We start from the raw sequence: 57671 nt of genomic DNA, 5'->3' as shown, positions 1-57671 counted from the left end.
ACGGATCCGGCCACCCATACGGGCTGATTCTTAAACCGGGAGGCGACCTCTTTGGAGCAGATAATGGCCGCAGCCGATCCGTCCCCGATGGGAGAGCACATCATCCGGGTGAGCGGATAGGAAACATCCCCTGATTGGAGCACCTGCTCCAGGGTGACTTCCTCCTGGTATTGGGCGTAGGGATTGTTTGCGCCGTTTTTATGGCTCTTGACGGCGATTTTTGCAAAGTGCTCCTGGGTCAGGCCGAAGCGTTGCATGTAGCCCTTGGTGTAGTAGGCGTACATGTCCATGAATATGGACTTTTTCTCCCCGGCCCCCTTGGAAAGAATCTTTTCCTTGGTCTTGTTCTGCTTCTCGTATTCCTCCAAAAACTGCTTGACCATCTCCACGTCCACGGCCGCGCCCAGGGCCGTGAAGGATTTTTTCTTATCGTAGTCGAACAGCTTTTCAAAGCCCACCACCAAAGCCACGTCGTAAAGCCCGGCGCCCACGGCCGTCCAAGCGGTATGGAAGGCGGTGGAGCTGCTTGCGCAGGCGTTTTCCACGTTATACATGGGGATGGCCTCGATTCCCATGGCCGATAAAGTGACCTGGGCGCGGATCATTTCCTGCCCGGTCATAAGCCCGGTGGCGGCGCTGCCCATGTAGGCGGCTTCTATTTGATCCTTTTCAAGCTCGGCGTCCGCCAGGGCCGCGTCCACGCACTCCGCCACCAGCTCTTTAATGCCCTTGTCAGGATACTTTCCGAATCGTGTCATGCCAACGCCGACAATAGCCACATCCCGCATGTTTCATACTCCTTAAATTTCAATTGTAATGAATTTTGACCTGTTTAAAAGGAATTCAATCAGGCGGCTGACAATGGATCTTCCAGGACCTCCTCCCGAAATCCGATTTGCATGATAGTTGACTATATAGTCAACCAAACTGTCTAGTCAAGCGCTTTTTTGCCGCAGTGCGCCATAAAAACTGAATAAATTCCCAGATAGAGTGGAAAAATGAGGATTTATAAAATAATTTTCGGACGATGGAAGTCTTAAAATTCCTAAATAAGGCAAAAAATAAGTCATGGGAAGCTACGCATAGTTAGTGAACAGTTGCAGACGAACGCCTGTGTTCGGCCGGCGTCAGGGCCGTTTTCCCCCATGAAAATGCAAAGAAAATCAGCGGGCGTCGCCGGCCACGCCGTAACGGAAAAAGTCCAGCAGACTCTGCTGGGCGCTGGCCATGCCAAAGCCTTCCTCGCAGGACTGGAGATATTGCAGGCCTTCCGCAATGCCGACGATGATGGCGGAGGTGAGCTTGGCGTCCACGTCCCGGAAAAGGCCCATTTTCATCCCCTTGATGAGATCGGTCTCTATGGGCTTGCGGATGGATGTAAAAACCCGGTTTCCCAGATCCTTGAGTTTGGGGTCCGGATCCTCCACCGCTTCCTTGCATAAAGCCAGGATGGCGCAGAACTCCTTAAGAACCGGCAAGACCGCCTTGGCGCGGAGTTGGAGTCTGACCATGGGATCCCGTTCCCGGCCGATTTCATCCCACCCGTCGGAAAACAACTCGGCGAAAATGCGAGGCACGCATTCCAGGAAAAGTTCTTTTTTGTCGGAAAAGTAAAAATAAAAAGTCCCCTTGCCTACATTCAGACGTTTGGTGATGTCGCTCACCTTGGCGCCTTTATACCCTTCCGAGCGGAAAATGGAGCAGGCCAGATCCAGGATAGCCTCCCGGGTTTTGTTCCCCTGGGCGCTTTTGGGCTTTTTTTTTGCCGTTTTCCTGGCGCCCGCGCCCCCGATGCCCTTGTTGCGGGCTGGCAGGTCGGGTGCGCCTTTCATGGCGGAGATTTTTTCCCGAATGGCGAAAAGAGGCATGCCCTGCTTTTTTGCGGCGCAAATGATTTTCAACCTTTCCAGGTGCGCTTCGTCGTAGTAGGCCATGGTTTTTCCCGTTTTCATGGGCGCGTGAAGCAGGCCTTCCTGCAGGTAAAAATGAATGGTGCGCCGGGACACCCCGGACTGCCTCTCCAACTCGGCGATGCGAAACCATTTTTTGTCATGAGAATCCGCCAAAAGAGCCTCCTGGATCGATTTTGGAATGATTTGTCGTAAATAATCAAGGCCGAAGACAACAGATTAACGCGTAACTGTACATAGACTATTTAAAGGCGACTGGCAAGTCAAATTTCCTTCCCAAACGGCGTATTAACAAAATATACTTCAATAACAGACTATTATTCAAAGAATTTATTTCAAATCGATCTCCTTGGAGTCATATTTTGAACCGTTCGGTCAAAATATTGATTGACTGGACAGTCGTGCTCCTTTATGGATAATCCCAAAGACTCGCCTCGGCCTTAACAAAATCCGGAAAGGAACACCCCATGCTTTTGGAAAAATACCGCCACATGAGTTTGCCTCAAGCCAGATACGCCGAATTCGTTCTGGACAGGGATAAATGCAATGGATGCGGGCGCTGCGTCAAGGCTTGCCCCATCCAACTGCTCGAGCTTTACGGCAAAAAATCAAGACCCAACCAGCGCTACGACCATTTCCGGTGCATCACTTGCCAGAACTGCGCCGCCTCATGCCCGCAAAACGCCATCACCATTAAAGGCGACTACCGGGTGGACAAGGGATTTTGGAAGAACGCCCATTTGTTCAGAGGCCCCAAGACCATGCCCAACCCTTTAGGGCGCAACGGGCAATCCACATACGCGGACCAGGAGCCGGAACTGACGGAGACCGAGAAGGTTATCTATCAGCGGAGAAGCGTCCGGCTGTACAAGAAGAAAAAAGTGCCCAGGGATATGATCGAACGCGTCATCGAAGCGGGCCGTTTCGCCCCTTCGGCCGGGAACAATCAGCCCTGGAAGTTCATTGCCATCGACAACCGGGACGTCATTTCCGCGCTCAACGAAAAATGCAAGGCGTCCCTGTACAAGGTCAGCGCCCTGACCCTGCCCAAACCCTGGATCAACAAAAAAACCCCGGGGGACAAGGAGGCTAAACTGGCCCTGTGGCAGGAAGCGGTGCTTCCGCTGTTGACCAAAATCAAAACCGGAGACACGGAGCCCCGGGCGCGCGGCGGGATCAACGCGGCGTCTTCGGACCCCAATTACGACATATACTTCGGCGCTCCGGCCGTCATCCTCTTGCTGGCCGACAAAAGAGGCATCGGCAGCGTGGAGCTGGACACGGGCATAGCCGGTCAGAACATGGTTCTGGCCGCCCACTCCCTGGGATTGGGAACCTGCTGGGTCAGCCTGTCCAAAGCCATCGGATTCGATAAAGCGCTCAAAAAGAAGCTGGGAATTGAAGAGCCTTTTAAAATCATCTCGTCCCTGTCCATCGGCTATCCCCAAGGCCAGGTGGACAACCCCGTGGCCCGGGAGCAGCCCCGCATCCACTGGGTGGATTCCCTTTAAACGAAAAGCGGGATTGACACTTAAAAAGGGGCGGCCTTTACACAGGGGCCGCCCCTTTTTTTGATTTCAAACGGATTGATTCAATATCTTAAAATAACAAACTATTCATAACTCAGCATCAAATTCGCCAACTGGCCGGAGGTCTTTCGCAAATTCATGGACAAAAGCCTGGAGAGACCCTTTAAAACCGGCACCCCGGCCTGGGGATGATTGGCCAGGATCAGGTTGAAGTTGCTGCGGCTTAACGTGATGAGGGTCGCCCTGGTTTTGGCGATGACCGTGGCGGACCGGGGAAACTCGTCAATGAGCGCCATTTCGCCGATGGAGCGCCCCCGGGACAAGGTGGCCAGGGCCGCACGCTCCCCCTTGGAGGACTCCTTGATGACCTCCAGGGATCCGCTGGCGACAAAACACACATAGTCGCCGGGCTCGCCCTCTTCAAAAACCAGTTCGCCTTCGTCCACCTCGATAAAGTGCATGTGCTTGGCCACAATCCTGAGATCCGCCGGGGAGAGCCCGTCAAACAGAGGGATAAACGACAGGCAGTCGATGATATGGTTGGTGATTTTACTTTCGCCCACAATTCCGTTGCGTTGCGCGGTCATATATCCTCCGTAAAATATGGGAAGCCCCGGCGCCCCGGGCGCGTCGTCAAAGCCCGCGGCCAGGCAATTTCCAATCCCTAAAAATATCCAACCTCGCCCCGGCATGTCAATCAGTTAAGGGGCGAAAGCGGAGGCCGCCCGTTGGAAGGAAAGTCTTAGTCTGACCATGATCAGTATCCCATGGGGCGACGGGAAAAGGCGCAATTATTGAAAGGCGATAAAAAAATCGATCCACTTTGAGCCAAAACCGGTAAGATTTTTTACCGGTTTTCCATTTAGCGACAAAGCACACACAGCAACGAAAGCGCATAAATCAAATTAGGTGGTCAGAGTCTCCCCGATCAGGTCCTCGTTGGAAACGCCTACCGAAGAGTGCCATTGGATGATTTTCCAGCCGCCCTGCGCTTTTTCCAGGACCACGGTGAGGCGCATGGGAAACTCGGTTCCGTCGGCCATCTTGATTGCGGGATTGCCGGCGATCCAGCCGGCGGAATCGTTGCAACAGGCGTGAGACTCTCCCGGCAGAATGGTAAAACCGCCTATCTCTTCCAACTGAGCCTGAAAAACCTTGGTTATGGCCTCGTATCCAATCCACCATTCACTGGGGTCCGTGCCGATGGCAAGGGCGCCCTCCTCTTGTGAAAACATTTCCTGAAAAAAGGCGTAGTCCCCGATTGCCTGGGCCTCGCAAATCTTCACATACAGGTCTTTAAGTTCTGCGGATTGTTCCATGGCGCTCTCCTTCTGAAATTTAAAAAGAGTTATGGAATGCTTATCCTCTCCCTGTTTTTCTTTATAAAAACAAATAGCAGGACCGAAAGGTCCCCAATTTCATCATAATAAAATTGGTCGCAGTCATCCCAGATTTCCTCCTGGTCCGGGTCTTCCTCCTCGGCGGCGAGAAGAACAGCTTCGTCCACTTTAGGAATTGTCAGAGGCCCCTCTATCTTCAATGCATCAATTGCTTTTTGGGTTAATTTCGCTGTTTCCGAGCTTCCGATTGAGTGCAAAGCCTCCACAATCATCGGGACGAACTCCGGCGTGTTCACAAAGAACTGTAAATAGCCGCCGTTATTAACCTCGCGCTCCAGAGACTCCACAGCGAGAATAATGCGTTCTTCATCGCTGAGTTTATCCGCTCCCAAACGCTCTTCTTTTTGCCAAACGGCTCTTTCAAAAGCCGATACCAGCGAGTCCTTTCTGAATTTATTTTCCAGTGCAATCAATTCATCCGTTCTTTGGCCATCATACTTTTCAAACCACTGCAATTCCATATTTTTATCTCCAGCCTGCTCTGTAATCAAAGTTGCTTCGGAGCCATAACAGGGAAAGGACAGGACGACAAAAGCCGATAGAGTAATCACCAAGGTCTTTCCAATAAAATCGAAAATGAAAGCCACCATCAACTCCGCTTCGTCGGTGCGCGCCCTTATCCGCAATTGTTAGCGGCCCGTTCGTTTAAAGCCGCCCTTGCCATGACAATATTATTTCCGGGATGAAAACTGCTTGTCGCAGATTAGTTGGTATGGAGCATTATTTCAAGATGACGCGCCGTTTTTTATGGAGGTGTGCGGCAAATTGCTTTTGCCGTTGACGCCGGGGCGGGAATTTGCCACTAATTGACAAACACGCAAGGAGCAGGTTCATGCCCAAGGAGCAAACCCATTGGATTCTGGCCAGGGAAGCCTTTCGCCGCCTTAAAGACGGCGAGGCGCGGCGGATCATCGCCCAAAACCCCAACCTTTATTTGTTAGGCGCGGTCATACCCGACACGCCCATGTACGCATTGGAAAATACGGAGGAATTTGACCTGCTGGCCCATTTTCTCCACGGCAAGGACGGCGAAAACACATTCGCCCCGTTGACCGGATTGGTGGAAGCCTACCAGGACAAATGGTCGGACGGCATGTGGGCCTTTGTCATGGGGACCTTCTCCCATATTCTGGCGGACGCCGTGTATCATCCCTGGGTGGAGTATTATACGGGAAGCTCCACGGAAGTTCCCGACGAATGGAAAGATCTCAGCCTGACCAGGCACAGGGAGCTGGAAACCTACCTGGACCTTTTTCACCTCAGGATGAACGGAAGCAGGGAGCGGCCCATATCCTTTTTCTCCCTGCTGAAAAGAAAGGAAATGGACGCCGCCGCCTTTGACCATATGGTGGGCGCCCTGTATTTTTCAGGCGCCGCAAAAGCGAACAATGGGGTCCGTAAGGCCCTGTACGCCCATGGCGCCATTCAGTGGCTTTTCATGCAAAAGAGCCTGGCCCGGCTTTCCTGGTTCATCAACCGGTCCACGGAAGGCAAGGGCGATAAGTTTCTGACCCTTTTTTATCCCTACAAAGAGCCTCGGCGCCCGGATTATTTTCAGGCCGGTCTTAAGTACCGCCATACGGTTACCGGCAGGCCCAAGCAGGGAACCGTGGAGGAACTGGCCTGCAAGGCCGCCAAAGTCACGGCCCGTATGTTCGAACTGGTGGAAAAGCATCTGGAGCAGGGGACTGTGCGGGATTTTTTTCAAAGGATCAAGGGGCCTTCCCTGGAGACCGGCTTGGTGGGCGTACCGGTTACGGCCATCGTGCATTACGACTTGTTTGTGGAAATGGATCGGGTCCTGAATGTGTTCAGGGCGATTAAATAACGAATGCTCGTTCCAATTTATTGCCTAAACCAATGCCCTGTGTTATAAAAACTGCGCCTTGGCCCACCGCGCCATAGGGTGAAAGGGGCTGCGCCGCGTGGCTGGCGGTGTTTTTTTCAGGCTGCGTCGAAGCTGGCCGGGGGGAGGCCTGGCTATTTTTTTACAATGCGGAATTCCCCGGCTTGTTTTTTTTGATCCACCCCAAAAAGCCTTTGATCATCAGAGTAAAATTGCCGGGCTTCGGGCCTGGTTAACTTATTACCTATATTTTCCGAAAGGAGCTCCGTCATGGTAGAAACATTGCCTGTTGAAAAAATGAAAGAACGCATTGGACAGGAACTGGGCGTCAGCGATTGGGTGCAGATTGACCAGGACCGCATCAACAAGTTTGCAGACTGCACGGAAGACCATCAGTGGATTCACGTGGATGAAAAAATGGCCGCCGAAGGCCCCTTTGGAACCACCATCGCCCACGGTTTTCTGAGCCTGTCCCTGATTCCGTTCCTGAGCGGCGACAACATGGTTCTTCCCGAAGGAACCGTCATGGCCATCAATTACGGCCTGAATAAGGTCCGCTTCATCAATCCCGTCAAGGTGGGCTCCAAGGTGCGCGACCGCGTGGTTTTGACCAACGTGGAGGAAAAATCCGGCAACCGGGTTTTGGTCACCACCACCAACACCATTGAAATCGACGGCGAAGACAAACCCGCCTGCATCGCTGAAAGCCTTGCCATGTTCTTCGTGCAATAGACGGCGATCTTTTTCGATCACAAGCAGCCCCTCGGGAAACCGGGGGGCTGTTTACGTTTCAGCCCCCTGATTCAAATAGCGCCATAAGGTGACGGGGCTCACGCCCATCAAACGGGCCGCCTGGGTCTTGTTTCCCTCCGTGTGCTGCAGCACGTGCTGGGCGTACCTGCGCACAAGCTCCTTGGGCGTGGGGAAGTCTCCGGCCAGCTCGTCGAATATGTCCCGAGGCTTTTCCGCCATGGAAATGGGCAAATGCCTCATGTGGATGGGCTCCTGGCGGGATAGAATATAGGCGTATTCCACGCAGTTCTCCAACTCCCGGATGTTGCCGGGCCAGTGATAGGCTTGCATGCGCCGAACCACCTCGGGCGTGAATCCGGGATGGGACGGGTCCAGGCGGGATAAAAAATGCCGGGCCAGGATGAGAATGTCCTCCCTGCGCTGGCGCAAGGGCGGAATAAGCAACGGAAAGACCGACAGCCGGTAGAAGAGATCCTGCCTAAAAGCCCCCTGGTCCACCATTTCCCTCAAATCCTGATTGGCGGCGGCGATAATCCGGGCCTGTATGGGAACCGTCTTCAGCCCGCCCAAAGGCCGCACCTCCCGCTGCTGCAAAGCCCGCAGCAGCTTGGCCTGAACCTCCATGCCCAGCTCGCCCACTTCGTCCATAAAAATCGTTCCCTGCCCGGCTTCCACCAGCAGCCCTTTTTTATCCGCCCTGGCGTCGGTGAAAGAGCCCTTTAAGTGCCCGAACAACTCAGACTCGATCAATGTGTGGGGGATGGCCGCGCAGTTGATAGCTACAAAAGGCTCGTCCCCGCGTTGGGAGGCCTTGTGGATGAACCGGGCGACCAATTCCTTGCCTGTGCCGCTCTCCCCCTGGACCAGCACCGTGGAATTGCTGGGCGCGGCGATTTCCGCCAACTCCACGATCTTGCCCATTTCCGGGCTGCGAAACACAATGCCGTGCCGGTTCTTTTCCGGACCGGTTTTCAGCCGCTGCAACTCCTGGTCCCGCTTTTCAAGCACCTGCCGGGACTGCTTCAATTCCTTTTGCAGACGATGGATTTCATCGTTCAGCCAGTCTTCATCCAGGGGTTCGTGGATTTTTAGCGGATCCTCCCCCCACTCCTCCATGGGCCGGGCTTCAAATGTGCAATAGTCATGGCCCTGGGCCTTACACGACAATTCGTGCACCAGGACGTCCTTGCCCAGGATGGCGGTGAAAAAGCCGCTTACAATCCCGCTCAGCACATGGCAGACCGGCTTATCGCTGATCCCTTCCGTAAACATGCTCCACACCTGGGCTTCAAATGACTTTTCCCAGATTCCCGTGTAACGGAGAGTCTTGTTTTCAGGATCGAAATGGATTTGGCTGTCCCGCTCCACGGCCATGCCCGTGGCAGGCAGCAGCACCTTGAACGACTTCAGCCATTCTTCGGGGGAGTCGAACTCGTACATGTCCGCCAGGGCCATGGCGGCCGCCAGTCCGGTGTCGTAGCCCAAACGGGTCATGACCGTGGCCGACGTCCTCTGGCCCATGATGGTCCTTAAATCGTTTCCGAACCGCTGCAGGGTGGGCACGCCGGTAATAAGCAGGCGCTGGCTTCCGAATAGCGGGAAGCCCGAGGCCCTGTCCCGGCGGAAAATTTCTTCCGGTCTCAGGTCTTGAGCGAGCATGAGGGAGGTGTTCCTCTGTTGGAGTATTTCATTTGTGCAAGGCCAATTTCATTTTTGAAATATATCCGATCGTTCAATTTTTTGCAAGTTTTTTATATCCCCCTGATAATTAATTAAAATCCGTTACCCTTCCATCCTGGCATGATTTTTGTTATAATATCTTATACTCCACATTCTAAGCGCCTATTCCCCACAGCCTGGAGAAGATAACCCATGATTAAAGAGTATTTTAACAACAAGACTATTCTCATTACCGGTTCCACCGGATTTTTAGGCAAGGTTCTTCTTGAGAGGATTTTATGGGAAGCTCCTGAAATCGGTAAAATCCGCCTGTTAGCGCGCCCCGGCAAGTCCAATGGGTCGCCTCATGAGGCCGCCAAAGAGCGTCTGGAACAAAGCCTTTTGGATTCGGCCGCTTTCGCCCGGCTCAGGTCCAGGCATCCTGATTTTTTATCCTTTTTAGATGAAAAGCTGGAAGTGTATGCTTGCGATTTGTTTGAAAAGGACCTGGGACTGAAGAAAAAGGACCAGACCAAACTGTTTGAAAGCCTGGACGCAGTCATCCATATCGCCGCCTGCGTGAACTGGGACGAACGCTTTGACTATTCCGTGCGGGTGAACACCCTGGCCGGCGCCAGGCTTATGGAAATGGCCAAAAAGGCGACGCCCCCGCCCCGCTTCGTCCATGTTTCCTCTGCTTTTGTGCACGGCAGCCGGAGCGGCGAGGTGTTTGAAGAGCCTTTCGACCCCAAGAAGAGCATCGCCAACCTATTGGGTAACGGCAAGCATCCTTTTGATTTGGATGAGGAAATCCGCAGAGCCCTGGAGTACGCGGACAAGGTGCATGAAGACGCGGATCATCCCTCCAAGAAGCCGTTGTTTGAGAAAAACGCCAGGGAGTTGGCCGGGATAAAAAAATACGCCTCCGAGTCCATGGATCAGCTTTTTCAGAGGGCCAGGAACTGGCACATCAGGCAGGAGCTTTCCGCTTACGGCAGGGAGCGGGCCAGGCTGCACGGATGGTTTGACTCTTATACGTTAAGCAAGGCCATGGCCGAAATGCTGCTGACAAAAAATCACGGCCCCGTGCCTTTGAGCATTATCCGGCCTCCCGGAATTACCAGCGCGGTCAAGGACCCGATCCAGGGGTGGCTGGAGGGTTATCATCTGGTGGAGCCCCTGATCGAAGGCGTGGGCAGGGGCATGATCAAGGCTTTCCCCGGGGATCCCCAGACCATCATCGACACGGTTCCCGTGGATTACGTGGTCAACCTGATCATGGCGGCCTGCGCATTGCAGGGCGAGGAAGGCGCCATGTCGGTCTTCCAGATCGGCACCAGCCACCGCAAGCCCATCACCTTAAAGGAAATCAGCAAAATCTGGCTGGAATACTTTAAAAGGGATCCGCTCATGGACAAAAAGGGCAAGCCTTGCAAGCCCGCGCCGGCCCAGTTCTACCCCGATCCCAAGAAATTCGTGAATTTTTACCAGAAAAAACGCAAGCTGCCCTTGACCATGGCTGGCAAGGTGATTTCCAGCATACCTATTGTCAGAAGCCTGGGGCCGGCCAAAAAGGCCTGCAAATGGATTGACGGCACGGCCAAGCAGATCGACCGGCTTTGCCAGTTTTCCGATCTTTATTCCGTATACACCATCAACACGTGGAAATTCATGACCCATAACACCCTGGCTCTTTTGGATAAAATGCCGGAGCAGGACCAAAAAGACTTTAATGTGGACTCCTCCACCCTTGATTGGGAGCGGTACTGGACCGAGACCCATATTCCGGGCATGAGACGCTTTGTAATTAACGAAAGATAATTTCCATTCAGGCCGAAGCGCATCCACGGGGAGGCCTTGCCCCTGGCGATTCGGCCGGCTTTGATCCAGCTTTTTACAAAATCGCGCCTTTTGCAACCGGGCCTTGCCGTTACAAAAGGCGCGAGGGGGGAAGAATAACGTGGAACGTACCATCAACGAAGTTTTCAAGAATCGCGCAAACAAATACTCCAACCGAATCGCCCTGGAAAAAAAGAAAAACGGCGCGTGGCAATCGGCCACCTGGACTCAGTACTATGAAAACGCCCGGGCCGCAGGATTGGGCTTCGCCTCCTTAGGCGTGGAGCGGGGCGACCGCATAGGCATTTTCTCCGATAATTATCTGGAATGGCTGTATTCCGATATGGGCGGCCTGGGCATTGGCGCCGTGGTGGTCCCCCTATACCCCACTTTGACGGAGGAGGAGGCCGGTTACATTGTGCAGGACTCCGGATGCAAGGCGCTTATCGTGGGCGACAAGGAACAGTTGGAAAAAGCCAAACGCATCCGGGCGGCCAATCCATCCCTGCAAGCCATCGTCACAATCGGAGACGTTCCCACGAATGGAGACGGGGGGCTGATCTCCTTCGCCAGGCTCATGGAAATAGGCCTTAAGAAGAACGAGCAGGATCCCGGCCTTTTCGAACGCAGCGCCGCCATGTCCAAACCAGGCGACCTGGCCACCATCGTCTACACCTCCGGCACTACGGGCATGCCTAAGGGGGTGATGATCACCCATCAAAACATCATGTTCGTGATCCAGGGGCTTGCCGGCATCACGCCCGGTTACGCGGATGAAAAGGACCAGACCGTGCCTTTTCTGCCCCTTTGCCACGTGTTCGGGCGCATCGCCGACCATTACATGGGCATGTACGCGGGCATCACCGCTTCCTTTGCTGAAAACTTCACCACCCTATTGGAAGACCTCCAGGAGCGGCGGCCCACCATCATCATGGCCGTGCCCAGGGTATGCGAAAAGGTGTTCCAGAAGATCATGGAGCAGGTGGAAACCCAGCCCTTGCCCATGCAAAAAATCTTCTACTGGAGCCAAAAAATCGGCGAACAGGTCAGCGAACTCCGGGAGGCCAAAAAGCCCGTCCCCCTGGTCCTGGCCCTTAAATACCGGCTGGCTTATCAGTTGGTATTCAAAAAGCTCCAGGACCGCCTGGGCGGAAGGGTCAAGTACATCATGGCCGCCGGCGGCCCCACGGCCCGGGAAATCCAGCTTTTTTTCAACGCCGCGGGAATCTCCGTCGTGGAAGGCTACGGCCTGACCGAAACCACGGCGCCGGCCGCCTTAAGCAACCTGTCCGACTACCGCATCGGCACGGTTGGACCTCCCTTGCCTGGCGTGGACGTGAAAATCGCCCAGGACGGAGAGGTGCTTATCAAGGGCGACAACGTGTTTACGGGATATTGGAACCTGGAGCAGGAAACACGAAGGGCCTTTACGGAAGATGGATACTTTATGTCCGGAGATTTGGGGGAATTGGACGACCGGGGATTCCTAAAAATCACGGGCCGAAAAAAAGACCTGATCATCACCGCAGGCGGAAAAAACATCGCCCCCCAGAAAATCGAGTCCCTGTTTATGTCCGATCCCCTGTTCCTGCATTTCATAGTGATCGGAGACCGGAGGAAATACCTCTCCGCCCTGGTGAACATCAACATGGAGCAGGCCCAAACCCTGGCGGAAAAGGAAGGCATCGCCTATTCCGAGCCCCGGGAGCTTTTGGACAACCCGGAATTCCTGGCCATTGTAGATCGCCACGTGGCCGAACGGAACTCCCACCTGGCCCGGTTTGAAACCATCAAGCAATATCGTATCATCAAGGACGAGTTCTCCCAGGAATCAGGCGAGATGACCGCGTCCCTCAAGCTCAAACGCAACGTGATCAACGAAAAGTACAACTCCCTGGTGGAGGGAATGTATCCGAATTAGCAAAACGGGCTTAATAGACCGCTGCAAATTGCCAACGCCACACCCCCAAAAAGGGTGCGGCGTTGTTCATATAACGATGTGAAAACCGGGTTTAGTCTGCGGGGAATTCTTTCAGCAACGAGTACCCGATACATCCTTGTAGACGACAGTAAATATTTTATGATTTTTAGGGGTTGACGCATATTAGTGTAAATTAGTAACATATAAAAACCAATTAAAATCTTCATATAGAACTCCGACTTTGTCGGAATCAAAATACTCCTCTAAAATGAAAGATGTAATTATGAGTGACGAGAAAAAGGTCTCTCAACTTCTCCGGGAAGTTTTTTTGTCGCCAGGTATGATCTACTTTATACTAGTGATCCTGGTGCTTTGGTTCCTTGGGCCAGGCTTTATCCGAAAAGTCCGGTCTGCCGGTCTCACGACAGTAAGTATTGGACCAGGGCAAGCTACCGTGACAATCAGCGAAGGAAAGGGGGAGCAATTAATTATTGTTCCAGTCAATGCCAATCGTTACTGGGTTGACACTGGCGTGGAGTTGGAGGTCGGGAAAAAATACAGAATTTCGGCAAAGGGGACTGTCAACACGGGATCATGCTATGATCCGTGCTATATGCCATCAAATTATGACAAAACAAAGATTACTAATTGGGTGGTATCTAAAATGGAGCAAAATATCGGATTAAGGAACCCAGACGGCAGCTTGGTCCATCCTGAATTTGCTATATTAAACAAAAAAACAGGTGAAGATGAAATTATACAAATTTTCAGCGATAAAATGCGAATGTGTGATGAGGTGGAGTATGGAACTCTAATTGGTTGCGCATTGTCTTCACATATAGGTAAATTACAATTGCAAAGAAACCCATGGGCCTACAAACAAAGTTTTTTCTCCATCGGGCAATGCTCTGAATTTGTAGTAAAAAAAAGGATCAAGCATCCAACACCCAAGCCAGAATGGGAGTGGGATGTAAAAGACAATATTCTGACGCTGTATCTGGCGTTTGGCAAAGCCAAATTATTATTGGCCGTTAATGACTGTGTCTTGCCTGATGTGTTTGATCACATCGATGAGAACAGTCAAAATGCTGATTGCTGCCTTCTCATTCCTCAATTTCTCAAGCAAAGAGGGGTTAAATTTGACTCTTATGAGGACACCAAAATAAAGCAAGCCTGTAACTATCTTAAAAGCTCAATGGAGGTTGCAAAAAAGTTAGATGATGAATGGAGGAAATGCAAATATGGCGGGAATATTGGGTATGGGGCAAGAGACCTATACTATCTTAATAATACAGGACAATTGACTGTAATAATCCAATCTGAGGGGATATAGTATGAGCAAGAACAGACTCATTTTGCTGGCCGCACTCTTTTTGGGTTTTATGGCGTGTACAATACCTCAACCCAATCATGGAGGGTTATCCACCAACGATAGAGAATTGCCTGGACACGAATACTGGAATAACCATTTACAAAGAGATCTTATACCATTTTGGGCCTCATCAGAAGCAACTGCAGAAAAGGGGATTTTCCCCACTTTCCGCTTTGATGACGGGGTACAGGTTTCGGTCACAAATCAAGAAGAGTATGAACGCATAGCAATTAGAAATGGAGCAAGCTGGATAGTTGATTTGATGGGGCACGAATATATAAGAACCCACGCAAGGCAGACTTTTGCATACGGCGTGGCTTTTCACGCAACGGGTAACTTTGAATATTTGTCGCTTATGCGTGAAGGTGTTTATTGGTCAATTAAAAATTCCTTTGATGAAAAAGGAGCGTTAACTTCAACAGATGACCTTTTAAAGCGCACAGCTCAAGACCAAGCATATAGCTTGATTGGTTTGGCCTTCTATTATTACTTAACACGCGATCAGAGTGTATTAGATGCTATTCTAAAGCAACATCAAATAATTTTAAGAGATTATGGTGTTTTCGACGATGAAGGAAGTTTGATAGGAATAAAATGGCTGCAAAATGATACTCAAATGACGGAACTTGTGGCCATTCTTGATCAACTAAATGCATACATGGTCTTACTTACACCGATCCTTCCTGAACCCTACTCTTCTGAATGGAAAATTACGATCGGACACTTATGTCATACTATGTTGGATAACTTTTATGTCAACGAACTGAGTGTTCGAGGGAAAAATCACGAAGTTCAAAGCTTTTGGGGAAATCTTAATGATAAGGTACCCGGTGGCCGACATTTTGATTTTGGCCATTCCGTGAAGACTTGGTGGATGATTTATTTATCAGGAATAATTGTCGGAGACCAAGAACTCATAGGATTGGGGCGTTCTGGAATGGAATTTTTAATCGAAAAAGCATATCTGCCTGGACCTGTATTCAGCGAAGCATCACAGGAGAGATACGGAAAACCATTCTTACAGGAGTTGAATAATCAATCCTCATGGGGGGAAAAATTCTTATTCCCTGAAAAAGACCAATGGTGGTCTAAAGATGGAATTAGTATAGGGCAGCAGTGGTGGATTCATTGTGAATTGGATCAGGCTGCAGCAACATGTGCACTTGAAAATAAGAAACATGTTCATAATTTGATCAAAACAAGTCACTTTTTCGTCGATCATTATGTTGACAATACTTGCGGAGGGGTATGGCACTCTCTTAATCCGGCAACATTGAAGCCGGAAGGCATGAAGGTTCATGCCTGGAAAAACGCTTATCACTCTTTTGAACACGCCCTCATTTTATCTATAGTGAGTCAGTTCTTAAAAGGGGAGTCAATTACATTATATTATGCTATACCAAGTGAAAAATTGGATGATTCAATATTGCAGCCCTACTATTTTCAAGGGGCAGCAACAGATATAAGGTATGGAACCCTGAATATGCAAGGCGAAATAATGGAATCTGTAAAATTCTCACATCCAGAACATTTTTAAAAGTAATATATCCAATCAACTTTTTTTCTGAGTCAAAGGATTCAGGTCAAACCATCATCTCAATTTCGGAGAGGCGCTTTTGAAGGCGTTTGGGAGAGATGGGCATGGGGGTTTTAAGCTCCTGGGCGAAGACCGACACCTTGAATTCCTCGATCATCCAGAAAAAATCCTCCACGGCCTTACGCTTTTCCGGCGTGGTCTTGATGCCAAGCTCTTTGGCCAGACGGCGGAGGTGATCCTCAAATTCCCTGACCTGGGCGGCCTTGGCTTTGTCCTTGTCCAGGTCCAAAAGGCCCCGTTCGGCCCGGATGGTGACGGCCTGTAAATACCGGGGCATATGCGCCAGCCTGGCGTCATCGTATAGATTGGGAAAATTGGGCGGCATAAGCTGGGTCATGGCCGTGCGCAGATTTTTTAAGAAGGCCAGGCCGAATTTGTTGTTCCGGCATTGGGCCTCCAGTTCAGAAATGCGAGCGCTGGTTTTGTGAAAGGCCTCCATGATCCGTGAGGTGGATTCCACCAGCTTTTCCCCCTGAGCCACCAGGGCGGGAATCCGGGTTTTTACATGCTCGCGGAAATCCTTTTCCGTGTGAAGCTCCTTTTCCAGGGTGCGTTCCAAAAGCGTGTCGAAAAGCACCTGCTCCATCTGCTTGGTTCCGCCGAAATAGGCTGCGTGTTTGGCGGCGTTTCCTTTGAGGGCCAGGTACTTTTTGATGTGCTTGATGTCCTTGGCGCACTCCAGGGTGCAGAGGGCGGCCACGCCTTTTTTATGGGTGGCCTGGGCTTTGACCTTGTCCTCCACGATTTTCAAATCCACGCAGTCGTCGCCGGGGCACAGGCAGACATACGCCGGGGGAGCGCCTTTTTTCACCGGAATGCTTGAGGGCAGATCGCCGAAGTCCCAGGACTTGATGCCGGTTTTTTCCCATTGGTTGCGGAGTTTTTCCAAATGGCCCAGGTCCTTGACTTCACCCATGCTTTGGGCCAGTTCCCTCACATCCCGACCAAAGCGGACCACGCGGCCCTTGGCGTCGGTGACGGCCAGCCGTGCGGTGAGGTGCGGAGGCAGCTCGGACGGCCCGGGCCAGGATATGGCCGGGATTTCAATGCCCATGGTTTCGTGGATGGCGTGGGATAAAGCCGCGCCCATGGACAAATGCTTGTATTTGTCCAGCTTGTCCATGACGCGATCCACGGTTTTATTCACGGGAACCAGCCTGACCCGCAAGGGCTTGGGCAGGCCTTTGATCATGGCCGTGACTTTTTCGGGCAAAAGGCCGGGCACCACCCATTCCAGAGGCTCGGGCGGCACGGAGGACACCAGGGGCTGGGGAATTTTGATGGTCACGCCGTCGCCCGGCCTGCCGGGATCGAAGCGGTATTGGAGCTTGAACTTGGCGCCGTCCACCTTGAGCCGGTTGGGGTATTGGGAAAGGTCCTCGGCTTCGGGCGAGCGCACCATGACGTCGGTTACGTCCATGCGCAAAAAAGAGTCCCCGCCTTTGTCCTTGATAATCTTCTTCAAGGATTGGATGGAATAGACCGTGTCCAGCCGCTGCTCGTAAAACCGGGAGATGCCCAGCTCGTCCACAACCAGGTCCCGCCTGCGAAGGCGTTCCTCCATGTCCCGGGCTTCGTTCAGGACTTTTTGATTATGGGCCAGAAACCCGAATTTTTCGTTGGTCTGGCATTCCACCAAAGCGCCCTGGATGAATAGCTCCGTCGCCTCTTGAGGATTGATGGGCCCGTAGGACGTGGGCCTGCCCGCGATGATAATGAGCCCCATGAGGCTCACTTGCTCCTTGGCGATGACCTCGCCCCGGTTCTTTTCAAAATGAGGCTCCAGGTAGGTGCGGGTGCACAAGGGGCCTGCAGGCTCCTCCAGCCATTCGGGCAGGATGTTTGCGGCCATGCGTGCGAACAGCCGGGACGTGTGCACCATTTGGGCGGACACGATCCATTGCCCGCCGTGATTGAACAAAAACGATCCGGGAAAAAGCATGACCTCCCGGCCCTTGGTTCCCTGATAAATGTTTTTGTCCTTTTTGGAGGCCACCTGGGACAAGTAGGCCGAGGCGATGCTCTGATGCAGGGGCTCATACCGGCAATCCTCCATGCCGGGCTCAAAAGCCTTGGGCATGGGAGGCGTTTTTTTAATGAACCCTTCGTCAATAAGGATGGCGGTCAATTGTTGATGCACGTCCCGCCATTCCCGCATGCGCTTGTACGAGAGGAAATTGGCGATGGACCATTTTTTCATCTGATTGCCCGACTTCACCTTGTCCATGTGCTGGAAGTAGGCCTGCCACAGGTTGAGGTAAAACAGAAAGTCGGACGATCCATGGGCGAAGGTCCTATGGGCCTGATCCGCCTGCAGGGCTTTTTCGGCCGGCCTCTCCCGGGGATCGATGATGCACAGGGCCGAGGCGATAATGAGCGCTTCGGCCAGGCATCCCCTGGGGTGGGCCTCGATGAGAATGGCCGAGATCCTGGGATCCACCGGCAGCCGGGCCATGGTGCGGCCCTTTTTGGTCATGGTATAGGTTTTTTCGCCGGGCCTGGGGTCCAGCAACGCGCCCAGTTCCCGCAACACATTGAAACCGTCGCGGATGCTGCGCGGGTCCGGCGGGTCCACAAAGGGAAAGTTGTGCACTTCAGGCAGGCGTGAAGCCACCATGCGCAGGATGACCTCGGCCAGGTTGGCCCGGAGGATTTCCGGCAGGGTGAACTGGGGCCGGGACTCGTAATCCTCCTCGTCATAGAGGCGGATGCAAATGCCTTCGGCCACGCGGCCGCAGCGGCCCATGCGCTGGTCCGCGCTGCTTTTGGAGATTTTGTCCACTGGCAGGCTGGTGGTGCCGGTCCGGGGGCTGTAGCGTGATATCCTGGCGAGCCCCGTATCCACCACGTACCGGATGCCGGGAATGGTGATGGAGGTTTCCGCCACATTGGTGGCCACGACCACCTTGATTCCCGAATGCCGGGCGAAAACGCGGGCCTGCTCGCCGCCGGCCAGCCGCCCGAAAAGGGGCAGGATCAGGGCATTGGGAAAGCGCCGGGCCTGAAGCAAGTCGCAGGTCTCCCGGATGTCGCTTTCCGTGGGCATGAACACCAGGATGTCGCCTTTGGGCCTGCGGGAAAAAATGGTCTCCACGGCCCGGACTGCGCCGTCCACGTATCCTGCGTCGCTGTTTTCGTCTCCGCTTGTCAAAAGAGGCTCGTACCGGACTTCCACGGGATACATGCGGCCCGAGACTTCCACAATGGGAGCATCGTTAAAGGCCTTGGAAAATTTTTCCGTGTCAATGGTCGCGGAGGTGATGATCACCTTCAGGTCCGGGCGCTTGGGCAGCAGGTTTTTTAAGATGCCCAGGATAAAGTCGATGTTCAGGCTGCGTTCATGGGCCTCGTCCACGATGATGGTGTCGTATTTGGTGAAAAATGGATCGTGCTGAAATTCGGCCAGAAGCACGCCGTCTGTCATGATCTTGATGAACGGGGCTTCGGACTTGCCGCCGGTTTCCTTAAACCGGATTTTATAGCCTACGGACTTGCCCAGGTCCTCGCCCAACTCTTCGGCGATGCGCTGGGCTACGGTGACGGCCGCCACCCGCCGGGGTTGGGTGCAGCCGATAAGCCCGTCCACGCCCCGGCCGGCGGCCAGGCACATTTTGGGGATCTGGGTGGTTTTTCCGGAGCCCGTCTCGCCGGTGATGACCACCACCTGGTTTTCCTGGATCGCCTCGACGATTTCCTCGCTGCGGCCGGAGATAGGCAGTTCTTCGGGATAGGCAAACGAAGGCCGGGATTTTTCCCGCAGCTTTCTTTCCTTCACGGAAGAGGCGACCTGATTTTGCAGCGCGCTCAGGGTCTTGGATTTTTTATCCAGGGAAATCTTGGGAGAGCGGAGGCGATCCAATTGGCGCAGGACGGCGTGGCGATCCCGGCCCATGGCCCTGGGCAGCCTGGAGCGGATGGACTGCTCCTTGCGCTTGCTCTTCCGGACAAGGGATTCTTTGGACTCCGCTTTATTTGCGGGCTCTTCGGATTTTTTTTCGGGAACGGTTTTCCGGATAGGCTTTCGGCCGCGTTTGGGCGCAGACCCCTTGGGCTTTTCCATTCCCTCTGTTTTATCTGGGCTCATGGTCTAATCAAGGGGTTGATGCGTGCACCTGCCACTGCATGCCGCTATCCCGTCTGATCTTGCGGAGGCGGCGATACTCCAACATTACTTTGCGGACGTAATTCCGCGTTTCTTCATAAGGGGGAATGCTGTTGTATTTTTCCACCGCGCCGGGGCCGGCGTTGTAGGCCGCCAGGGCCAGGGTGGTTTTTCCGCCAAAGCGATTCAGCATCTGGCGCAGGTAGCAAGTTCCTCCAATAATATTTTGCCGCGGGTTTTCCGGATCGGAAATGCCAAGGCGAACGAAATTGCCCGGCATGACCTGCATAAGCCCCCGGGCGCCCGCCTTGGAAATCGCCCTGGGGTTGAAATCCGACTCCACCTTGATGACCGCCTTGATCAGGTCGAAATCCACATGGTGCAGGTCCGAAGCCTCTTTGATATGCGTGTCGTAGCTGGCCGGCGTTCCTCTCAGCTTTTTGGAGAGAGTCGCTTCCCTGATATACAGGGTGTAGCTCCCGCGAGTAGGCACGTTAGTATAATGGGTGACTCCCTGTTCATCCACGTACCGGTAGATGTCCGCCAAAGCCGAAGGCGCAGCCAGGCACAAAAGCGCCCAAGCCATCACACAAACGGCGGCTGTTTTCATCATTCCGGCAAAATGGCGGCTTATAGGTTTCATCGCAGTTGGAGTCATCCGGGTTATTCAGCCGTAAGATTCAGCTTCAGTCATCAAATGGCGGCGAGTATTTTCCGCAGCCGGTCTTTTTCACCGTCGGACATTTGCACGAATTTAACGCCCATGCCCACGGGCAGGTTCACAGGATCGCTGGTTTCCTTGCGGCTCCAGGCCACCACGCACAGGAACTTCAACGGCGACTCCAGCTTGGGAATCTTTATTTGAAGATCCAGAGTGTCCCCCTTGGGCAGGGGCTTGGACGTCTTGATGAACAGGCCGGACCCGGACAGGTTATGGCTGTACGCCTGAATAAAAGCGTCCTTGTCCTTGAAAGTCAGGGCTATGCACTTGTTGATCCGGGGCTCAAAGCGAGTGGATTGCTTTCCCACAGCGGCTTCGGTGGTCTTTTTCAAGCGCATGGCCAGGCTTTTCAACACAAGCTGAAAACTGCCCGAGAGCTTGTTGTACTCGGTGTCCATGTACATTTTGTCCATGACCCCAAGCACGGTGTCTCCCAAAGCCCTGGCCGAGGCGGTCCGGGGAAAGCGCGCGATGAAGGCCAGTTCGCCGAAAACCTCTCCGGCCCTCAGCACTTCTATCACCACTTTCTTTCCGTCCACGATCTTATATAGTTCAACAGCTCCGGATTCCACGACGTACACCCAGTCGCCGGTGCTGCCTTCTTCAAAAATAGTCTCCCCGTCTCGATACGTCTCTTCTGACGTTGTGTTAAGCATGGTCGGCTTTCCTTTTTGCCTAATTTTAACCAGTCTAAACTAATCCATCAAATAGATTATGGCAAGTATTCGTTCTTTGTCAACAAATGGTAACGGTTTTCACACGGCCCACAATTTGTGGTATGTCCTGTATTCTGTTGACTTTTTTTCTCATTCATTATAAAGCCCTTAAAATATTCCAAACCGGAATCAAATTCACTCTTCACAGGATTGATTTATGAAAGAAAGAAGAAGACACAACAGAGTCGATTCACTGAATTTGCTGTCATATACATGCTTTGATTGCGATGGCAACTCCGAATGTCAAGGCATGGGAAGGACTCTTAATGTCTCGGAATCGGGCATTTTGCTGGAGACCGGCGAACAACTGGAGGAAGGCTTCCAGGTAGCTGTAACCATTGCCTTTGAAGAAAATCTCGTGGCAATCAAGGGCGAGGTGGTCAGGTCCTTGGCCAACCCGGAAGGAATGTTTGAGTCCGGCATCAGATTCTCCGAGGTGAGCGACGAGCAACTGGATGTGCTTAAGGCCTATGTCGTCGCCTTTGAAGGCGAGCAAGCCTAGCCGTCTTCCCGCATTTTACGTTTTTGTTTATTTAGGTTCATTTTTCTGAACAGTCTTCATAAAACAAAGGGCGCCCTCCGTTAACTTCGGATGACGCCCTTTTTTTTCGCCTAATTTAAGCGACCCCGGTCCGGGCGCCGTTAATTGAAATTAATGCCGCTGCCTGTGGGCGCCCCTATCCATATGCCTTCGCTGCAGAAAAAATTTGTAAAGGTTTCGCTGGATCAAGCCGATATTTTTCATCGTACGGTCAGTTATTGACATTGAGCGAGGAGCGGAGTATCCTGATTTAAGTGGAGAAACGCCTTGACCATTCCACCTGTCCCGGAGACGCCTGCCAACATCCCGACAAAAGGGGGCCTGTCATGCATGAAAGAACCCTTATTCTTACGGCCGTGGTTTTTCTGGCCGCTTATACAGCCGGCTTTGCCGCCGATGCGCCCGTCACCCCGGAAAATCTTCTGTTTTCGCCCGAGGACGTCATCACCTTAGAAAAGGCGGAGCATTTTTTGAACATGGCCGTGGACCTGGGCATGGAGGAAATGGGCGACAGCAGCCTGGAATCTATGGTTTGCACGCCGCACGCCCTGCCGAAAAAGCTCTTTTTCCAGGCGTTGTGCGACTGCGCAACCGACCCGGACACCAAGGTTTCGGACCTTGAGATTCTTGCATTGAGCGAAGAAGCGGATCGGTCCGGCGAAGGAGAGGAGGACGTTAAGCTCAGCCTCAAAGACGTGAACCAGGACGCCACCTCGTACGGATTCTATTTACGCAATCCCGCGGCGGACGCAGGCTCTGTGGTTTATCCCGGGCCGAGCCAGGAAATTCTGTCCACAGGCTCCATTCCCGAAGGATGGACCAACCGGATTTTACGCACCGGCTCGGCGTCCTTTTAGTGAAGAGGACGTTTATCAGCTATCCAGCGGCGGCGATCTGTTTGGCGGCCCTGCTGATCCTGCCGTCGCCCGGGATCGCTGAAAAGGCCTCCCGCCCCCGGACAACCGTCAACACGCCTTCTGCGCCCTTGCGCCACCCGCCTGAGGAGGCGCCCCAAAAATCCGTTTCCGCCGAAAAATGGAGCCAGATGGCGGCGGAACTGCTGCGCATCAAGGAACTCCGAAACCCCAAACTGGCGCTTGAATGCGCCAATAAGGCCTTATACATCAACCCCTCCTATCCTCCGGCTTATCTGAACCGCGGAAGCGCATACATGATGTTAGGCCAGCCGGAAAAGGCGCTCGCCGATTTCGACCAAACCGTCAAACTTAACCCCGGTTTGCCCCAGGCCTATTTTAACCGGGCTCTTGCCTGCGAGGCGTTGGGGAGATACCGGGACGCAACGGACAACTATACCGTAGTCATAGAGAGCGATCCTAACGACGCCGAGGCGTACGTGCGCCGTGGAGCGGCTTTTTTCGACCTGCATGAAGACGCTCAAGCCTGCAAGGATCTTGAAAAAGCCTGCCAACTTGGCCTGTGCGCACCCCTGGAGCAAGCCCGGGAAAACCAGCTTTGCCCCAAAAATAATCATTGAAATTTTTTTAGGTTTTTCCTATTTCGTTTACTGCACTAGTTAGAGTAAGTAAAAAAATGAGCCGGGGAAGTTATGACTGAAGGTCATTTTTCTCCGGCGCGTACCCTTGAATTATCAATTCTTTATGGTGTGAGAAATGAATAGGAAGCTCTACAAGTTTTACAAATGGCTGGTCGTTGTACCCGTCCTTGCTGTAAGCACCTGCGTCTTTGGGCTGCTTGCCATGCTGCTGTGCACGTTTATGGATCCCAAGTTCGTAGGACAGATTACAGGCGTGCCCTGGGCCAAGCTGAACAGCATCGTCACCCCCATGCGGGTAAAAATTTTGGGCCGTGAAAACATCGACCCCAAGCAGTCTTATGTGATCTGCGCCAACCATCAGAGCCAGTATGACATCTTTGTGCTTTACGGCCAGTTGGGCATTGACTTCAAATGGGTCATGAAAGCGGAATTGAGGAGCGTGCCTTTTTTAGGCGCGGCCTGCGCCAGGCTGGGCCATATTTTTATCGACCGCTCAGATACGGAAAAGGCCCTGGCCTCCATCAATGCAGCCAAGGAAAAAATCGTCAACGGCACCTCCGTGCTTTTCTTCCCTGAAGGAACGAGGAGCCGCGACGGAAAACTGCTGCGTTTCAAAAAGGGCGCTTTCACCTTCGCCCTGGACCTGGGCCTGCCCATCCTGCCCGTGACCATCGTCGGCACCAAGGATATTTTACCCACAGACACCCTGGATCTGTATTGCGGCAACGCAACCATGATCATTCATCCGGCTATTGACACCAGCGAATATGATAAAGAAAACCTCCCGGATCTGATGTATGCAACCCGGGAGGTCATAGAGAAGGGCCTGACTCAGAAATCTTAAAATTTAAGTCAGTTTATGTATTGCGTCATTTTTTCCACGGCGGACAGGGCCGGGACCCGGATTTCCTCCGGAACCTTCACCACCCCGGTCATGTTCTCCAGGCTGCGGATCACATCCTGCAGGGTGATCCGCTTCATGTCCTGGCAAAGAAGTTTTTCCGAGGCGGGAATAAACGTCTTGTTGGGATGCCTTTTCTTTAAAGGATGCAGGATTCCCACTTCGGTCCCCACAATAAAAACCTCGGCGTCCGAAGCATCGGGATAGGCCAGCATGCCCGACGTGCTGAGGGCTACGTCGGCCATGTCGATCACTTCCGGCCTGCACTCGGGGTGGGCCATAACCACGGCGTTGGGGTATTTTTCCTTGGCGGCCAGAATGTCCTGGGGAGTCAGGGCGTCGTGGTAGGGGCAGCACCCTTCCCAGATGTGGATTTTCTTGTCGGTCTGCCTTGAGGCGAACATGGCCAGATTCTTGTCAGGCGCCATGAGGACTTCGCTTCCTTCAATGCTGCTGACGACCTTCACCACGTTAGCGGAGGTGCAGCAGACGTCGGTCAGGGCCTTTACGGCGGCCGGGGAGTTGACGTAAGTGACCACGGGCACGCCGGGCAGCTCCTCTTTGCGTTTTGCAAGGGACTGGGGATCGATCATGTCGGCCATGGGGCAGCCTGCGTTTTCCCGGGGAAGGATCACGGTTTTTTGGGGCGACAGGATGGACGCGGTTTCGGCCATGAAATGCACTCCGGCGAACACGATGACCTGGGCGCCGGTCTTGGAAGCCTTGATGGAAAGCTCCAGCGAATCCCCGCACATGTCGGCCGCATCCTGGATTTCAGGGGGCTGGTAATTATGAGCCAGCATGACGGCGTTTTTTTCCTTGAGCAGTTGACGCACGCGCTCGGTCAGACGGGCGGTTTCTTCCTGATTGGTTGCCTTAGCGTCCATGATTCCTGATCCTTATTCTATTCTCCCTCCGGGGCGCCGGACATCTCCATGACGTCAACCCCTTCCGGGATGGTTAGCACAAATTCCGAATCCTTGGGAGGCATTGAAAAATCAGGCTCCGCGAAATTAATCCGGGTTTCGTCTCCGAAATTATTAAAGGAAGCGGTTTCGAAAATGCTGCATGTTTTCTTGTTAATGAGCAAATACAGGACCGTAAAGTCCGGATTCTCCTTTTTGGGAGTAAGCTTCAAAGCCCAGGCGTTTTGCAATCCGGCGGAGTGCTGCCAGGCTTGTTCGGCCCAAGAGACGTCGAACTGGTTTTTCAGGATGTTCACATCCGTAAGAAAACTGGCGCCTTCCCCCGCTCCGAAATAATCCTTGGAATCGCCCACAAGCACCTGATTGTCCAAGGGTCTGTACACCCACAAACGCTTTCCGTCGGAAATGATCACCTGTTCTTCCGGGACCTCATATTCCCAACGCATTTTATCCGGGTAATTAAAACAGGCATACCCGGAGGCGGTGTCCTGGATGCCCATGCCCGTCAGCGTGGCCACCTGGGTGAACTGGGAGCAAAATCCCTTTTGGCCGTAGTGGGCCTGCACCTTGTTCAAAACCTCGTCAACAGGAGGAAGTGCAACCGCTGAAGGCTCCATCAGGTCTTCGGTTTCAATGTCGTCGGCGCCCTGGGTCGCGTCGCTCCATGCAGGCGCCGCCAGGACGGCTGCAAACAGAAAAATCCCCAATAATATGAAGAAATGCTTTAAAGGCTTTGGCGTCATGGTCTTATCCTTTCTCATGCCTGGGCATTAAATACATGACCCTTCCCGGCTTGTAAAGAGCGCTGACGTCCTATAGAACGCCTTTGTTCTTGACATTAACTTGGTTTTCCGTCACCTTTGGGGACGCTTTACCAGCGAGAGAATGCAGGCCGGCGTCTCACCTTTCCGGCCCAGGCATAAAGAATTTATCAATTCCGACGATTCTTGTAACAACTAAACAGGAGGAACCCCATGAGTGAAGTTGCTGCCCCTATGCCGGGAACCATCGTACAGATTCTGGTTAAAGAAGGCGATCAGGTTAGTGAAGATCAGGATGTCATGATCCTGGAAGCCATGAAAATGGAAAACCCCATTGCGGCTCCTGCAGGCGGCGCCGTTGCTTCCATCACGGTCAAGGAAGGCGACAAAGTGGACGCCGGCCAGGTCCTCATGACCATCGAATAGTTTTTTGGGGGAGGCCGCCCGGCCTTCCCCTAAGCATCCTCAGCACACTCCCCCGCAAAAAATTTTTCAAAAAAGCCCTGCAGCCTAACCATCTTAAATAATAGAATTTTTTAAAAATCAGCAAGAACACGCCCCGTTCCAATGCTTTATGATGCTGGAGACCGGATTGGTTTCAAAATCCGGCCGCGCCGCGCCTGAATGCATCCATAAAGGCATCCAGGGCGGGCGAAAAGCATTTATCCCTTTGCCAAATCATCAAAAGGCCCGTTTCCATTGGCTCCTCCCAATCCAGTTCGATCAGGCGTCCGGTTTTCAGGTCATGCTCAATGGATATGCGGGGAATAATGGTCACGCCCATGCCGTTGGCGACCGCAGCCTTAATGGCTTCAATGGAATTCATTTCGATCAGGCTGCCGAGCCTCACCCTTTCCAAGGTCAGGGCCTGCTCAAACTCCATGCGATAGCCGCAATCCGCCTTGGGCAAAAACAATACCCGTCCGTCCAGGCTTTTGTAGCCCAAACCGGCCTTCCCGGCCAGTTCATGACCCGGCGAGGCCGCCACAACCAGGGTTTCGGTCCTGATCATTTCCATATCCAGGCTTGCGGCGCTCACCGTGTCGGTCAGGAGAAAGGCGAGGTCCACCGTTCCAATGGACAGTTCGTGCTCCAGGGAAAATAGGGCGCAAGACGTAACGTCCAGGTTAACATTGGGAAACCGCTTTTGAAAAGCCGGCAAGGCCATGGGCAAATGGCAGGCGGCCACGGTCTGAGGCATTCTTAGCGTCAGCAGGGAGGCGCCGGCCGCCTCTCCTTTTATTTCGTTGCGCGCCTCCTGCTCGATGGCAAGCATCTTATGGGTGTATTGGAGCATTTTTTCGCCCGCCGGGGTCAGCTTGACCCTTTTTCCCACGCGTTGGAACAGCAGGGCGTCCAGATCATTTTCTAAAGCCTTGATTTGCGCGGATACGCTGGATTGGGCGTAGTTCAAAACCTCGGCGGCCTGGTTGAAATTCATCAGGGAGGCCACGGTGCTGAATGTCTTGAGTTTTTGGAGATCCAATATTTTCTCCTTCTATATCGATAAAAGCGATAAGAATATCAAATCTATTTGTTGGACTGGCACAGCCTGTCTATCGTAGGCTCATCCATAGGATCAAAACAAGCATTATCATAATTAATCGCTATTATCGATCAAAAAACCAACCAGGGCAAAAAGGAGGAAAATCAATGCAAGAAGACAGCCAGGAAATGACGGTGGAAGTCATTCACGTGGAAACTCTGGTCCGGCCGGGAGAAAACCGGCGGATTATCGCCCAGGGCCGCGGCCACGAAATCGTGATGGACATGAAGAAGGAAATGATGGGCGACGACTCCGGGCCGACGCCTCCGGAGCTTTTGGCCATGGCGCTGGGAGGGTGCATGGTCAACATAGCCCGAATCATGATGGAGCAAAAAGGGGTGAAGCTGAATGGGCTCCAAGTCGGAGTTTCCGGCCCCATCGATCCGTCCAAGGCCATGGGCTTGGAGTCTTCCAACCCAACGGGCTTCGTCGGGCTGGCGATCCATGTAAAATTGGATGCGGACCTGCCTGAGGTGGAGAGGCAGTCCTTTGAGCAGGAACTCTGCAAGAGGTGCGCCCTGTGCGACACCATCGCAAACCCTGCTCCTTTGGAAATCCAGTTTGGATGGAACAGCTAAACCCAGACCCCGGAGGCCTTTTGTCCAAAGGCATAAACAGGGCGGACCGTTTTTCCCGCCGGCGCCGAGCAATCCTTGCCGGCGCCGGATCGCCCCCCCCTCAAGGCGCATACAAAATATAGGCGCAATATCAAAATATTACATACCGACTTCCGCACGTTTAGCGCCTATCTTTTTTCCAAATTCGCGTCCTGCCTATTCCGCTAAAAAAAATTTGGCTCGAATACTGCATCCAAAATTTTGGGTTTAGGGGATTTTGGCAAAGGCTGACGGTTCCGCCATTTACTGGTGGCTGGATGCGTTATTAAATTCAATGACTAACACGATGATATAATTCCATACCATGTATCAAAAACTGGGCATGTATTGGAGCGCCCTGGAAAGCCGGTTTATGCCGGAACACATTTCCAGGGATGACCCGCTTTCTTTCTGGCGGGAAAGAATTTTGTTCGTCCTCTTTTTCGTAACCACTGTGTTGGGGCCGATTGCGTTGATCCCAAGCGTAATCCTCAGCTTTCAGGTGGATCGCCCCGATATAGCCATCGTAGACATTCTGGCGTATTTCACCGCCGTCTTCCTGCTTTTCTCCGGTAAACGCCTCTCCTTAAAAGCACGGGCCTGGGCCGCTTTCGGCATGTTATATTCCCTTGGCGTGTTTTTGCTTTTTACGCTGGGCTTTCATGGCGCCGGATACATCTGGCTTTTCGGCGCCTCGGTGCTGATGGGCGGCATAGGCGGTATGCGCATGGCCGTCTGGTCTCTTATTATCAACGTACTGTCCATGATCGGCGTAGGCGTTTTTATAGCGTACAAAGCCCCAGGCTGGACGTCTTCCCTGGAGAACCCTGTCAATATCTGGTGGGTCATGACCGTCAATTTTATGTTAATCAGCGCCATGATAACAATCACGGCCACCATCATGCTGGAGGGCCTGAAAAACGCCTTTGACAGGGAAAGGAAAGCGGGGCGCACGCTGGCCGTCAGCCAGGAGAAATACAAATCCTTGCTGGAGACGCTGCCGTACGGCATTCAGGAAATTGACTTGAACGGCCAGGTCAAATTCGTCAACTTGGCTTATCAGAGGGTTAGCGGCTATCTGTATGAGGAACTCGTTGGGACATACGCCTGGGATTTCGCGCCTGATCCCGAAGAATTGGAAGTGCAAAAACGGCGCTTTGATAAAATCAGGGATAACATGCCGCCTCCGCATCCTTTCACCCGGCCCTTTCTTGCCAAAAACGGCGACATATTGGATTTGCAGGTCACCTGGGACTACAGTTACGACCAAGCCGGAAATCTTGAAGGATATTTAACGGTTATTACGGATGTCACGGCGCAGCTAAAGGCGGAGAATATCCGCAAGGATCTGGAGGAACGGCTCAAGCACTCCCAAAGGATGGAATCTATAGGCACGCTTGCCGGCGGAATCGCCCACGACTTTAACAATATTCTCAATTCAATCATCGGATTCACGGAACTGGCCCTGGACGACGCAAAACCCGGCGCTCAGCAGGAGGAATGCCTGCAGGAAGTGCTGAGGGCCGGAACCAGGGCCTCGGGGCTGGTTAAGCAGATTCTGACCTTCGCCAGGAGGGGAAGCGAAGAGCCCAAGCCCGTCCGTGTCAGCAGTATAACCAAAGAGACGCTGCAACTGCTCCGGTCCACCGTGCCGCCCTCCATCAAAATCAAGCAGAATATACAAAGTGAATCCCTGGTCATGGCCGACCCCACTCAGATCCATCAGGTATTGCTGAATCTTTGCACCAATGCAGTCCAGGCCATGGAGGAAAAAGGAGGGCTGCTGCAAGTTGACCTGGCGGACGTTTTGGTGGATGCCGAACTGGCTTCCAGAACTCCCAACCTTCACCCCGGGGAATACCTGAAAATGGGTATAAGGGACACGGGATACGGAATTCCAGCCGACGCCATTCAATCCATTTTCGAGCCCTATTTCACGACCAAGGGTTTCGGCAAAGGCACCGGGCTGGGCCTGGCCGTGGTCCACGGCATTGTGCAGAACTGCGGAGGGGAAATCCTGGCGTCCAGTAAAGTGGGAGGGGGATCGGAATTCACCATTTATCTTCCATTGGTCAAAGGCAAAGCCGAAGCTCTCCCGGAAAACCGGTTCGGCCACGCTCCCAAAGGCAGGGAAAAGGTCCTTTTTGTGGATGACGAGCCTTCCATTGTCAAATTGGGAGGAAAAATGCTCGAACGCCTGGGCTACACAGTCACCACGCACACAAGCAGCCTCCAGGCATTGGAGCTTGTACGGAATAAGCCCAATGGTTTTGATATAGTTATTACGGACATGACCATGCCGGACATGAACGGAGACGTTCTGGCCGCGGAATTGATGAAGATCAGGCCCGACATCCCGGTTATTCTTTGCACGGGATACAGCAATAAAATCACGCCTGAAAAAGCCATGGACATGGGCATAAAGGCCTTTGCCATGAAGCCTCTCGTAAAGTCCGAACTGGCCAAGTCCATCCGCAAGGTCCTTGACGCCCAGCCCAATCAACCGTCAGCCTAATCCGCATCCACCTCCGCCTTACAGTTTCTGCAACGTTTAGCGCCCCGGAACAACTTGTACCCGCATTCAGGGCAATGGTAGCGCTTTTCCTCCTCTTCAACCCACTTTTCCGTTCCCCACTCCCGCCATTGCGGCACGGCTCTCAGCATGACTTTTTTGCCGACGGGCATGGGGAAATTGTTGATGTGGCCGCAAGGAAAGGCGTCGCACTGATAGCACCCCTCAATCCCTTTTTCCACGCAGCATTGCTTAATGGGACAAGAGCGGCAGTACAAAAAAACGTCCTCTTCGTTCTCCGCCATGCACCCTTTACACTTGATATCCTCGGGCCTGGTCCCATAAACGCTGCACAAGCGCTCTTTAAACTTCTCGTTTCCGTCCCGATCCGCATACATGATGCCGCACACGCCGCAATACAAGCCGCACGGCGCCAGCCAATCCTTATTGATCCCCCCCACAATCGCCTCCTCCCTGAGCGTCCGGCGTCTTTCCCTCCCCGCGGGTCACAGTCACCGGCTCGGCTTTCCAAATGTCCTTATTATACTCCGAAATAGTCCTGTCGGACGAAAAAAAGCCCATACGGGCCACGTTCAAGATGCACTTTTTCGTCCACTCCATTTGATCCTTATACAAGGCGTCCACCTGCTCCTGGCATTGGACGTAGGCATGAAAATCGGCCAGATTGAGATACTTATCCCTCCCGAGCAGCATGTCCGACAAAGGATGGAACAAGGCCGGATCTTCCGGGTTGAAGAGCCCCCTGGAAATGTGACTCAAAACGTGCTCCAAAACCTGGTCCCCCAAATAATCCCGGGCATTGTAACGGGACCCAAGTTCCGCCGCTTCTTCGGCGTTCAATCCGAAAATAAAGATGTTGTCATCCCCCACCGCTTCCCGGATCTCCCCATTGGCGCCGTCCGCCGTTCCCACGGTCAAGGCGCCGTTCATGGCGAATTTCATATTGGAGGTGCCCGAAGCTTCATATCCGGCCGTGGAAATCTGCTCCGAAACGTCTGAGGCGGGGAAAATCCGCTCCGCCAGCGACACCCTGTAATTGGGCAGAAAGATCACCTTAAGCAGGTCATTGGTCTGGGGATCTTTGTTGATCATATCCGCCACGTGGCAAATGAACTTGATGATGAGCTTTGCCATGTAATACCCCGGGGCGGCCTTTCCGCCGAAGAAGAAGGTCCGGGGCGCGTAATCCCGAGCCTCGCCCCTTTTGAGGGAAAGCCACCGGTAGACCACGTGGAGGATGTTCAGGGTCTGCCGCTTGTACTCATGGATCCGCTTCACCTGAAAGTCGAATATGGATTCGGGGTTGATTATCTCTCCGGTCATATCCCGCACCAGGGCGGCGAAATCCTCCTTGTTCTCCTGCTTGACGTCCCGCCATTGCTCAATAAAACCCTGGTTCGACGCCTTTTCCGCCAACTTTTCCAATTGAAAAAGATCGGTTACCCAACCTTCCCCAATGGCGCTGGAAATCAAACGGGCAAGCCCGGGATTCGCCGCCGCAAGCCACCTTCTGGGCGTGACGCCGTTGGTCTTGTTGTTAAAACGCTCGGGAAACATCTGGTAGAAATGATTCAGCTCCCTTTCCATCAAAAGGCGGCTGTGGAGCGCCGCAACGCCATTGACGGAGTGGGAGCCCACAATGGCCAGGTGGGCCATGCGCACGCGCTTCTCCTCCCCTTCTCCAATCAGGGAAAGTTGCTTCATTTTATCCGGATTCTCGGGATATCGCAAAGAAACCTGCCGCAAAAAGCGCTTGTTGATTTCGTAAATGATTTCAAGAGGCCGCGGCAGGAGGTTTTCAAACATGGAAACCTGCCATTTTTCCAAGGCCTCGGCCAGCAGGGTGTGATTGGTATATGCGCAAGTTTTGGTTGTGATTTCCCAGGCTTTCTCCCAGGCCAGGTTGTACTCGTCCACCAGAAGGCGCATGAGTTCGGCCACCGCCAGGGACGGATGGGTGTCGTTCATGTGAATGGCGTTTTTAGCTGCAAACTGGTCAAAGTCGTCATGATTGACCAAATAACGGCGAATAATGTCCTGTATGGAGCAGGACACAAAGAAATACTGCTGCTTAAGCCGCAATTCCCGGCCCTGATACACCTGATCGTTGGGATACAACACCTTGGATATGGTCTCGGAGCGATTTTTTTCCTCCACGGCTTTCATATAATCGCCGTGCTGGAAATACTCCAGGTCGAATTCCTTGGAAGCCCTGGCCGACCAGAGCCTCAAGGTGTTGGTCGTCTCATTGGCGTACCCGTTGATGGGCGTATCATAGGCCACGCCGATCACGTCGTTGGTGTCCACCCATTCCGCCCGGATGCTTCCGTCCGGCTGGCGAACGTGTTCGACCCGCCCCTGAAAGCGCACCCGCTGCGTCTTTTCCGGCCTGGCGATCTCCCAGGGATTGCCGTACTGAAGCCAGTTTTCAGGGCATTCCACCTGTTCCAGCCCCCTGATTTCCTGATCGAAGATGCCGAATTCGTAGCGTATTCCATAGCCGTAAGCGGGGATGCTCAGGGTGGCCATGGAATCCAGGAAGCAGGCCGCCAGCCTGCCCAGGCCCCCGTTGCCAAGCCCCATGTCCGGCTCCTGCTCCAGAATGCTTTTAAAATCCACGTGCACGGCGTTCATGGCCTCTACGGTCTGCTCGTACATGCCCAAATTGATAAGGTTGTTGGTCATGACCCGGCCCATGAGGTATTCAGCCGATAGATAGTAGACCCGCTTCACGTCCTGCTCATAATAGACTTCCTGGGTGCGAATCCAGCGCTCCACAAGCCTGTCGCGGATGGATAGGGCCAAGGAGGTGTACATGTCGCGCAAGGTGGCTGTGTATTGATCCTTGGATAGAGAATATTCCAGGTGGTTGGCGAAGGCGAGTTGAATGCTTTCCGGGTCCATCCCCTTTTTGAACCGGCCCCAACTTTGAAACAATGCGCTGTTCTTCATGCGGCATCTCCCAGTATACAGGCGTTAACGGACAAGGGTTTATGTGCATCAAGCACGGTTTTAGTGCATTTAATCATGGGGCGTGGCGCGTGGGCAAGTTTTTTATGGGCGCCCCCCAGCCGGCGGCCTTTCCCGAAAGGATTCATAAGGAAAGCATGGGTTTCAGGGGCGCTGTCTAAACCGGAGCGGCATTGAACTGCCCATTGACTGTATATAAATAATACCAGGAGATATAATCCTAATTTAAAGGATATAAACTATTATTATTGACTCTACAGTCAAGATATGAGAGCCTTAATTTTCAGAGACGCATTTCTGGCCTTGATTATCAAAAATTGGAACTGTTTAAGGAGACTGTCATGAAAGCTAGAAGTCTTTTTTGGGCCGTGCTTTCCATCGTGTGCCTCACTTTGGCTGCGCCCGGGTATGCTTCGGCTGCAGAGGTGGTGTGGAAAGCAGGGACGCTGGTGCCCAAGGGGGTGGGCTACGCCAATCAAATTCAAAACATTTTAAATCCCGGCCTGGCCAAGGCTACGGACGGCCAGGTGTTTTTAAAGGTGTACTACGGCGGTGTGATGGGGGACGACGAGGACTATTTAAAAAAAATGCGCATAGGCCAGTTGCAAGGCACCGGCACATCGGTGCAGGGCGCGTTGATGGTCTGTCCGGAGATGGGCGCCGTCAACCTTCCCATGATGTTCAAAAACTGGGAGGAAGTGGATTACATCAAAAAGAAAATGTACCCGGTTTATGACGGGGTCTTGAATGACAAGGGTTTTAAGCTGATTTTGTGGCTGGATCAGGGGTTTGACCAGTTTTATTCCGTAAAGTTCCCTTTGGACGCCATGGATCAGTTTAAAAAGGTCCGCTTTGTCACCTGGTGCGGCGACATTGAAGAGGAGTTTTTCACCGCAATAGGCGCCACCGCCATTCCGGTTAACGCTCCTGAGCTGAACACATCCCTGCGGCAAGGCCTGGCGGACGCTTACATAGGCCCCCCAATATGGGCGTTGTCCACCCAGATGTATTCGGTGGTAAGATATATCAGCGCACTCAACGTGCGGTACTCTCCCAGCGTGTTCATTATTACCATGGAAGCCTGGGAAGCCCTGTCGCCCCAGCAGCAGCAAAACATCATGGCCGCCCGGGAGCAGTGGCAAACGGATTTTTGCGAGGGTTCCAGGCAGGACAACGATAAATGCCTGGAAGCCATGTTCAAATATGGAGTTACGAAGGTTGAAATGAGCCCGAACATGGAACACGCCTTGTACGCCGCGGTCAGGCCTCTATGGGACGAGCTGGTGGGCGAATATTATTCCCAAGAGATCCTGGACGAGATCGTGGACAATTTGGACGAATTCAGACAAAGCCAATAGGCTTGCCCGGCCGCAAAGCCGCATTTTTTATATTGCGAGGGGGAAAGATGCCGAAAAAACAAGTCGCCTGTGCGCTGGTCCTGCTTACGTTTGTCGCGCTGATCCTGTTTCCCGGGTCAGCATATTCCGGAACCTATGAATATATCTGGAAGTCCGGCTCCTTGGTTCCGAAAGGGGTTGGCTACGCAACCCAGATCAATCAAATTTTCGTCCCCGGCCTTTTGGGGGCTACGGACGGGAAACTCATCCTGAAAACCTATTTCGGCGGAATCATGGGGGACGATGAAGACGTCTTGAAAAAGGTGCAAGCCGGCCAACTTGAGGCTGCGGGATCGGGAGCGCAGCTTGCATTCATGGTCTGCCCGGATCTGGGCGTCACCAGCCTGCCTTTCTTGTTCAACAGCTATGACGAGGTGGATTACATCCGCAAGGCCATGTATCCGGCCTTTGATGAAATCACCCAAAGCAGAGGCCTTAAGCTCCTTTTATGGCTGGATCAGGGCTTTGACCAGATTTATTCCGTGGACAAGCCCATCGCCTCGCTGGAGTCCTTTGAAAACATAAAGTTTCTCACCTGGTGCGGCGACATTGAAGTCTCGTTTATTGAAACCATGGGCGCTTCCGCCGTCCCGGTGGATGTTCCCGAATTCAACGCCGGCATACGGCAAGGCGTTGCAGAGGCTTATATCGGCCCTCCCATATGGGGTGTATCCACTCAGATGTACTCCGTGCTCAGGTACGTCAACACTACCAATGTCAGATACTCTCCGGCCGTTTTCGTGGTCTCCATGGAAGCATGGAACGCCTTGCCCGCAGAGTATCAAAAACGCATTTCCGCCCAGCGAGAAAGTTGGCAGACTCCTTTTATTGAAGGCTCCAGGGCCGACAATAAAAAATGCCTGGAAGCCATGCTCAAATACGGCGTGCAAAAAGTGGAAACGCCGCCGGAAGTGCTTGAAGCGCTTAAAAGAAAATCCCGGCCCATTTATGACAAAATGGCGGACAGGGTTTATTCCAGAAAAATTTTAACCCGGACCGAACGCCTGCTTGAGGAGTATAGAGCCTCCCATGCAGGAGGTTAAGCATCTTGCCGTGGACTTGGACCGGAATTTCAAAAGAAAACGGCTGACAAACATTTTTGAACAACAGTAAGCATTAGAAAGGGGGGAGCCGTTAAGGAATGGCTTCCCCCATTTTTACTATGCCCGGCATCTAGGAAGAAAAAACAAGGGCGTTTCTGAACAATGATAAGCAATCCACCGAAAATACTGAAAATAACCGTCCATACCCGCCGAATTATCCGGATTTAACCAAAATCTCATTGCTTAAAATGTGAAAGGGATCACACGCACAAGCAATCCCGCCAAATCAATTCATTGGAAAGGTCCGCTTTTATATCCAAAATAAGTAGTAAAAACTGGCGCTTAATAGCAACCGCACAGAAAGGGCGATTTAAGATTTGGATGAGCTTCAACCTGGCCTTTGCCGCTCAAAAATTTCTCACTTGCATTATAACGTCACTTGATTTAGCTCTATTGGAGCTTCAAATTTACAATTTCCACCACATTACAAACCAACTAACGTTGCGAACGTTTTCCTATGCAAGGAGGGACCATGAATTCCACAGACTTCTCCCGGGCCACTCTACGTGCATTTGCGTCTTTGGCGGTTATTGCATTAGCTATGGTCTTTTTTCCCGCCCAGGGTTTTTGCGATTATTACACCCCCGGCGGAGGAACGACTTACACCCTGGACCAATTGGTGGGCCTTTCCGGCGGGGTTGTGACCGGTGAAAGCCCCAATTATCAATTGAACGACGATCTCATCATTAATGAAGGGGACGCGTTAAACATTTCCCCTGCCGTGGAAACCACCTTGGTTATCTCCTATAACGTTACGCTGGTGATCTCAGGAACCCTGCAGGTTCAGGGATCGGAAGAAAGCCCTGTCGTCTTCACTGGGATAGAGCGAAAAGGGGGGGGCGCATGGGATACAATCTACGTGACCGGAAACGGCTCGGTGAACATGAGCTACGCCCAGGTATACGGCGCCGAATGCGGCTTGTACTTAGTGAACATTACTCCTACTGCGCCGGGCAGCGTGATAGATCATTGCTCGTTTGAAAACTGTGAATGGCCAGGCATTGAATTGAAGAACTACGACGCTCCCAGTTTCACCCTGACCAACTCCATTCTCGCCCAAAATGGCGAAGACGGATTGACCCTGGAGGGCGTATGGCAATCGGCCGTCACGGTTACCGGCAACTGGTTTCATGACAATGGATGGGCCGGCATTTTTGTGTATGAAGGAAGCCAGAATCTTTTGATCCAGGGCAATGCGTTCACCAGCAATGCTAATTACGGCATTGAAGCCGCTGTCGGCGGCCCCAATATGCAAGTCCTTAATAACCTGATTTATGACACTTATGGGACCGGCATCGCCCTTAACACAGGATCTTATTACTTGAACAAGGACGAGACAGACTTTTATACGGCGGGAGAACAGGCTGTCATTCAGTCCAACGTCATCATAGGCAGCCAGGATGAAGGCATCTACTCCTACTATTCTTCCGGCCACAATATCTCCAACAACGTCATCGCCGACAATGCTGCGGGCATCTATCTGGAAAACTCCTGGAACGACCTCGTCGCCGTCAACACCATCGGCGAATGCACCCTGGACGACTCTCTGTTCTCCCTGGATTCTTTGGATCTGCCTTTTTCGTACGGCGACGGTTTGGAAGTCGAAGTCCTTGGCGGCCCCCTTGACGACAGGGATGTTGAGGCCAATGCAGGCCCCGGCATTGTTGTGGAAGATTCCATTCCCGGCCTGGGCGCCGAACCCGCGGAATATGGCTGGATTGAAGTGAACACGACCAACGCCGACAATTGGGCGGCCTACCAGGAGCCCATAAAACAGGATGAGGACCTGGACGACTATCCCATGGAAGAAGCCGCCATTGGCTTCGACTTCCCCGTGTCCTACACGGCTGCAACCGGCGTGGAGTACTATACCCATTTTTCCATGACTTCCAACGGAATCGTGGAACTGGCCGCTCAGCAATACGGAACCGAGGGGATCTGGGATTACGAGAGCAGGGGGTATTTCACCAATTATTATTCGGAGTACACCCTGTTGTTCGCAAACTCCGACGACTGGGTGGACACAGGCGATGCCGTTTACGAAACCCACAACGGCCAGCAAGTGCGCATGAACGGCTTTGGATACCGCCATTTCCAGGCAGGAGATGTGGACGGAGACGGCAAAACCGTGCCCGAAGAATGCCTGGTTCTCCGGTGGTACATGCAGCACTGGGTGGACGCCTATTACGCCGTGGGCGCCGCCCCGATCTGGAACGACTTTCAGGTGATCATCTATCCCGACGGCCGCATCCGCTGGAACAACAAGGCGGAAAACGCCCATGGCATCACCTTCAGCAACTATTGCGGCCTGTACGCCGGCTACAACGAAACGCCCTTTGAAATCATGGCGGTCAACGATCCCCAGTCCAAAACGTCTTATCTGTTCGATCCCGCCAAAGCCAGGAAGACCACCAATCAGATCTTGGGCAACACCATGATCAACAACGCGGCAAACGTTTCGCAGCCCAAGGCTCCGATTGAAGACGGTGATGACATTCCCTTTGTTATGACAGGCGGAACGTGCCTACACAACGCCCTTTTTGTGGACATGAGATCCAATACCATAAAATCGGACATCATGTGCCTGCAACTGAACGGAAGCGGACCTTTATCCGCAACCGTCAACTTTAACAACATTATTTCCTATGGGGATTTTGAACGGAAGGGGGCGGCGCCCGGATGGATCAGTGTGGAAAACAACACAAACTATACTGTGGACGCCCGCTACAACTACTGGGACGCCTACGGAGACCCGGACGCCTATTTGAACGGCGACGTTTGGATCGACCCCTGGCTGACCTCCGCCGTTCCCGATCCGGAGGAATCCGGCATCCTGCTGTATTATCCCTTTAACGTGGATTCCAACGGCGCGGTGATCACCGTCACCTCCGGGATGTATCCGGGCATGTCTTTGGTCTTCCCTCAGGGCGCCGTGGATTACCAGGAGGAGCCCCTTCGGAAAGCAGGCAGCATAACCGTCACCCCGGGCATCACGTTCACCGTGGGCGAACTTTTGCCCGAACCGGCATTGCCCTCGTATATCCAAGGGGTGGGAAAACCCTTTGTTTTCACCCCCAGCGGACAAACCTTCAGTACGCCCATTACCATCACCATGCCCTACAAGGGCTATACCGCACCGACGCTCGTGTATTATTTCGACACGGTGAGCCTGACCTGGAAAACGGACGGGATCACAGTGGTCAGCGTGAATGAGAAAAATCGAACCGTCACCTTCACCACGACGCACTTCACCGTATTCGCTGCTGGCCTGACAAAATCCGCGGGCGGCGGCGATGACGATAATCCGCCCTACCACTACCACCGCGGCGAATGGAACGATGATCACTTTGTAGATTGCTTTGTGGACAGCCTGGGAGGCGCTGGAAGCCTCCCCTTCATTCCGGCGGCACTGGCCATGTTGCTCGCCGCTTTGGGCCTGCGCCGCAAGCAAACCTGACAAGCGTAAAATGCTATGAGGGGGAGGGCCTTATGGGCCTTTCCGCTTTTTTTTACCGCAGCAATAATTTATGGGCCGTGATCAGGGCCACGTCCTTTTTCATCCTCTGGGCGGGCGGGAGCTTGCGCAGCCCCGCCAGGGTCTTTTCGTCCTGCTCCACCAAAAAGTCCGGCGCCAGGCCCCGGCCCTGCCAGGATTGCATGCCGGGCGAATACATGGCCCCGGTTATGAATTTCAACCGGCATCCGTTTTCCAGGGTGAAGGTTTTTTCAAACACGCCTTTTCCGTAGGTTCTGGTTCCCACAATGACCGCTTTGCCGTTGTCCCGCAACGAAGCAGCCAGGATTTCAGCAGACGAGGCCGTGCGTTGGTTCACCAGGATAATACATTCAAAATTAAAGGGATTTTTATTGTTGGAGATGTAATTGGCTTTTTGCGTGTCCCGCTTTAAAGTCCGCAAAACCACGGCTTTTTCGGGCAGAAACAATTCCGCGCACGCCAGGGCCTGCATAAAAACGCCGCCCGGGTTGTCCCGCATGTCGATAATCAAACGGGTGATGCCCTGCTCTTCAAGGGCGCCCAGCTCCTCGGCCAGTTTGTCGGACAATCCCGCGGAAAAGCGCTTGATCTCCAGAAGAGCCACGGAGTTGTCCAAGGCAGTGGCCTTGACGTTCTCCGCCTCCACCTTTTCGTGGGTGAGGGTGACGTTGAAAATCTTAATGTCCCGATTCACCGTCAGCTCCACCTGGTCCCCTTCTTCGCCGGCCAGCAAGGCCTGAACCTCTGCCACGCTCTTGCCCTTTAACGGCGTCTTGTTGATGCGAAGAATGCGGTCCAGAGGCTGGAGAATGTCCGCCGCCGGAGACCCGGGGCTCACCTCCTCCACATCCAGGCTTCCCTCCTTGGGGTTGAACGTGCTCTGAAAACCCAGAGACACCTGCACACCGGTGAGGGATTCCAAGATATGCTCGTATTGCCCGGCGGTCCAGATTTTTGCCAACTCCGGATTCTTGGGCGGAGAGATATAACGCAGCATGCCCTGGATGGCGGCCCAGTACAAGGCGTCCTCGCTGATGCCGGCGGTGTAATAGTTTTCCAGGATCAAGTCTTTCGCTTCCTGGAAGGTTTTTTGGGCCTGGGGAAAATCGTGCTTCAGTTCAATGGGGAAAAGAGGTTCAAAAGCGGAATCCGTTCCGGCGGGGGAAGGGCAGGCGATCAACAGAATGCTGATCGCTGCAACGAGAAAAACAAGGGGCCTTTTCCTGATCGTCATGTTTCGTCTCCCAATTTAGGTCAAAGGCTTTATGGTCCCGGTCTTTGTAAATCTTTCTTTATGGACGGGTCAACCTGCAATCTTTTCCAGCGGCCTAACATCCGGTTGACTCGCCGGTCATTCTGGAGTAATTTTTATAAGACCACGGGTCATTTAGGCCGCCCCTCGGGCGCCATGAACCCGCAAAAAGGCGCTATTTTAATAAAAAACGGCCGGGCAGGTAATTCAATCATGAAAGTCTTAGTCATCAATACAGGCAGTTCCTCCATCAAATACGAATTTTTCGCCATGGAAGCCGAACAAAGGCTGGCCGGCGGCATTGTGGAAAAAATCGGAGAAGGCATCAGCGCCGTAACCCACGAAAAAATCCTTGAGAACGGCGAAGTTCTCAAACTCGAAGAGCAGGGGCTTATTCCGGACCATGAGCACGGCCTGAAAAGAGTGGTGGAGCTGTTGCGCCATCCTGAATACGGGGTGGTTAAAGACAAAAGCGAAATCCAGGCTGTTGGCCACCGGATCGTCCATGGAGGCGATAAACTGACTGAGACCATGGTGATCGATGACAAGGTGATCGAAGAATTGAAGGAGACGGTTCCCCTGGCGCCGCTTCACAACCCCGGATGCATCCTGGGCATTGAGGTGGCCAGGGCCGTATTCACCAACGCCGTGCACGTGGCGGTTTTCGACACCGCCTTTCACCGCACAATTCCGCCTTACGCCTTTATGTACGCCCTGCCCTGGGACATGTATAAAAAGCACAAGGTGCGGAAATACGGCTTTCATGGAACCTCCCACGCCTACGTTGCGGAGCAGGCGGCGGGCTATCTTGGCAAAAAGCCCGAGGAGGTCAACCAAATCACCATCCACCTGGGCAACGGAGGCAGCATGGCCGCCGTCCAAGGCGGAAAATGCGTGGACACCACCATGGGCATGACTCCGCTTGCAGGCCTGGTCATGGGCACAAGATGCGGAGACATCGACCCCGCCGTTCTGTTTTACCTGGGCAAGCGCCTGGGCATGAACCTGAGGGAGCTGGACATTCTCCTGAACAAGGAAAGCGGACTCAAAGGCTTGTGCGGAACCAACGACATGCGGGAGCTTTTGAAGAAAAAGAGAACCGGAGACTTCCACGCCAGCCTTGCCTTGGAAATGTACGCCTATCGCATAAAAAAATACATTGGGGCCTACATGGCCGTTATGGGAGGCCTGGACGCTATTGTGTTCACCGCAGGCGTCGGCGAGAACTGCGCGGAAGTCCGCAGCCTGTCCTGCCAGGGCTTGGAGACCTTCGGCATTGCCATGGACGACGAGAAAAACCGCGCCCCCGGCCGGGGCGCCCGGCGAATCAGCACGGACCAGTCGCCGGTAAAAATTATTGTAGTTCCCACTAACGAAGAGCTGCGCATCGCCCAGGAAACCCGGCGGGTGGTGGGCGCGGCGTCTTTTAGGCGATATCCCTCAAGTTCGAAAAGCGCGGAGTTTTCCGCAGACACGGAAACCGCCTGATCTTTCGGTGTTGGGGAGAACGATTTCGCGGGGACACGATACTTATCTCCACACTCTCGCTCGGTAAATTGCATGACTGTCGGGGAGATAAGGTCATGTCCCTGAAAATCATAGGCTCCCTTGGAGTTTCCGTTAACCTCGGAAGACCGTCATCCCGGCAAGGGCGATCCGCTTTTCAGGATCGTCCGCAAGCCGGGTCCCAGCGTCATTCCTGGACTCGAACAAGAATATGATTACTTGTTTGAAGGCGCCTTGGTATAAAGCATTAGCCTTAATTGCGCCCGGGAAAAATAACCGGACCATAAAATTTACAACCAATATAGCCCCCCCTGCCGCCTGCCCCTGTTTAATGAATTATTAGCTTGTTCCCATCCTGCTGTTTTGTTAGTCTTTATCCACCGACGATCCAAAACAGGAAAGGAGGCGCCATGCGCGTATACCCATTTCTTACTCGGGGCGGACGACTGAGTAATCTTGTATTCACAGCCATCTTTCTGGCTGGAATTCTTACAATGGCCGCCTCGGCCTGGGCCGAACCCGTCAACGAAACCCTGGCCCGTGAGGTCGCCGGAAATTTCCTGGGATATATTCAATCCGGGCGCTCCATCAGCGCCGTGGAGCCCACGCCGGAATCAGGGAAAACGGTCGGCTACGTAGTGACGCTTTCGCCCAGAGGTTACATCCTTGTGGCCGGAGATACGGTGCGCGTCCCGGTCAAGGCGTATTCCCTCAACGCCTCCTTTTCCGGTCTGCCTCCCGCTTATATTAAGGTACTGCTTGATGAGTTGGAAATTCCGGAAGCAGCCGTCAAAAGCGGGCTGGACGAATCCACTAACGCCTCTTATTGGGACTTCCTCTCCAGCGCCCGCAAGGCAGGGTTTAAGGACTACACCCCGGATACTTATCTACTGACCACCCAATGGAACCAGGACTGCCCATACAATAAATTCAACCCCCGGGTGGACGGACAACCCACCCTCACCGGATGCACCCAGACCGCCTTGGGTCAAATCATGCGCTATCACGCCCATCCGGACTCGGGGTCGGGGGTGTTCAACCATACCTGGAACAGCCAGACGCTCACGGCGGTCATGAACAGGCCTTTCAACTGGGCGGCCATGCCCAATAAGATCAACGGATCGGCCCCCGTTTACCAGCAGGACGAGGTGGCGGCCCTCATGCGGGATTTGGGCATTCTCAATGAAGCGAATTTCGGAATAGATGGAACCGGGGCGGCTTTCAACCGAGATGCTTTCCAGCGCGCCTTTGGCTACGCCCCCATTTACGACAAGTACATCACGGACGCGGACTTTTTCTCCACCCTTCGGGGCGAAATAGATAACCTGAGGCCCGTGCTCCTTTCCATGCCCGGACACATGACCGTCGCGGACGGCTACGCCTCGGACGGCGCGGGAAAACGCATTCACGTGAACCTGGGCTGGGGTGGAAGCTACGATGATTATTATACACTGGATCAAAGCAACACGATCGGCTACTACATATTCCCCCCCAATCACACTATTTATTACAATATCCAACCCTGCCAGGGGGGTGAATGCAATCCCTACCCTCCCCTTGGCGGCGGCAATGGGCCGGTGATCGACCCGCCCCCGGAAGACATGGTTATTGACCAGGAAACCGTCGTAAGGCTGGAAGCCTACGACCCGGACGGCGACGCCGTAACCCTGGACGCTCTGTCCTCCTGCCAGGGCGATCTGCAGGCGCAGATGGACGCCAATCTTCTGACCCTCACACCCGCGGGAACGGATTTTTTCTGTGAAGTGACAGTCAACGCCCAGGATCAGGACGGCAGCCTGGAAGAAAAATTCAAGGTCCTGTGCCTGGATGAAAAGATCTATCTGGGCTCCGAATTCGATTTATGCGGCCAGTTCGCCAATGGCGCCGAAGTGGATTCCTTCACCGTGTATATGGACGGGACTTCCTCCCTCAGCGGCTACCGGGGCTATACCAATCAGGCGTTTTTCATTTGGGTGGAAAACGAAAGCGGCCAGACCGTGATCGCGGCGGATGCCAACCCCATCACGGGAACCCTTGCCGCCGGTTTTTACACGGTCAAGGCTTCCCTGGACCATCCCACGTCAGGAGCCTACTACCCATATGAAGAAGATTACAGCTCCTACATCATCACGGTCACGTGCCCCGAAACCACCTACACGGTTTCCGACCTGGCCGCGGACCTGGGAATCTCCCTGAATACGGATACGGACGAAGACGGCCTGGATGACATTGTGGAATCCGGGGGGTGTACGGATCTCAACGACGCAGACTCGGACGACGACGGAATCCCGGACGGAACCGAAGACGCCAACCACAACGGACAGCAGGACCCCGGAGAAACCAATCCCTGCAACCCGGACAGCGACGATGACGGCATCCTGGACGGGACCGAACTGGGATACACCGCGGGAACGGCGGACACGGCCCCGGGCGTTTTTGTTGCGGACGCCGACCCCTCGACCGCTACCAATCCCCTGGAAGCGGATTCCGACGGCGACGGCGTATCCGACGGCGATGAAGACGCCAACCACAACGGCATGATGGAGGTGGGAGAAACCGATCCAAACCGCAAGGCGGGCGATATCACGGGAGACGGGGTTCTAAGCCTGGAAGACATAGGATTGCTCCTGCGGGCGCTTTCCGGCGCCGATGCACTCCCTGCCTCGGCAATCCTGGCCGATGCGGATGGAGACGGCGTCCTGGCTTTAAACGAGGCCCTGCTCATTCTCCAGCAATTGGCCAAGTAATCCCCCCACACACCCAAATTCGTTCCAGGCAAAAGCAAAACGCGCCGCCGGGCATTCGGCGGCGCATTTTTATGGTGAGACGGCGCGTCAATGGCATTAAAAACGCGCACACTGGGAATCCGGGGCGGAGCGGCCTGGAAGTGTACGAAATATAACGCAGCAAAAAATTACTGACGCTGCTATCAGCCCCCGCCGTTCCCAAAAGGAGAATCGCCCTTAACTGAGACTATTGGCCCGGCTCCGCCCCGCAGTAAAACCTAATCAGATGAAACCATCACAACAAAACGGCCTGCAATCGAAATCGTTTATTTAAAAGCCACAACAACAAGGCCGGGGGTGGTGTTTTTGCCTTCGGGATTTTCCGTCCAGACGGAAAGCTCCACCAGTTTTTCGCCATTTTCCTCAAACTTGCGCACCACGCTTCCCTTGCAGGTGATTTCCTGGTCCGGAAAATCCATGCCCCTGTACTGGCAGGACATTTTTTTGATGCGGCCTGCATGGCCCAACCAGTTGGAGACGCATTCGCCGATGGTAGCGTACTTAAAGCGTCCGTGGACAATAATGGAGCCGATGGCCTTGGATTGAAAAAAGTTATAGTCATGGTGCAAGGGGTTGAAATCCCCGGAGCCGGCTGCGTATTTGACAAGCTGGGTGACCCCCGGGCATTTTTTTAGTTCCGGGATCAGGTCTCCTTCGTTGATTGCTTCCCACGTAATTGCCATGCTGTACCTCCCTCCTAGTAGAGAATGACCTGGGCGCGCTGAATGGCGGCGACCTTGCCTTCCTGGTTGGTATAGGTGGCCTCAGCGCTCATGATGAGCATGGTCCCCAGCCCTTTGCTTTCCTTGGTGGCCAGGCCAGCCAGTTTGTTTACGCAGGTGAGGGTGTCGCCGGCGCAAATGTCTTCAAAATATTCGGTTTCCGTTCCTCCGTCCAACAACCCGGACAGACCGTGCTCCAGGGGAGGTTGGTATCCTGGAGGAAAGGGCAGGTATTCATCGCTCTGGCCAGGGATGAAAATCGCCGTGCCCAGATAGGACGGAGGCGCGGGAAGGTCGCGGTAGCCGGCGGCTTTTGCCGCTTCCACGTCATAATACACCAGATCGGTGTAGCCCACGCCCCTGGCGAAGGCCCGCACGCTGGTGGCGGTCACTTCAAAGTCCCAAGGGGCGGATTCCCAGCCCACGAGAGCCTGCATTTCTTCCGTAATTTGGAAATTCTCAGCCATGAAAATGACCTCCTTTCCAGAGGCCGCCCGGCCCTATGATTACCATGGGCCGCGGCCATGCTTGATTTCAGGGGACGCGAACCTTATCTCACGCTTTCAATTTTGAAAAAAATCACATCACAGAGATAAGGTCGTGTCCCCGAAATCGTATTTATACGGGCGCACATATTGTGCGCCCGATACCGGCTTAAGGGGCTTATTAGTCCCTTCCGATAATGGAGATGGCCGCCACGTTCTTGGCCGGGGTGCCGCCCAGGTTATGGGTGAGGCCGCACCTAGCGTTTTTGACTGCGCGCTCTTCCGGGACTCTTTCCAGAAGCTGCTCGTACATGGCGTAGATCATCCGGAGGCCGGAAGCGCCGATGGGGTGGCCGAAGCATTTGAGGCCGCCGTCCACCTGGCAGGGAACTCCGCCGCCCTTCAGGTCGTAGAAGCCGTTCATGACGTCTTCGTAGGCGCCGCCTTTGGGAGAGATATGCACGTCTTCCATGGTCACGAATTCCGTGATGGAGAAGCAGTCATGGACTTCCATCATGCTCACTTCTTCGCGCGGATTCTTGATGCCGGCTTCTTCGTAAGCCTTGGTAGCGGCCACGCGGGTGGTGGCGAAGTGGGCGCCGTCCCAGTTGGTGTAGGTTTCTTCCTCGCCGGAGCTGACGGAAATCTGCAGGGCCTTGACCTTGATGATGTCCTGGTTGGGCTTCAGGCTCTTGGCGATTTCCGGGGTGGTGACGATGGCCGCGGCGGAGCCGTCGGACACGCCGCAGCAGTCGAACAGGCCCAGGGGATAAGCGATCATGGGAGCAGCCTTAATGGCTTCTTCCGGCACCGCTTTCCGCAGGTGGGCCTTGGGATTCATCGCGCCGTTGAAGTGGCTTTTGGCCGAAACATGGGCGATGGCGTCCTTGATCTTTTCCATGGGAATATTGTACTTGGCTGCGTAAGCCGTGGCCAACTGGGCGAAAAGGCCCGGGGCCGTGGCGTTGGAGCCGCGCAGAAACATTTCCGTGCCGAAAGCGGCGCCGCCGGGCAGCCCGCCGTATCCGGTGTCCTTCAGTTTTTCCACGCCAAGGGCCAGGACGATGTCGTAGGCCCCGGAGGCCACAGCGTAGGTGGCGGCCCGGAAGGCTTCCGTGGCCGTGGCGCAGAAGTTTTCCGTCCTGGTAATGGGGATGAAGGGGAGCTTAAGGGCGGCGCCCAGAGGGGTTCCGGCCTTGCCCACGTTCACTTCGTCGATATGAACGCCAAAGTATGCGGCCTGGATTTCCTTCTTTTCGATGCCGGCGTCGGCCAGGCACTCCAGAAAGGATTCCACCATCAGGTCTTCGCCGCTGCAGTCCCACCGTTCGCCGAACTTGGTGCAACCCATGCCCAGGATGGCGACTTTATCTCTAATTCCGTCAGCCATGATTACGCCTCCTCTCTTTTGGGAACTGCTTTCCAGAAATAACCGGCAATGTCCCTATGCTTATCGGAGTACTTCCTCCGGAAGCTCACGACAACAGGCATACCCGTGGCCAGGGAGTCCAGATCGCAATCCGTAAAGTCAAACATGTACTTGCCGCCTTCTTCAAAAACCACCTGGCCGTAAATGGCGGGCGGGTTGACGGAAGCGGCCAGGTTGTCGCCGGTGTAGCTGGCGATCTTGCCCACTTTATCGGCAAAGCAGTACTCTTCCATCTGATCGGCCGCGCCGCACTCGGGATTCACGCAGATGCGCTGCTTGGGATATTGCACCGTGCCGCAAGCCTGGCATTTGGTTCCCCAAAGGCCCAGGACTTCCCTGCGTTTTCTCCAAAGCTGGGACCAACGGGTCCACAGGTCTTCTTCGCTTCTGAGTCCGGCGTCTCCGGGCAGAATGTCCCTCCAGATCAGGTACTTGGTGTAGTTGTCCAGGTCGGCCCTGTTGGCCAGGCTTCCGGTGATGGCGGCGCGGGGGGCCAACTTGGCGATGTTTTCGGTGACTTCAAAGGCCAGTGCGTCGCAGCCGCTTCCAAAACTCACCAGCAAAATCTTATCGCCGGGTTTGGCCTCCTCCAGAGCTTTGACGAACATAACCAGGGAATGGGGAGTTCCGGTTTCCCCGATTTCAACCTGAAGGTTGGATTGATCCTGCTCAGGGGTGATGCCCAATTTCTTGTTAAGGCCTTTGCGGGCGGCCCCGTAGTGGCAGGGATACACCACTTTGGCGAAGTCGGTCATGGCCAGGCCGGTTTTTTCCAACAGGCCCTGCACGGCTTCGGGCACCAGTTGGGCGAAGCCCAGGTCGCGGATCCAGCGGTCTTCCCAGGCGCGGTCAAACTTGGCGGTTTCGCCGCGGTAGTGATCCACAAAGTCGTAAGTGGTGGAGAAAGCGCCTTTGAATTCGGCGATGACGTTTTCGGATCCCACAACCAGAGCGGCCGCAGCGTCGCCGAAAATCAACTCCTGGGGAGAAGCGGGCTTGCCGAGCCGGCAGTCGGAAGCCGTGACAACCACGTTGTCCACGCCCTTGGCGGCCACGCCTTCCAGGGCGGCCAGCAAAGCGGTGGTTCCGGCTTTGATTCCGCCGGAAAAGTCCGCAGCGCGAATCTGGTCGTTCAGGCCCAAAGCGGCGGTGATAATGCCGGCGTTAAGCCTTTCTTTGTAAGGCATGGTGGTGGAAGCGTAGTACACGCCGCCCACGGTGGATTTGTCCACGCCCTTTAATGCATCGATGCCCGCGGCGACGGCCATGGTGATGCTGTCTTCGTCAAAGTTTGCCACCGCTTTTTCACCCCTGGCATTGGCGATATTTGCGGGATTCATCCATCCCATGGCGCCGTAGACCAGGCCGCGGTTCAAGCGATAGCGCGGTACGTAACCGCCGTATGAACATATTCCAGCCATTGGACCTCCTTCAAGATATCCTTGTGCGGCATCCGCACTGAGTGGAATGGGCGGCCGTGCTTAAAACCCCCAGGGCCGCCCGGGTTATATGAATACAGGGTCGTGCAAAGGCGCCCCCGTTTTTCGAGGGCGCCGAATAATCCTTACATGCCGCCGGTCATTTCAATGCACTGGCCGGAAACGTAGTTGGACAGGGGGGAAGCCAGGAACAGGATCACGCCTGCAGCTTCTTCGGGCGTTCCGCCGCGGCCCATGGGAATGACCATTTTCATCATCTGGCGTTGAGCGTCCGGAATGCCCAGGGCGACTTTCTCGCCGTCGCGATCCACGGCGCCGGCGTCTTCCTTGGCCGCGGTCAAGCGGGTTTCCACCCAGCCGTAAGCCACGGCGTTGGACTGGACGTTGTAGCGGCCCCATTCCTGAGCCATGGTTTTGGTCATGCCCAGAAGGCCGGACTTGGCGGAGGAATAGTTGATCTGACCTGCGTTTCCGCGGGTGCCGGAGACGGAGGAAATGTTGATGATCTTGCGGGCCACAGGACCGCCTTCGGCCATTTCCTTTTTGGCGGCGTCCTTGAAATAAGGGGCGGCCGCACGGATGAGGCGGAAAGGGGTTCTCAGGTGGATGGCCATCATGGCGTCCCACTGCTTGTCGGTCATTTTATGGACCACGCCGTCCCAGGTGTAGCCGGCGTTGTTCACGATAATATGCAAACCGCCCCAGGCGTCCACGGCGGCTTTCACAATGCCTTCCGCGAAATCGTCGGCCGTGGCGTCGCCTGCGTAGGCGATGGCTTCTCCGCCTGCAGCCTTGATTTCAGCCACGGTTTCCTCGGCGGGGGCGGGGTCGATGTCGCTGACAACCACTTTGGCGCCTTCAGCGGCGAACAGCATAGCTGCGGCCTTGCCGATTCCACGACCGGATCCGGTAATAATGGCTACTTTGCCATCCAGCATTTTTTCCATGACAAACTCCTTTGTTTTCAAGGGTTAAACTGCAATTAAGAGTCGCTAAAGCCAGCCTGGGGGCTAAAGCCCCAAAAACTTGGCGATAATGGTTTTCATGATTTCCGTTGTTCCTGCAAAAATGGTGGTGATGCGGCTGTCCCGGAAGCCTTTGGCTATGGGGCCGGACTCCAGAAGCCCGTACTCGCCGAAAATGTCCATAATGTCGGTTAACTGCTCGTTCATCATTTCCGAACTGGCGAACTTGGACATCATGGTCAGGGCGGTCACGTCCTTGCCGGCCATGTGCTCGTTGATCAAGTGGTCCAGGAAGACGCGGTTCATACTGACTTCCGTGGCAATCTCGGCCAGCTTGAACTTGACGGCCTGCGACTTGCTCAAAGGCTTGCCGTCCACCATGGTTTCCTTGGCGTAGGCCACCGCCCACTTGAGGGCGTTTTCCGCGCCGGCCACGTTGGCTATGGCGCTCATGAGCCGCTCCTGCTGGAGCTTTTCCATGAGCATGAGGAATCCATGGCCTTTCTGGCCCAAAATGTTTTCCTTGGGAATGCGGCAGTTGGAAAAAAACAGCTCCGCCGTATCCTGGCTGTGCATGCCCATCTTGTCCAGGTGCTTGCCCCGGGTGAAGCCGGGCGTTCCGTCTTCCACAAGGTACAGGGACACGCCGGCGTGCTTGTCGGCTATTTCAGGATTGCGGGCCGCCAAAACGACCAGGTCGCAGTTGATGCCGTTGGAGATGAAGGTCTTGACGCCGTTGATGACGATTTCGTCGCCGTCCTCTTCGGCCGTGGCTTCCAGGCCCCCCACGTCGCTGCCCGCGCCGGGCTCGGTCATGGCCACAGCCGTAATAATGTCGCCGGACACGCAGCCGGGGAGATATTTTTTCTTTTGCTCTTCCGTGCCGTAGGAGTTGATGTAAGGGACCACAATATCGCTGTGAAGCATGGCCGCCAGACCGGCCTGGCCTATGGCGGCCATTTCTTCCGTGATGATGACCGAATACAGGAAGTCAAGCCCCGGGCCTCCGTACTCCTTGGAAATGCACGGGCAAAGGTATCCGGCCTCGCCCATCTTTCTCCAGGCCTCTTTGGGGACGATGTGGGCTTCCTCCCACTCCATGGTATGGGGAAGCACTTCCTGCTCCATATACTCACGCACCTGCAGGCGGAACCGCTCATGATCCTCGGTGTATTTTAAAACTCCCATGATTTCTCCTTATTATGCCTGTCCAGCCCCCGGGGGCTGCGGTTATTTTGGTTAGAAGCGGCTACCGAATCCTGCCGATGGCGCTTTGGGCGATGATGTCCTTTTGCACGGCGGCTGCGCCGGCCATGACTTCCAGGGTTTTGGCGTCCCGATAGGAGCGCTCCACCTCGTACTCGGTCATGAACCCGTATCCGCCGAAAAGCTGGATGGACTGGCCGCTAACTTCCATGGCCGTGCGGCACGCCGTCATCTTTGCCATGGAGCACAAGGTGGGATCCATCTTGCCTTCATCCCGCACCCAGGCGGCTTTGTAGGTAATCAAGGCGGATAATTCGATTTTCACGGCCATGTCCGCGATCTTGTGCTGGCTGACCTGGAACTGGGCCAGTTTGCGGCCGAACTGCTCGCGGCCCTTGACGTACTCCATCATGCGGTCGTAAGCGCCGAAGGCGGTCCCCAAAGCCTGCGCCGCCAGAAGAATCTTGTTCTCCGAAGTGAATTCCTTGGCGTAGGCGAGCCCCTTGCCTTCCTCGCCCACCAGGTTTCCAGCAGGGACCCGCACTTTGTCAAAGGCGATGTTCGCCGTGGGAGTCATGTTCCCCCCCAGCTTACGGCCCAGGCCTTCCACGGAAAGCCCGGTGCGGTCGGCTTCCACCAGAATCAGGCTGGCGGCGTCTCCGGTCTTGCACAGGACAATGTAAAATCCCGCCAGGCCGCCGTTGGGCACATAGGTTTTCTGGCCGTTGATCACCCATTCGTCGCCTTCCTTAACCGCCGTAACGGCTTCCGCGGTAAGGTCGCCGCCCCGCTGGCTTTCTCCGAACGCGCCTGCGCAAAGCATTTCCCCTTCCAAGACCTTGGGCAGGAAAGCCTCCTTAAGGGCGTCGCTTCCCCACTTGGCCAGACATTCCGCCCCGTGGGTCGCATATCCCAGGGCAACGCCCACGGTGGAGTCCTTGCGGCAGATCTCTTCCAGGGTGACCACGCTGTCCAGCATGCCCAAGCCCCCTCCCGAGTATTTTTCAGGCAGATGCATGCCCAAAAAACCCAGGTCCGCCGCCTTTTCCCAAACCTCCGTCGGAAAGGCTCCGTCCTTTTCCCATTGGATAATGGTTTCCTTGTCCAATTCCCCCTTGGCAAAGTCCTTTGCGGCTTTGCGTATCGCCTGTTGCGCCTTGGTAAATGCGAACATTTCTTGCTCCCTGAAGTTGTCGATTATTTGCCTAAAACGGCGGAAAATCAGGCCTCACCCTATTGGAAAGCGAAAACACTCCTAAGACCGAAGTGAACGCGTTTGCGAAATAAGACGAAATCCAACGATATTCCCTAACAATAATATCACTGGCAAATCCGTTCTGCGAGATCCGTCTGGATTTTCACCCTCCGGGCCGCAGGAGGCTTTGGGATGATCCCCGGCGCTCTCCGGGCCCATGGGAGGATAGTGCATAATGTATTCCAAAGCGCAATTTTTTTTGCTTATTCAATTATTTCAAATAGTTTAAATGTGCAGCACGAAATAAGACGCTTGGTCTGGCGCGTTATATATCAAACTGGTTTTATATATCGTGCATAATGCTTGACTTCCGCGCCCCGCTCAGGCTATGATTTCTCCGGTCTTCCAAACCGCCTAAAAATTGTTTTCCTTCGGAGCAGACGCCCATGCCTGACCTGAATACGCCGTCCTCTCTCTCAACGCTCGACGACCATGGTCTGCTGAGCCTCATGGCCATGTTCGAGGATAACTTCTCCGTAGACTGGATCCTGGAAATGTCCGGCCTGAAAGCCAGCGAAATCCTCCAGGAGCTGGACGGACTCTTTGAAAAAAAAATCCTCCAGAAGGAAGGCCCCGGCGTCTATTCCTTCAGAAACGAGGCCCAAAGAAAAAAGATCGCCCAGTCCGTTCCCCAGGCGGAAAAGGAGCTCTGGCACCGCTCCATCGCGGGGATTTACTTCCGGGAGATGCAAAGCCAGGACGAGGCTGTTCTGGCGGCTTCCAGCCACCTGATTCATTTGAAAAACGGCGAGCAGGAGTGCAAGGTCCTCATGAAGGCCGGAGACATTTACCGGAAGACCCACCGCCACCAAAAGGCGCTTCAATGCTACCAGAAAATCATCGACGACCTGGAAATGTCCACCTCCTCCCAGGCGTACGAGCTCTTCACCAATGCGGTTATCGCCGTCTCCAAGATCGTGGAGCTGGCGCCGGACGTGGAAGCCACGGTGCCCCCGCTCAAAACCGCGGTGCAAAAGGCCCGCGACCGGAAGGACGACGCCCATACGGCGCTTCTGGAAATGCACTTGGCGAAAAACGAGTGGTTTTGCTCCCACTTCAACCAGGCCATGCGCCACTTTAATCGCGGCTGGGCCCTGGCGGAGAAGATCGACGACCCCACCCTGAAAAGATCCGCGGTTTTTTTAAGCACCTTTTTTCTGTACGCCCAGGGCAGGCTGCGGGAGGTGATCCGCAACTACGAGGAGGTGGTCTCGGACATCGACAAGTATCCCAGGGGCCGCTTTCCCATGCTGTCCGCCCAGGTGGTGGGGGTCTGCTATGCATTCAACGGCCAGATCAAGCGGGGCATGGGCCTCATGGACGCCATTTATGAAAAATGCCGCAGCGTGGGCGACTTATACGTGGGCAGCTACGTGGGCTACCATATCGGCAGCCTGCTCATAGAGCTGGGGCAGTACGAAGAGGCCATCTACTACCTGGACCTGGCCCTGGACCATGCTCTCCAGACCAACAACACCTATAACTCCATCCTCATCAGCCTGAACCTGGCCCTGGCCCATTTTCGCAACCACAATCAAAAGGAAGCGGTTTCGTATTTGAGCGAGGCCGTGCGGGTCACCCGGGAGAGGGGCATTAAAATAGAAACCCATATTTATCAAAACGCCGAAATGTTCTGGGCCATGGAGCAGGGCCAGCTCCCGGCGGTCCAGGCGGCCCTGGCCATGGAGGATCTCAAGGAATGGCAGAAGAGCCGGAACATCCTTATTAAAGGGGGAGCGTACCGGTATCAGGCCCTTTTGGAGGAAAAGCGGGGCGTGGAAGCCGGCAAGGTCCTCCGGTCCATGAAGCTCTCGGAAAAATGGCTGGAGGAGTCCGGCCACGAGATTCAGCTCGCCCGGACCCGCATGGAAATGGCCCGCCTGTACCTGTCCATGGGCCAGGAAAAAAAAGCCAAAGGCGCCATCCGGAAAAGCGCCGAGCTATTGGACTCCTTTCTCCACGATCAGGTTCCCGACAACCTGCGATTCCTCTTAAAAGACCTGCGCACGGATAAAAACCTGCTGGAGGAAATCATGAAGCTGGGGCAGGAGCTGGCCACCATCCGGAACGACCGGGACCTGGTGCGTCATATTCTTGCCACTGTCAATCGCATTACAGGCGCCGAGCGGGGCGCGGTCTTTCTGGTCAACAAGGAGACCGGCAAGCCCGCCGTGGTCCTTAGGGCCGCCCGGAACATCATGGAGCAGGACATATCCCGGCCCGAATTTCAATCCAGCATGAAAATGGTGCGGGAAGCCGCCTTCACAGGCCGCGCCCGGTTTCGCCTCACCGAGGCGCCCCGCCAGTCCCACCCCCTGGAGAATAAAGTGGTCCACTCGTGCATTTGCGTTCCCATGAAATTCCGGGAGACGGTCCTGGGGGTGTTGTACGTGGACAACCGGATTTTTCCCAGCGCCCTGAAGGAATCGGACATCCGCATTCTGGATTTTTTCTCCTCCCAGGCCGCCATCGCGCTGGATAACGCACGGATTCACGAACAAAACAGAGCTCTTATCCGCAAACTGGAGGAGGAAAAGCGGTATCTGGAGGAACAGCAGAGCGAGTTTCAGCCTCCCGTGGAATTTGTGGGCGAGTGCGCGGCCGTGCGCAAGGTTTTGAATGACGTAAAAAAAATTGCGGCCACGGACTCCACCGTCCTGATTTTGGGGGAAACCGGCGTGGGCAAGGAGTTGATCTCAACAGCCATCCACGAAAGAAGCTCCAGAGCCGGCAAACCATTCATCCGCGTCAACTGCAGCATGTTTCCGGAAGGGCTCATAGCCAGCGAGTTGTTCGGGCACGAAAAAGGCGCTTTCACCGGTGCGGACAAAAGGCGCCTGGGCAGGTTCGAACTGGCGGACGGAGGCACCCTGTTTTTGGACGAAATCGGCGACATTTCCCATGAAGTCCAGGTCCGGCTGCTGCGGGTCCTTCAGAACAAAGAATTTGAACGGGTGGGCGGAAGAAGCACCCTGCGCTCGGACTTCAGGCTGCTGGCGGCCACCAACCGGGATTTGCGGGAGGACGTGAAAACCGGAAAATTCCGGGAAGACCTGTACTATCGCCTCAATGTTTTAAGCCTTAAGATTCCTCCCCTGAGGGAGCGCAAGGAAGACATACCTCTCCTTGTGGACTATTTTCTGGATCGGCACGCCAAGAACCTGGGAAAGCCCCGGGGCGCCGTCACGCCGGAGGATCTGGACAAGCTGGTGGCCTATGACTGGCCCGGCAATGTGCGGGAGTTGGAAAACGTCATCGAAAGAAGCGCAATCCTGAGCTCCGGCGCCCGTTTGGAAATCCCGGATCTCTTCCAAAGCGGCGCTTCCTTCGCTCTGGACCGGGAAGCCCTGTCCCTGGAGGAAAACGAACGCCGTCATATTTTATGGGCCTTAAAAAAGACCGGCGGCAAGGTGCGCGGCCCGGGAGGCGCCGCGGAACTGCTGGAAATCAATCACAACACCTTGTTTTCACGCATCAAAAAACTGGGAATCAAGAGAAAGTAACTGGGCGTCGTTCGCAGGCCGTCCCGGGAGGCGCATGGCCCGGAATTTGCATCCTGTTTTTTCGGACTCATGCTTTTGAAAACGCAGGCCCAAACGGACTATGGACGACAACCAACGACCAGCAATGGCGTTAAACCGATTCGCGAGGAATTGATGGAAGGCGGACCTCCCAAAATTTTGACCATAGACGATGAAGACGCTATCCGCTGGAGCTTTGCCTCGTTCCTGGAGGATAACGGCTATGAAGTCGTGGAAGCTGCAAACGGCCGGTTGGGCGCGGAGCTCTTTCGCCGGGAAAAACCCGACCTGGTTCTGGTCGACCTGCGCATGCCGGAAATGGACGGTTTGGAAGTGCTTTCCATTCTAAGCAAGGAGTCGCCGGACGTGCCTCTCATCGTGGTTTCCGGCGCCGGGGTGGCGCGAGACGCCGTCAATGCCTTGAAAATGGGCGCCTGGGACTACATATTCAAGCCCATAGAAAGCCTTAGCATCCTCCTGCACACGGTGAGAAAAAACCTGGAACGGGCGCAATTACGCAAGGAGAATAAGGATTATCAGGAAAATCTTGAAGCCCTGGTGCAGGAGCGCTCCGAAAAGCTCATGGAGTACAGCAGAAGGCTGAAGCACATTACCGACTGCACCCTGTTTTTCACTGCCTGCAGCACAGAAGACGAGCTGTGCACCATGCTTTTAAGCGCCTTGATGGAGAACGCCGCGGCTGGACAGGGGCGTTTTTTCCTGCGCGGGGATGACGAACTGGTATTAAAATGTTCCACCGACGCCAAGCGCCGCGGATGGTCCATCCCCCTGCCTGACGCCCAGGACGCCTTGCTGGACAAGCTCTGGGACGCCGGAGAAGCGGTTATCATCAATGCCTATGAACAAGGAATCGGATATCTGGACGCCGCCCTCGAGGGGTGTGAAGGCGCCTCTCTGCTGCTGACCCCCATCTATACCCCGGACAAAAGCATTCTGGGGCTGAGCATCCTCTCAAAAGCCCCCGACGATCCCTTTTCGGATACGGACCTGGAGCTGACCGCCCTCATAGCCACCCACGGCGTGGAAGCCCTCAAGGACATCAATGCGGCCCGGGCGCTTACGGCCAGCGAAGAACGCTTTCGGGCTTTGACGGAAAACTCCTCTGACATCACCTTGATCATAGGACCGGACAACACCTACACCTACGCCAGCCCTTCCGTTTTTTCCACCTACGGGTACAAGCCTGGAATGGTTATCGGCCAGTACACCAGCCGCAACATGCACCCCAAGGACGTTTCCATGGTGGAAAAAGCCCTGGAAAAAGCATTAACAAATCCCGGGCAGCCCATTAAGCTGGAAGGCGTTCGTTTCCGCCACAGGGACGGCGGATGGTACTGGCTGGAGGGGGTGCTAAACTCCCAAATGGACGTTCCGGGCGTGGGCGGCGTGGTTTTTAGCGGCCGGGACGTGACCGAAAGAAAGGCCTCGGAGCA

At 54.2% G+C, this 57671-nt stretch carries 43 protein-coding genes (2 of these 43 cut by a window edge); 21 read left to right on the top strand and 22 right to left on the bottom strand.

The genetic code is table 11. The features are described from left to right. Positions 1–788, bottom strand: partial view of a thiolase family protein gene (locus tag G491_RS0116825; protein WP_028315418.1) — the 5' portion only. 436 nt of this gene lie to the left of the window's left edge; 788 of the gene's 1224 nt are visible here — the first part of the coding sequence; its start codon is at positions 786–788; its stop codon lies off the left edge, out of view. Between the two features lie 375 nt (positions 789–1163). Then, positions 1164–2066, bottom strand: a complete 903-nt coding sequence (locus G491_RS0116820) for a MerR family transcriptional regulator (RefSeq protein WP_028315417.1) — start codon at positions 2064–2066, stop codon at positions 1164–1166. A gap of 311 nt (positions 2067–2377) precedes the next feature. Here G491_RS0116820 and G491_RS0116815 point away from each other — a divergent pair, with 311 nt between their 5' ends. Further along, complete coding sequence (locus G491_RS0116815) at positions 2378–3421, top strand: nitroreductase family protein (protein ID WP_015948611.1); 1044 nt, start codon at positions 2378–2380, stop codon at positions 3419–3421. A 101-nt stretch (positions 3422–3522) separates the two neighbouring features. Here the strand turns inward: G491_RS0116815 and G491_RS0116810 are convergent, their stop codons facing one another. From G491_RS0116810 to G491_RS0116800, 3 genes are all read right to left on the bottom strand, one after another. Then, the gene (locus G491_RS0116810; protein WP_035219252.1) at positions 3523–4026 is read right to left on the bottom strand and encodes a cyclic nucleotide-binding domain-containing protein; all 504 of its coding nucleotides are present in this window, start codon (positions 4024–4026) and stop codon (positions 3523–3525) included. Between the two features lie 318 nt (positions 4027–4344). Beyond that, the gene (locus tag G491_RS0116805; protein ID WP_028315415.1) at positions 4345–4758 is read right to left on the bottom strand and encodes a nuclear transport factor 2 family protein; all 414 of its coding nucleotides are present in this window, start codon (positions 4756–4758) and stop codon (positions 4345–4347) included. Between the two features lie 29 nt (positions 4759–4787). After that, positions 4788–5429 (bottom strand): DMP19 family protein, encoded by a 642-nt coding sequence (locus G491_RS0116800; RefSeq protein WP_051327329.1) that lies wholly within the window; start codon positions 5427–5429, stop codon positions 4788–4790. 242 nt (positions 5430–5671) lie between these two features. Here G491_RS0116800 and G491_RS0116795 point away from each other — a divergent pair, with 242 nt between their 5' ends. Both G491_RS0116795 and G491_RS0116785 read left to right on the top strand, forming a co-directional pair. Continuing rightward, positions 5672–6667 (top strand): zinc dependent phospholipase C family protein, encoded by a 996-nt coding sequence (locus G491_RS0116795; RefSeq protein ID WP_028315413.1) that lies wholly within the window; start codon positions 5672–5674, stop codon positions 6665–6667. A 288-nt stretch (positions 6668–6955) separates the two neighbouring features. Further along, positions 6956–7417 (top strand): MaoC family dehydratase, encoded by a 462-nt coding sequence (locus tag G491_RS0116785; RefSeq protein WP_015948618.1) that lies wholly within the window; start codon positions 6956–6958, stop codon positions 7415–7417. Between the two features lie 51 nt (positions 7418–7468). Here the strand turns inward: G491_RS0116785 and G491_RS31220 are convergent, their stop codons facing one another. Further along, positions 7469–9097: a sigma 54-interacting transcriptional regulator gene (locus G491_RS31220; RefSeq protein ID WP_051327328.1), complete on the bottom strand. Its 1629-nt coding sequence runs from the start codon at positions 9095–9097 to the stop codon at positions 7469–7471. A 213-nt stretch (positions 9098–9310) separates the two neighbouring features. Between G491_RS31220 and G491_RS0116775 the strand changes: the two genes are divergently transcribed. The 4 genes from G491_RS0116775 to G491_RS0116760 all read left to right on the top strand — a co-directional run bounded on the left by G491_RS0116775 (position 9311) and on the right by G491_RS0116760 (position 15766). Beyond that, positions 9311–10918 carry an SDR family oxidoreductase gene (locus G491_RS0116775; RefSeq protein WP_028315412.1) on the top strand — a complete coding sequence of 536 codons (1608 nt, stop codon included), beginning with the start codon at positions 9311–9313 and terminating at the stop codon, positions 10916–10918. A 139-nt stretch (positions 10919–11057) separates the two neighbouring features. Next, complete coding sequence (locus G491_RS0116770) at positions 11058–12857, top strand: AMP-dependent synthetase/ligase (protein ID WP_028315411.1); 1800 nt, start codon at positions 11058–11060, stop codon at positions 12855–12857. A 283-nt stretch (positions 12858–13140) separates the two neighbouring features. Continuing rightward, on the top strand, positions 13141–14190 hold the full coding sequence (locus tag G491_RS0116765; RefSeq protein ID WP_157468352.1) for a hypothetical protein: 1050 nt from the start codon (positions 13141–13143) through the stop codon (positions 14188–14190). Between the two features lies 1 nt (position 14191). Continuing rightward, on the top strand, positions 14192–15766 hold the full coding sequence (locus G491_RS0116760; protein ID WP_028315409.1) for an AGE family epimerase/isomerase: 1575 nt from the start codon (positions 14192–14194) through the stop codon (positions 15764–15766). A gap of 46 nt (positions 15767–15812) precedes the next feature. Here the strand turns inward: G491_RS0116760 and hrpA are convergent, their stop codons facing one another. From hrpA to G491_RS34110, 3 genes are read right to left on the bottom strand one after another with little or no spacing between them, the layout of a single operon-like run. Next, positions 15813–19886, bottom strand: a complete 4074-nt coding sequence (hrpA, locus tag G491_RS0116755) for an ATP-dependent RNA helicase HrpA (RefSeq protein ID WP_211239156.1) — start codon at positions 19884–19886, stop codon at positions 15813–15815. Positions 19887–19917: 31 nt separating this feature from the next. Next, complete coding sequence (locus G491_RS0116750; protein ID WP_248635422.1) at positions 19918–20571, bottom strand: lytic transglycosylase domain-containing protein; 654 nt, start codon at positions 20569–20571, stop codon at positions 19918–19920. A 50-nt stretch (positions 20572–20621) separates the two neighbouring features. Continuing rightward, complete coding sequence (locus tag G491_RS34110; protein WP_015948624.1) at positions 20622–21305, bottom strand: TIGR02266 family protein; 684 nt, start codon at positions 21303–21305, stop codon at positions 20622–20624. 217 nt (positions 21306–21522) lie between these two features. Here G491_RS34110 and G491_RS0116740 point away from each other — a divergent pair, with 217 nt between their 5' ends. The 4 genes from G491_RS0116740 to G491_RS0116720 all read left to right on the top strand — a co-directional run bounded on the left by G491_RS0116740 (position 21523) and on the right by G491_RS0116720 (position 24266). Continuing rightward, complete coding sequence (locus G491_RS0116740; RefSeq protein WP_015948625.1) at positions 21523–21867, top strand: PilZ domain-containing protein; 345 nt, start codon at positions 21523–21525, stop codon at positions 21865–21867. Positions 21868–22232: 365 nt separating this feature from the next. Then, positions 22233–22763: a hypothetical protein gene (locus tag G491_RS0116735; protein WP_028315406.1), complete on the top strand. Its 531-nt coding sequence runs from the start codon at positions 22233–22235 to the stop codon at positions 22761–22763. Beyond that, the gene (locus G491_RS31210; protein WP_169829457.1) at positions 22763–23401 is read left to right on the top strand and encodes a tetratricopeptide repeat protein; all 639 of its coding nucleotides are present in this window, start codon (positions 22763–22765) and stop codon (positions 23399–23401) included. Before G491_RS0116735 ends, G491_RS31210 begins: the two co-directional genes overlap by 1 nt. 136 nt (positions 23402–23537) lie before the next feature. Further along, positions 23538–24266: a lysophospholipid acyltransferase family protein gene (locus tag G491_RS0116720; RefSeq protein ID WP_028315404.1), complete on the top strand. Its 729-nt coding sequence runs from the start codon at positions 23538–23540 to the stop codon at positions 24264–24266. Between the two features lie 8 nt (positions 24267–24274). Here G491_RS0116720 and nadA read toward each other — a convergent pair whose 3' ends face one another. Both nadA and G491_RS34105 read right to left on the bottom strand, forming a co-directional pair. Next, positions 24275–25210, bottom strand: coding sequence for a quinolinate synthase NadA (nadA, locus tag G491_RS0116715; protein ID WP_035219186.1), 936 nt, complete (start codon positions 25208–25210; stop codon positions 24275–24277). Positions 25211–25227: 17 nt separating this feature from the next. Next, the gene (locus G491_RS34105; protein WP_051327326.1) at positions 25228–25992 is read right to left on the bottom strand and encodes a LolA family protein; all 765 of its coding nucleotides are present in this window, start codon (positions 25990–25992) and stop codon (positions 25228–25230) included. A gap of 231 nt (positions 25993–26223) precedes the next feature. On the opposite strand from G491_RS34105, the gene G491_RS0116705 reads away from it, so the two are divergent. Continuing rightward, positions 26224–26436 (top strand): biotin/lipoyl-containing protein, encoded by a 213-nt coding sequence (locus G491_RS0116705; protein ID WP_015948631.1) that lies wholly within the window; start codon positions 26224–26226, stop codon positions 26434–26436. Between the two features lie 172 nt (positions 26437–26608). Here the strand turns inward: G491_RS0116705 and G491_RS0116700 are convergent, their stop codons facing one another. Then, positions 26609–27496 carry a LysR family transcriptional regulator gene (locus tag G491_RS0116700; protein ID WP_028315402.1) on the bottom strand — a complete coding sequence of 296 codons (888 nt, stop codon included), beginning with the start codon at positions 27494–27496 and terminating at the stop codon, positions 26609–26611. 167 nt (positions 27497–27663) lie between these two features. Here G491_RS0116700 and G491_RS0116695 point away from each other — a divergent pair, with 167 nt between their 5' ends. Together G491_RS0116695 and G491_RS34100 are read left to right on the top strand one after the other, a co-directional pair. Continuing rightward, positions 27664–28134: an OsmC family protein gene (locus G491_RS0116695; protein ID WP_028315401.1), complete on the top strand. Its 471-nt coding sequence runs from the start codon at positions 27664–27666 to the stop codon at positions 28132–28134. Positions 28135–28477: 343 nt separating this feature from the next. After that, entirely contained in the window at positions 28478–30667 is a 2190-nt protein-coding gene (locus tag G491_RS34100; protein ID WP_051327325.1) for a response regulator, read from the top strand. On the opposite strand, the gene G491_RS0116680 is transcribed toward G491_RS34100, so the two are convergent. Both G491_RS0116680 and G491_RS0116675 read right to left on the bottom strand, forming a co-directional pair. Continuing rightward, a complete protein-coding gene (locus G491_RS0116680) occupies positions 30664–31125 on the bottom strand; it encodes a DUF3795 domain-containing protein (RefSeq protein ID WP_248635420.1) in 462 nt (153 codons plus the stop codon). The two genes, G491_RS34100 and G491_RS0116680, sit on opposite strands and share 4 nt — an antisense overlap. Then, a complete protein-coding gene (locus G491_RS0116675; RefSeq protein ID WP_028315399.1) occupies positions 31109–33637 on the bottom strand; it encodes a glycogen/starch/alpha-glucan phosphorylase in 2529 nt (842 codons plus the stop codon). Before G491_RS0116675 ends, G491_RS0116680 begins: the two co-directional genes overlap by 17 nt. 359 nt (positions 33638–33996) lie before the next feature. Here G491_RS0116675 and G491_RS0116665 point away from each other — a divergent pair, with 359 nt between their 5' ends. The 3 genes from G491_RS0116665 to G491_RS0116650 all read left to right on the top strand — a co-directional run bounded on the left by G491_RS0116665 (position 33997) and on the right by G491_RS0116650 (position 39612). Beyond that, entirely contained in the window at positions 33997–35013 is a 1017-nt protein-coding gene (locus tag G491_RS0116665) for a TRAP transporter substrate-binding protein (RefSeq protein ID WP_028315398.1), read from the top strand. Positions 35014–35060: 47 nt separating this feature from the next. Continuing rightward, a complete protein-coding gene (locus G491_RS0116660; protein ID WP_028315397.1) occupies positions 35061–36095 on the top strand; it encodes a TRAP transporter substrate-binding protein in 1035 nt (344 codons plus the stop codon). A gap of 532 nt (positions 36096–36627) precedes the next feature. Continuing rightward, complete coding sequence (locus G491_RS0116650) at positions 36628–39612, top strand: right-handed parallel beta-helix repeat-containing protein (protein ID WP_169829456.1); 2985 nt, start codon at positions 36628–36630, stop codon at positions 39610–39612. A 52-nt stretch (positions 39613–39664) separates the two neighbouring features. Here the strand turns inward: G491_RS0116650 and G491_RS0116645 are convergent, their stop codons facing one another. After that, positions 39665–40885, bottom strand: a complete 1221-nt coding sequence (locus tag G491_RS0116645) for a S41 family peptidase (protein ID WP_028315395.1) — start codon at positions 40883–40885, stop codon at positions 39665–39667. 231 nt (positions 40886–41116) lie between these two features. Here G491_RS0116645 and G491_RS0116640 point away from each other — a divergent pair, with 231 nt between their 5' ends. Next, positions 41117–42391: an acetate/propionate family kinase gene (locus G491_RS0116640; protein WP_028315394.1), complete on the top strand. Its 1275-nt coding sequence runs from the start codon at positions 41117–41119 to the stop codon at positions 42389–42391. A gap of 428 nt (positions 42392–42819) precedes the next feature. Next, positions 42820–45156, top strand: a complete 2337-nt coding sequence (locus tag G491_RS0116630; protein ID WP_084511554.1) for a C10 family peptidase — start codon at positions 42820–42822, stop codon at positions 45154–45156. A gap of 305 nt (positions 45157–45461) precedes the next feature. Here the strand turns inward: G491_RS0116630 and G491_RS0116625 are convergent, their stop codons facing one another. From G491_RS0116625 to G491_RS0116595, 7 genes are all read right to left on the bottom strand, one after another. Continuing rightward, a complete protein-coding gene (locus G491_RS0116625; RefSeq protein ID WP_015948643.1) occupies positions 45462–45878 on the bottom strand; it encodes a MaoC/PaaZ C-terminal domain-containing protein in 417 nt (138 codons plus the stop codon). A 14-nt stretch (positions 45879–45892) separates the two neighbouring features. Next, positions 45893–46384, bottom strand: a complete 492-nt coding sequence (locus G491_RS0116620; protein ID WP_028315391.1) for a MaoC family dehydratase N-terminal domain-containing protein — start codon at positions 46382–46384, stop codon at positions 45893–45895. A 199-nt stretch (positions 46385–46583) separates the two neighbouring features. Further along, complete coding sequence (locus tag G491_RS0116615) at positions 46584–47792, bottom strand: acetyl-CoA acetyltransferase (protein WP_028315390.1); 1209 nt, start codon at positions 47790–47792, stop codon at positions 46584–46586. 2 nt (positions 47793–47794) lie between these two features. After that, positions 47795–49252: a hydroxymethylglutaryl-CoA synthase family protein gene (locus G491_RS0116610; protein WP_028315389.1), complete on the bottom strand. Its 1458-nt coding sequence runs from the start codon at positions 49250–49252 to the stop codon at positions 47795–47797. Positions 49253–49395: 143 nt separating this feature from the next. After that, positions 49396–50217: an SDR family NAD(P)-dependent oxidoreductase gene (locus G491_RS0116605; RefSeq protein WP_015948647.1), complete on the bottom strand. Its 822-nt coding sequence runs from the start codon at positions 50215–50217 to the stop codon at positions 49396–49398. Positions 50218–50280: 63 nt separating this feature from the next. Next, positions 50281–51423, bottom strand: coding sequence for an acyl-CoA dehydrogenase family protein (locus tag G491_RS0116600; protein WP_028315388.1), 1143 nt, complete (start codon positions 51421–51423; stop codon positions 50281–50283). A 61-nt stretch (positions 51424–51484) separates the two neighbouring features. Then, the gene (locus G491_RS0116595; RefSeq protein ID WP_028315387.1) at positions 51485–52615 is read right to left on the bottom strand and encodes an acyl-CoA dehydrogenase family protein; all 1131 of its coding nucleotides are present in this window, start codon (positions 52613–52615) and stop codon (positions 51485–51487) included. A gap of 467 nt (positions 52616–53082) precedes the next feature. Between G491_RS0116595 and G491_RS34095 the strand changes: the two genes are divergently transcribed. After that, the gene (locus tag G491_RS34095) at positions 53083–56199 is read left to right on the top strand and encodes a sigma 54-interacting transcriptional regulator (protein WP_051327324.1); all 3117 of its coding nucleotides are present in this window, start codon (positions 53083–53085) and stop codon (positions 56197–56199) included. Positions 56200–56268: 69 nt separating this feature from the next. Continuing rightward, positions 56269–57671 carry the 5' portion of a response regulator gene (locus G491_RS34090; RefSeq protein ID WP_084511553.1) on the top strand. 1342 nt of this gene lie beyond the right edge of the window, so the window shows 1403 of its 2745 coding nt (coding positions 1–1403); the start codon lies at positions 56269–56271; its stop codon lies beyond the right edge, outside the window.

It is taken from the genome of Desulfatibacillum aliphaticivorans DSM 15576 (genome assembly GCF_000429905.1).
GTDB classification, from domain to species: domain Bacteria; phylum Desulfobacterota; class Desulfobacteria; order Desulfobacterales; family Desulfatibacillaceae; genus Desulfatibacillum; species Desulfatibacillum aliphaticivorans.
Note: the sequence above shows the minus strand (reverse complement) of the source record. Positions and strands in the feature narration are given on the sequence as shown.

Coding starts and splice junctions, on each gene's coding strand:
- G491_RS0116815 (WP_015948611.1), top strand. CDS start 2,378: ATGCTTTTGGAAAAATACCGCCACATGAGTTTGCCTCAAGCCAGATAC.
- G491_RS0116810 (WP_035219252.1), bottom strand. CDS start 4,026: ATGACCGCGCAACGCAACGGAATTGTGGGCGAAAGTAAAATCACCAAC.
- G491_RS0116805 (WP_028315415.1), bottom strand. CDS start 4,758: ATGGAACAATCCGCAGAACTTAAAGACCTGTATGTGAAGATTTGCGAG.
- G491_RS0116800 (WP_051327329.1), bottom strand. CDS start 5,429: ATGGTGGCTTTCATTTTCGATTTTATTGGAAAGACCTTGGTGATTACT.
- G491_RS0116795 (WP_028315413.1), top strand. CDS start 5,672: ATGCCCAAGGAGCAAACCCATTGGATTCTGGCCAGGGAAGCCTTTCGC.
- G491_RS0116785 (WP_015948618.1), top strand. CDS start 6,956: ATGGTAGAAACATTGCCTGTTGAAAAAATGAAAGAACGCATTGGACAG.
- G491_RS31220 (WP_051327328.1), bottom strand. CDS start 9,097: ATGCTCGCTCAAGACCTGAGACCGGAAGAAATTTTCCGCCGGGACAGG.
- G491_RS0116775 (WP_028315412.1), top strand. CDS start 9,311: ATGATTAAAGAGTATTTTAACAACAAGACTATTCTCATTACCGGTTCC.
- G491_RS0116765 (WP_157468352.1), top strand. CDS start 13,141: ATGAGTGACGAGAAAAAGGTCTCTCAACTTCTCCGGGAAGTTTTTTTG.
- G491_RS0116760 (WP_028315409.1), top strand. CDS start 14,192: ATGAGCAAGAACAGACTCATTTTGCTGGCCGCACTCTTTTTGGGTTTT.
- hrpA (WP_211239156.1), bottom strand. CDS start 19,886: ATGGAAAAGCCCAAGGGGTCTGCGCCCAAACGCGGCCGAAAGCCTATC.
- G491_RS0116750 (WP_248635422.1), bottom strand. CDS start 20,571: ATGAAACCTATAAGCCGCCATTTTGCCGGAATGATGAAAACAGCCGCC.
- G491_RS34110 (WP_015948624.1), bottom strand. CDS start 21,305: ATGCTTAACACAACGTCAGAAGAGACGTATCGAGACGGGGAGACTATT.
- G491_RS0116740 (WP_015948625.1), top strand. CDS start 21,523: ATGAAAGAAAGAAGAAGACACAACAGAGTCGATTCACTGAATTTGCTG.
- G491_RS0116735 (WP_028315406.1), top strand. CDS start 22,233: ATGCATGAAAGAACCCTTATTCTTACGGCCGTGGTTTTTCTGGCCGCT.
- G491_RS0116720 (WP_028315404.1), top strand. CDS start 23,538: ATGAATAGGAAGCTCTACAAGTTTTACAAATGGCTGGTCGTTGTACCC.
- nadA (WP_035219186.1), bottom strand. CDS start 25,210: ATGGACGCTAAGGCAACCAATCAGGAAGAAACCGCCCGTCTGACCGAG.
- G491_RS34105 (WP_051327326.1), bottom strand. CDS start 25,992: ATGACGCCAAAGCCTTTAAAGCATTTCTTCATATTATTGGGGATTTTT.
- G491_RS0116705 (WP_015948631.1), top strand. CDS start 26,224: ATGAGTGAAGTTGCTGCCCCTATGCCGGGAACCATCGTACAGATTCTG.
- G491_RS0116695 (WP_028315401.1), top strand. CDS start 27,664: ATGCAAGAAGACAGCCAGGAAATGACGGTGGAAGTCATTCACGTGGAA.
- G491_RS34100 (WP_051327325.1), top strand. CDS start 28,478: ATGTATCAAAAACTGGGCATGTATTGGAGCGCCCTGGAAAGCCGGTTT.
- G491_RS0116675 (WP_028315399.1), bottom strand. CDS start 33,637: ATGAAGAACAGCGCATTGTTTCAAAGTTGGGGCCGGTTCAAAAAGGGG.
- G491_RS0116665 (WP_028315398.1), top strand. CDS start 33,997: ATGAAAGCTAGAAGTCTTTTTTGGGCCGTGCTTTCCATCGTGTGCCTC.
- G491_RS0116660 (WP_028315397.1), top strand. CDS start 35,061: ATGCCGAAAAAACAAGTCGCCTGTGCGCTGGTCCTGCTTACGTTTGTC.
- G491_RS0116650 (WP_169829456.1), top strand. CDS start 36,628: ATGAATTCCACAGACTTCTCCCGGGCCACTCTACGTGCATTTGCGTCT.
- G491_RS0116645 (WP_028315395.1), bottom strand. CDS start 40,885: ATGACGATCAGGAAAAGGCCCCTTGTTTTTCTCGTTGCAGCGATCAGC.
- G491_RS0116640 (WP_028315394.1), top strand. CDS start 41,117: ATGAAAGTCTTAGTCATCAATACAGGCAGTTCCTCCATCAAATACGAA.
- G491_RS0116630 (WP_084511554.1), top strand. CDS start 42,820: ATGCGCGTATACCCATTTCTTACTCGGGGCGGACGACTGAGTAATCTT.
- G491_RS0116625 (WP_015948643.1), bottom strand. CDS start 45,878: ATGGCAATTACGTGGGAAGCAATCAACGAAGGAGACCTGATCCCGGAA.
- G491_RS0116620 (WP_028315391.1), bottom strand. CDS start 46,384: ATGGCTGAGAATTTCCAAATTACGGAAGAAATGCAGGCTCTCGTGGGC.
- G491_RS0116615 (WP_028315390.1), bottom strand. CDS start 47,792: ATGGCTGACGGAATTAGAGATAAAGTCGCCATCCTGGGCATGGGTTGC.
- G491_RS0116610 (WP_028315389.1), bottom strand. CDS start 49,252: ATGGCTGGAATATGTTCATACGGCGGTTACGTACCGCGCTATCGCTTG.
- G491_RS0116605 (WP_015948647.1), bottom strand. CDS start 50,217: ATGGAAAAAATGCTGGATGGCAAAGTAGCCATTATTACCGGATCCGGT.
- G491_RS0116600 (WP_028315388.1), bottom strand. CDS start 51,423: ATGGGAGTTTTAAAATACACCGAGGATCATGAGCGGTTCCGCCTGCAG.
- G491_RS0116595 (WP_028315387.1), bottom strand. CDS start 52,615: ATGTTCGCATTTACCAAGGCGCAACAGGCGATACGCAAAGCCGCAAAG.
- G491_RS34095 (WP_051327324.1), top strand. CDS start 53,083: ATGCCTGACCTGAATACGCCGTCCTCTCTCTCAACGCTCGACGACCAT.